The sequence below is a fragment of the Mycolicibacterium sarraceniae genome, from assembly GCF_010731875.1.
Taxonomy (GTDB): Bacteria; Actinomycetota; Actinomycetes; order Mycobacteriales; family Mycobacteriaceae; genus Mycobacterium; species Mycobacterium sarraceniae.
Genome location: NZ_AP022595.1, coordinates 393,323 through 449,452, shown reverse-complemented (window position 1 = coordinate 449,452; position 56,130 = coordinate 393,323). Strand labels below are relative to the sequence as shown.

At 66.5% G+C, this 56,130-nt stretch carries 54 protein-coding genes and 1 pseudogene (2 of these 55 only partly in view); 22 read left to right on the top strand and 33 right to left on the bottom strand.

Annotated elements, in window-relative coordinates:
- The 3 genes in view from sdhA to sdhC are tightly spaced (at most 22 nt apart) and all read right to left on the bottom strand, a layout consistent with a single transcriptional unit that may run on beyond the window.
- On the bottom strand, positions 1-1,728 hold the 5' portion of the coding sequence (gene sdhA / locus G6N13_RS02405; RefSeq protein ID WP_163694660.1) for a succinate dehydrogenase flavoprotein subunit. It extends 27 nt beyond the left edge of the window; only the first 1,728 of its 1,755 coding nucleotides appear in the window; the start codon lies at positions 1,726-1,728; the stop codon falls past the left edge of the window.
- A 22-nt stretch (positions 1,729-1,750) separates the two neighbouring features.
- On the bottom strand, positions 1,751-2,212 hold the full coding sequence (locus G6N13_RS02400) for a succinate dehydrogenase hydrophobic membrane anchor subunit (protein ID WP_163694659.1): 462 nt from the start codon (positions 2,210-2,212) through the stop codon (positions 1,751-1,753).
- Positions 2,209-2,631 carry a succinate dehydrogenase, cytochrome b556 subunit gene (gene sdhC, locus G6N13_RS02395; RefSeq protein WP_163694658.1) on the bottom strand — a complete coding sequence of 141 codons (423 nt, stop codon included), beginning with the start codon at positions 2,629-2,631 and terminating at the stop codon, positions 2,209-2,211. The genes G6N13_RS02400 and sdhC overlap by 4 nt, the downstream gene beginning before the upstream one ends.
- A 179-nt stretch (positions 2,632-2,810) precedes the next feature.
- On the opposite strand from sdhC, the gene G6N13_RS02390 reads away from it, so the two are divergent.
- The 4 genes from G6N13_RS02390 to G6N13_RS02375 all read left to right on the top strand — a co-directional run bounded on the left by G6N13_RS02390 (position 2,811) and on the right by G6N13_RS02375 (position 8,948).
- Positions 2,811-3,224, top strand: a complete 414-nt coding sequence (locus G6N13_RS02390; RefSeq protein ID WP_163694657.1) for a cytidine deaminase — start codon at positions 2,811-2,813, stop codon at positions 3,222-3,224.
- Positions 3,221-4,519 carry a thymidine phosphorylase gene (locus G6N13_RS02385; protein ID WP_163694656.1) on the top strand — a complete coding sequence of 433 codons (1,299 nt, stop codon included), beginning with the start codon at positions 3,221-3,223 and terminating at the stop codon, positions 4,517-4,519. The genes G6N13_RS02390 and G6N13_RS02385 overlap by 4 nt, the downstream gene beginning before the upstream one ends.
- Positions 4,519-5,607 (top strand): adenosine deaminase, encoded by a 1,089-nt coding sequence (locus G6N13_RS02380; RefSeq protein ID WP_163694655.1) that lies wholly within the window; start codon positions 4,519-4,521, stop codon positions 5,605-5,607. Before G6N13_RS02385 ends, G6N13_RS02380 begins: the two co-directional genes overlap by 1 nt.
- 266 nt (positions 5,608-5,873) lie before the next feature.
- Complete coding sequence (locus tag G6N13_RS02375) at positions 5,874-8,948, top strand: MMPL/RND family transporter (protein WP_322789294.1); 3,075 nt, start codon at positions 5,874-5,876, stop codon at positions 8,946-8,948.
- Here G6N13_RS02375 and G6N13_RS02370 read toward each other — a convergent pair.
- The 3 genes from G6N13_RS02370 to G6N13_RS02360 form a co-directional block, all read right to left on the bottom strand.
- Positions 8,920-9,942: a Gfo/Idh/MocA family oxidoreductase gene (locus tag G6N13_RS02370; RefSeq protein ID WP_163694653.1), complete on the bottom strand. Its 1,023-nt coding sequence runs from the start codon at positions 9,940-9,942 to the stop codon at positions 8,920-8,922. The two genes, G6N13_RS02375 and G6N13_RS02370, sit on opposite strands and share 29 nt — an antisense overlap.
- Positions 9,939-10,784 (bottom strand): phytanoyl-CoA dioxygenase family protein, encoded by an 846-nt coding sequence (locus G6N13_RS02365; protein WP_163694652.1) that lies wholly within the window; start codon positions 10,782-10,784, stop codon positions 9,939-9,941. The genes G6N13_RS02370 and G6N13_RS02365 overlap by 4 nt, the downstream gene beginning before the upstream one ends.
- 119 nt (positions 10,785-10,903) lie before the next feature.
- The gene (locus tag G6N13_RS02360; RefSeq protein ID WP_163694651.1) at positions 10,904-11,503 is read right to left on the bottom strand and encodes a class I SAM-dependent methyltransferase; all 600 of its coding nucleotides are present in this window, start codon (positions 11,501-11,503) and stop codon (positions 10,904-10,906) included.
- Between the two features lie 302 nt (positions 11,504-11,805).
- Between G6N13_RS02360 and G6N13_RS02355 the strand changes: the two genes are divergently transcribed.
- The gene (locus G6N13_RS02355) at positions 11,806-13,272 is read left to right on the top strand and encodes a PE-PPE domain-containing protein (RefSeq protein WP_163694650.1); all 1,467 of its coding nucleotides are present in this window, start codon (positions 11,806-11,808) and stop codon (positions 13,270-13,272) included.
- Here the strand turns inward: G6N13_RS02355 and G6N13_RS02350 are convergent, their stop codons facing one another.
- Entirely contained in the window at positions 13,273-14,550 is a 1,278-nt protein-coding gene (locus G6N13_RS02350) for a SatS C-terminal domain-containing protein (RefSeq protein ID WP_163694649.1), read from the bottom strand.
- A gap of 60 nt (positions 14,551-14,610) precedes the next feature.
- Between G6N13_RS02350 and upp the strand changes: the two genes are divergently transcribed.
- Positions 14,611-15,234 (top strand): uracil phosphoribosyltransferase, encoded by a 624-nt coding sequence (upp, locus tag G6N13_RS02345; RefSeq protein WP_163694648.1) that lies wholly within the window; start codon positions 14,611-14,613, stop codon positions 15,232-15,234.
- On the opposite strand, the gene G6N13_RS02340 is transcribed toward upp, so the two are convergent.
- Positions 15,235-16,827, bottom strand: a complete 1,593-nt coding sequence (locus G6N13_RS02340) for a phospho-sugar mutase (RefSeq protein WP_163694647.1) — start codon at positions 16,825-16,827, stop codon at positions 15,235-15,237.
- Between the two features lie 217 nt (positions 16,828-17,044).
- Positions 17,045-17,830, bottom strand: coding sequence for a purine-nucleoside phosphorylase (locus tag G6N13_RS02330; RefSeq protein ID WP_163694646.1), 786 nt, complete (start codon positions 17,828-17,830; stop codon positions 17,045-17,047).
- A 37-nt stretch (positions 17,831-17,867) separates the two neighbouring features.
- On the opposite strand from G6N13_RS02330, the gene G6N13_RS02325 reads away from it, so the two are divergent.
- Genes G6N13_RS02325 through galE form a run of 3 tightly spaced genes read left to right on the top strand, consistent with a single transcriptional unit; the run spans position 17,868 to position 21,184 of the window.
- On the top strand, positions 17,868-19,058 hold the full coding sequence (locus G6N13_RS02325; RefSeq protein ID WP_163694645.1) for a M20 family metallopeptidase: 1,191 nt from the start codon (positions 17,868-17,870) through the stop codon (positions 19,056-19,058).
- Entirely contained in the window at positions 19,055-20,224 is a 1,170-nt protein-coding gene (locus G6N13_RS02320) for an amidohydrolase (RefSeq protein WP_163694644.1), read from the top strand. The genes G6N13_RS02325 and G6N13_RS02320 overlap by 4 nt, the downstream gene beginning before the upstream one ends.
- The gene (gene galE / locus G6N13_RS02315) at positions 20,225-21,184 is read left to right on the top strand and encodes a UDP-glucose 4-epimerase GalE (protein ID WP_163694643.1); all 960 of its coding nucleotides are present in this window, start codon (positions 20,225-20,227) and stop codon (positions 21,182-21,184) included.
- Here the strand turns inward: galE and G6N13_RS02310 are convergent, their stop codons facing one another.
- The gene (locus G6N13_RS02310) at positions 21,185-21,667 is read right to left on the bottom strand and encodes a gamma-glutamylcyclotransferase family protein (protein WP_163694642.1); all 483 of its coding nucleotides are present in this window, start codon (positions 21,665-21,667) and stop codon (positions 21,185-21,187) included.
- A gap of 62 nt (positions 21,668-21,729) precedes the next feature.
- Between G6N13_RS02310 and G6N13_RS02305 the strand changes: the two genes are divergently transcribed.
- From G6N13_RS02305 to G6N13_RS02295, 3 genes are read left to right on the top strand one after another with little or no spacing between them, the layout of a single operon-like run.
- Positions 21,730-23,133, top strand: a complete 1,404-nt coding sequence (locus G6N13_RS02305; RefSeq protein WP_163694641.1) for an NAD(P)H-quinone dehydrogenase — start codon at positions 21,730-21,732, stop codon at positions 23,131-23,133.
- Positions 23,134-23,144: 11 nt separating this feature from the next.
- Positions 23,145-24,890 carry a glycerol-3-phosphate dehydrogenase/oxidase gene (locus G6N13_RS02300; protein WP_163694640.1) on the top strand — a complete coding sequence of 582 codons (1,746 nt, stop codon included), beginning with the start codon at positions 23,145-23,147 and terminating at the stop codon, positions 24,888-24,890.
- Complete coding sequence (locus G6N13_RS02295) at positions 24,887-25,762, top strand: pseudouridine synthase (protein ID WP_163694639.1); 876 nt, start codon at positions 24,887-24,889, stop codon at positions 25,760-25,762. The genes G6N13_RS02300 and G6N13_RS02295 overlap by 4 nt, the downstream gene beginning before the upstream one ends.
- On the opposite strand, the gene nei2 is transcribed toward G6N13_RS02295, so the two are convergent.
- Both nei2 and G6N13_RS02285 read right to left on the bottom strand, forming a co-directional pair.
- Positions 25,731-26,498 (bottom strand): endonuclease VIII Nei2, encoded by a 768-nt coding sequence (gene nei2 / locus G6N13_RS02290; RefSeq protein WP_163694638.1) that lies wholly within the window; start codon positions 26,496-26,498, stop codon positions 25,731-25,733. The genes G6N13_RS02295 and nei2 overlap by 32 nt on opposite strands.
- 9 nt (positions 26,499-26,507) lie before the next feature.
- Positions 26,508-27,914, bottom strand: coding sequence for an HNH endonuclease signature motif containing protein (locus G6N13_RS02285; RefSeq protein ID WP_163694637.1), 1,407 nt, complete (start codon positions 27,912-27,914; stop codon positions 26,508-26,510).
- 460 nt (positions 27,915-28,374) lie between these two features.
- Here G6N13_RS02285 and G6N13_RS02280 point away from each other — a divergent pair, with 460 nt between their 5' ends.
- Positions 28,375-28,599, top strand: a complete 225-nt coding sequence (locus G6N13_RS02280; protein WP_163694270.1) for a hypothetical protein — start codon at positions 28,375-28,377, stop codon at positions 28,597-28,599.
- Positions 28,600-28,694: 95 nt separating this feature from the next.
- Here G6N13_RS02280 and G6N13_RS02275 read toward each other — a convergent pair whose 3' ends face one another.
- The 6 genes from G6N13_RS02275 to G6N13_RS02250 all read right to left on the bottom strand — a co-directional run bounded on the left by G6N13_RS02275 (position 28,695) and on the right by G6N13_RS02250 (position 37,579).
- A complete protein-coding gene (locus G6N13_RS02275) occupies positions 28,695-33,218 on the bottom strand; it encodes an ATP-dependent helicase (protein ID WP_163694636.1) in 4,524 nt (1,507 codons plus the stop codon).
- Positions 33,219-33,406: 188 nt separating this feature from the next.
- Positions 33,407-34,258 carry an ATP-binding protein gene (locus G6N13_RS02270; protein WP_179965062.1) on the bottom strand — a complete coding sequence of 284 codons (852 nt, stop codon included), beginning with the start codon at positions 34,256-34,258 and terminating at the stop codon, positions 33,407-33,409.
- A gap of 21 nt (positions 34,259-34,279) precedes the next feature.
- Complete coding sequence (locus tag G6N13_RS02265) at positions 34,280-35,554, bottom strand: cytochrome P450 (protein WP_179965061.1); 1,275 nt, start codon at positions 35,552-35,554, stop codon at positions 34,280-34,282.
- 9 nt (positions 35,555-35,563) lie between these two features.
- Positions 35,564-36,976, bottom strand: a complete 1,413-nt coding sequence (locus G6N13_RS02260) for an NAD(P)/FAD-dependent oxidoreductase (RefSeq protein WP_163694634.1) — start codon at positions 36,974-36,976, stop codon at positions 35,564-35,566.
- Positions 36,973-37,188 (bottom strand): ferredoxin, encoded by a 216-nt coding sequence (locus tag G6N13_RS02255; RefSeq protein WP_163694633.1) that lies wholly within the window; start codon positions 37,186-37,188, stop codon positions 36,973-36,975. Before G6N13_RS02255 ends, G6N13_RS02260 begins: the two co-directional genes overlap by 4 nt.
- Positions 37,189-37,210: 22 nt before the next feature.
- On the bottom strand, positions 37,211-37,579 hold the full coding sequence (locus G6N13_RS02250) for a heme-binding protein (protein WP_163694632.1): 369 nt from the start codon (positions 37,577-37,579) through the stop codon (positions 37,211-37,213).
- A 51-nt stretch (positions 37,580-37,630) separates the two neighbouring features.
- On the opposite strand from G6N13_RS02250, the gene G6N13_RS02245 reads away from it, so the two are divergent.
- Both G6N13_RS02245 and G6N13_RS02240 read left to right on the top strand, forming a co-directional pair.
- Entirely contained in the window at positions 37,631-37,894 is a 264-nt protein-coding gene (locus G6N13_RS02245; protein ID WP_163694631.1) for a hypothetical protein, read from the top strand.
- Entirely contained in the window at positions 37,891-38,991 is a 1,101-nt protein-coding gene (locus G6N13_RS02240) for an epoxide hydrolase family protein (RefSeq protein ID WP_163694630.1), read from the top strand. The genes G6N13_RS02245 and G6N13_RS02240 overlap by 4 nt, the downstream gene beginning before the upstream one ends.
- Position 38,992: 1 nt before the next feature.
- On the opposite strand, the gene G6N13_RS02235 is transcribed toward G6N13_RS02240, so the two are convergent.
- Genes G6N13_RS02235 through hglS form a run of 4 tightly spaced genes read right to left on the bottom strand, consistent with a single transcriptional unit; the run spans position 38,993 to position 42,708 of the window.
- Complete coding sequence (locus tag G6N13_RS02235) at positions 38,993-39,235, bottom strand: hypothetical protein (RefSeq protein WP_163694629.1); 243 nt, start codon at positions 39,233-39,235, stop codon at positions 38,993-38,995.
- Complete coding sequence (locus tag G6N13_RS02230) at positions 39,232-39,879, bottom strand: TetR/AcrR family transcriptional regulator (protein WP_163694628.1); 648 nt, start codon at positions 39,877-39,879, stop codon at positions 39,232-39,234. The genes G6N13_RS02235 and G6N13_RS02230 overlap by 4 nt, the downstream gene beginning before the upstream one ends.
- A 40-nt stretch (positions 39,880-39,919) precedes the next feature.
- Positions 39,920-41,467 (bottom strand): L-piperidine-6-carboxylate dehydrogenase, encoded by a 1,548-nt coding sequence (amaB, locus tag G6N13_RS02225; RefSeq protein ID WP_163694627.1) that lies wholly within the window; start codon positions 41,465-41,467, stop codon positions 39,920-39,922.
- Positions 41,464-42,708, bottom strand: a complete 1,245-nt coding sequence (gene hglS / locus G6N13_RS02220) for a 2-oxoadipate dioxygenase/decarboxylase (RefSeq protein ID WP_163694626.1) — start codon at positions 42,706-42,708, stop codon at positions 41,464-41,466. The genes amaB and hglS overlap by 4 nt, the downstream gene beginning before the upstream one ends.
- Before the next feature lie 26 nt (positions 42,709-42,734).
- On the opposite strand from hglS, the gene G6N13_RS02215 reads away from it, so the two are divergent.
- Genes G6N13_RS02215 through G6N13_RS02205 form a run of 3 tightly spaced genes read left to right on the top strand, consistent with a single transcriptional unit; the run spans position 42,735 to position 45,285 of the window.
- Positions 42,735-43,208, top strand: a complete 474-nt coding sequence (locus G6N13_RS02215; RefSeq protein ID WP_163694625.1) for an Lrp/AsnC family transcriptional regulator — start codon at positions 42,735-42,737, stop codon at positions 43,206-43,208.
- Between the two features lie 48 nt (positions 43,209-43,256).
- The gene (gene lat, locus G6N13_RS02210) at positions 43,257-44,591 is read left to right on the top strand and encodes an L-lysine 6-transaminase (RefSeq protein WP_163694624.1); all 1,335 of its coding nucleotides are present in this window, start codon (positions 43,257-43,259) and stop codon (positions 44,589-44,591) included.
- A gap of 10 nt (positions 44,592-44,601) precedes the next feature.
- A complete protein-coding gene (locus tag G6N13_RS02205; protein ID WP_163694623.1) occupies positions 44,602-45,285 on the top strand; it encodes a sensor domain-containing protein in 684 nt (227 codons plus the stop codon).
- 125 nt (positions 45,286-45,410) lie between these two features.
- On the opposite strand, the gene G6N13_RS26040 is transcribed toward G6N13_RS02205, so the two are convergent.
- The gene (locus tag G6N13_RS26040) at positions 45,411-45,593 is read right to left on the bottom strand and encodes a Rho termination factor N-terminal domain-containing protein (RefSeq protein WP_163694622.1); all 183 of its coding nucleotides are present in this window, start codon (positions 45,591-45,593) and stop codon (positions 45,411-45,413) included.
- Positions 45,594-46,295: 702 nt separating this feature from the next.
- On the opposite strand from G6N13_RS26040, the gene G6N13_RS02195 reads away from it, so the two are divergent.
- Both G6N13_RS02195 and G6N13_RS02190 read left to right on the top strand, forming a co-directional pair.
- A complete protein-coding gene (locus G6N13_RS02195; RefSeq protein ID WP_163694621.1) occupies positions 46,296-46,733 on the top strand; it encodes an ATP-binding protein in 438 nt (145 codons plus the stop codon).
- A pseudogene (locus tag G6N13_RS02190) lies at positions 46,730-47,518 on the top strand (RNA polymerase sigma factor SigF); the annotation flags it as partial. The gene G6N13_RS02195 and the pseudogene G6N13_RS02190, both read left to right, overlap by 4 nt.
- On the opposite strand, the gene G6N13_RS02185 reads toward G6N13_RS02190, so the two are convergent.
- Positions 47,513-47,887: an STAS domain-containing protein gene (locus G6N13_RS02185; protein WP_163694620.1), complete on the bottom strand. Its 375-nt coding sequence runs from the start codon at positions 47,885-47,887 to the stop codon at positions 47,513-47,515. The pseudogene G6N13_RS02190 and the gene G6N13_RS02185 sit on opposite strands and share 6 nt — an antisense overlap.
- Positions 47,888-48,094: 207 nt before the next feature.
- Here G6N13_RS02185 and G6N13_RS02180 point away from each other — a divergent pair, with 207 nt between their 5' ends.
- A complete protein-coding gene (locus tag G6N13_RS02180) occupies positions 48,095-48,274 on the top strand; it encodes a glycosyltransferase family protein (protein WP_322789293.1) in 180 nt (59 codons plus the stop codon).
- Here the strand turns inward: G6N13_RS02180 and G6N13_RS02175 are convergent.
- The 8 genes from G6N13_RS02175 to G6N13_RS02140 form a co-directional block, all read right to left on the bottom strand.
- Positions 48,258-48,584 (bottom strand): hypothetical protein, encoded by a 327-nt coding sequence (locus tag G6N13_RS02175; protein ID WP_163694619.1) that lies wholly within the window; start codon positions 48,582-48,584, stop codon positions 48,258-48,260. The two genes, G6N13_RS02180 and G6N13_RS02175, sit on opposite strands and share 17 nt — an antisense overlap.
- A gap of 1 nt (position 48,585) precedes the next feature.
- On the bottom strand, positions 48,586-48,855 hold the full coding sequence (locus G6N13_RS02170; protein ID WP_235677903.1) for a DUF1707 SHOCT-like domain-containing protein: 270 nt from the start codon (positions 48,853-48,855) through the stop codon (positions 48,586-48,588).
- A gap of 165 nt (positions 48,856-49,020) precedes the next feature.
- The gene (locus tag G6N13_RS02165) at positions 49,021-50,820 is read right to left on the bottom strand and encodes an acetyl/propionyl/methylcrotonyl-CoA carboxylase subunit alpha (protein WP_163694618.1); all 1,800 of its coding nucleotides are present in this window, start codon (positions 50,818-50,820) and stop codon (positions 49,021-49,023) included.
- A 246-nt stretch (positions 50,821-51,066) separates the two neighbouring features.
- Positions 51,067-51,486: a SufE family protein gene (locus G6N13_RS02160; protein ID WP_163694617.1), complete on the bottom strand. Its 420-nt coding sequence runs from the start codon at positions 51,484-51,486 to the stop codon at positions 51,067-51,069.
- Entirely contained in the window at positions 51,483-52,379 is an 897-nt protein-coding gene (locus tag G6N13_RS02155) for a sulfurtransferase (protein WP_163694616.1), read from the bottom strand. The genes G6N13_RS02160 and G6N13_RS02155 overlap by 4 nt, the downstream gene beginning before the upstream one ends.
- A gap of 20 nt (positions 52,380-52,399) precedes the next feature.
- Complete coding sequence (locus G6N13_RS02150) at positions 52,400-53,041, bottom strand: Maf family protein (RefSeq protein WP_163694615.1); 642 nt, start codon at positions 53,039-53,041, stop codon at positions 52,400-52,402.
- Entirely contained in the window at positions 53,038-53,316 is a 279-nt protein-coding gene (locus G6N13_RS02145) for an acyl-CoA carboxylase epsilon subunit (RefSeq protein WP_163694614.1), read from the bottom strand. The genes G6N13_RS02150 and G6N13_RS02145 overlap by 4 nt, the downstream gene beginning before the upstream one ends.
- Before the next feature lie 16 nt (positions 53,317-53,332).
- Positions 53,333-54,961, bottom strand: coding sequence for an acyl-CoA carboxylase subunit beta (locus G6N13_RS02140; RefSeq protein ID WP_163694613.1), 1,629 nt, complete (start codon positions 54,959-54,961; stop codon positions 53,333-53,335).
- An 88-nt stretch (positions 54,962-55,049) separates the two neighbouring features.
- Here G6N13_RS02140 and G6N13_RS02135 point away from each other — a divergent pair, with 88 nt between their 5' ends.
- Positions 55,050-55,568, top strand: coding sequence for a PH domain-containing protein (locus tag G6N13_RS02135; protein WP_163694612.1), 519 nt, complete (start codon positions 55,050-55,052; stop codon positions 55,566-55,568).
- On the opposite strand, the gene G6N13_RS02130 is transcribed toward G6N13_RS02135, so the two are convergent.
- Positions 55,523-56,130 carry the 3' portion of a GtrA family protein gene (locus G6N13_RS02130; protein WP_163694611.1) on the bottom strand. 43 nt of this gene lie beyond the right edge of the window, so 608 of the gene's 651 nt are visible here — the last part of the coding sequence; the start codon falls outside the window, past its right edge; its stop codon occupies positions 55,523-55,525. The genes G6N13_RS02135 and G6N13_RS02130 overlap by 46 nt on opposite strands.

Here is a 56,130-nt window from a genome sequence, read left to right as displayed (position 1 = left end):
GCGGGTCTGCACGACGGGCTTGTAATCCAGCCGGATGTCGCTGAGCAGCTCGGCACCTTCCTTGTACGCCATGGTGTGGCGCATGTAGTTGGTGTCATCCCGGTTCGGGTAGTCCTCGCGGGCATGCCCGCCGCGGGATTCCTTGCGGTTCAACGCACCGGCGACGGTGACCTCGGCCAGCTCCAGCAGGAAGCCCAGCTCGATCGCCTCGAGCAGATCGCTGTTGTAGCGCTTGCCCTTGTCGTGCACTGAGATTCGGGCATACCGTTCCTTCAGTGAGTGAATATCGGTCAATGCCTGCTTGAGTGTCTCCTCGGTGCGGAACACCGCGGCGTTGTTATCCATCGACTGCTGCAGCGCGCCACGGATATCGGCGACCCGTTCGTTGCCGTGCTCGGAGAGGATGTCGGAGACCCAGTTCACCACCATGCCGGCCGGCGCATCGGGCAGGTCGACGAAGTCGTGGCCCAGCGCGTAATTGGCGGCGGAGATGCCGGCGCGACGGCCGAACACGTTGATGTCCAACAGCGAGTTGGTGCCCAGCCGGTTGGCGCCGTGCACCGACACGCACGCGCATTCGCCGGCGGCGTACAGGCCTGGCACCGTTGTGGTGTTGTTGCGCAACACCTGTCCGGTGATCGTGGTCGGGATGCCGCCCATGACGTAGTGGCAGGTGGGGTAGACCGGCACCAGTTCCTTGACCGGGTCTACGCCGAGGTAGGTGCGGGCGAACTCGGTGATATCGGGCAGCTTGGCCTCAAGGACGTCGGCGCCGAGGTGGCGCACGTCGATGTAGACGTAGTCCTTGTGTGGGCCGGCACCACGGCCTTCCAGCACTTCCAGCACCATCGAGCGCGCGACGATATCGCGCGGGGCCAGGTCGACGATCGTGGGCGCGTAACGCTCCATGAACCGCTCGCCCTCACCGTTGAGCAGCCGGCCGCCCTCGCCGCGCACGGCCTCGGAGATGAGGATTCCCAGGCCGGCCAGGCCGGTCGGGTGGAACTGGTGAAACTCCATGTCCTCCAGGGGAAGTCCCTTGCGGAAGATGATGCCCAGCCCGTCACCGGTCAGGGTGTGGGCATTGGAGGTGGTCTTGTACATCCGCCCCGAGCCGCCGGTGGCGAACACCACGGCCTTGGCATGGAAGATGTGGATGTCTCCGGTGGCCAGCTCGTAGGCGATGACGCCGGTGGCCACCGAGCCGCTCGGGGTCTCGGTCAACGCCAGGTCCAGGACGTAGAACTCGTTGAAGAACTGCACATCGTGCTTGACGCAGTTTTGGTAGAGCGTCTGCAGGATCATGTGGCCGGTGCGGTCGGCGGCGTAGCAGGCCCGGCGCACCGGCGCCTTGCCGTGGTCGCGGGTGTGGCCGCCGAAGCGGCGCTGGTCGATGCGGCCCTCGGGGGTGCGGTTGAACGGCATCCCCATCTTCTCGAGGTCGAGCACCGCGTCGATGGCTTCCTTGCACATGATCTCGACGGCGTCCTGGTCGGCGAGATAGTCGCCGCCCTTGACGGTGTCGAAGGTGTGCCACTCCCAGTTGTCCTCTTCGACATTGGCCAGTGCGGCGCACATGCCGCCCTGGGCGGCGCCGGTGTGCGACCGCGTCGGGTACAGCTTGGTAAGCACTGCGGTGCGTGCCCGCGGGCCTGCCTCGACGGCGGCGCGCATGCCGGCTCCGCCTGCGCCGACGATGACCACGTCGTAGCGGTGTTCGGTGATCATTTTTCGCCTCTGAAAACGTCGTCTAGGAGATGTTCGGATTGAAGGTCAGCAGTGCGTAGGTGCCGACCACCAGCACGATGAGCAGGGACACCGCCAGCAGTGAGTTGAGCCAGAACTTGGTGGAGTCCTTGCGTGCGTAATCGCCGATGATCGTGCGGATCCCGTTGCCGCCGTGCAGTTGAGCCAGCCACAGCAGCAGCAGATCCCAGGTCTGCCAGAACGGCGAGGCCCAGCGCTGGGCTACGTAGTTGAAGTCGATGCGGTAGACGCCGCCGTCCCACATCAGTCCGATGAACAGGTGGCCCAGCGCCAGGAAGATCAGGACGACGCCGGAGAACCGCATGAACAGCCAGGCGTACTTCTCGAAGTTGGGCATGCCGCCGCGTCGGCGCGGGGTGCGCGGATTGTCCAACCCGGCGGGGCGGTCGTGGCTGCGTTCCAGGATGGGCGCGGGCGGGCCGAGGCGGTTTTCGGGCGCGCTCACAGGAATCGCTCCGCCATGTGCATGCCGATGATCACCAGCGAGGGAACCATGACCAGCAGCCAGACGCCGGCTACCGCCCACAGCATTTGGCGTTGATAGCGGGGGCCCTTCCACCAGAAGTCGATGAGGATGATCCGCACCCCGTTGAGTGCGTGATAGAGCAGGGCCGCCACCAGGCCGATCTCCATCAGCCCGATGATCGGCGTCTTGTAGGTGTTGACGACCTCGTTGTAGGCCTGCGGGCTCACCCGGACCAGGGCGGTGTCGAGGACGTGGACGAAGAGGAAGAAGAAGATCGTCGCGCCGGTGATGCGGTGCAATACCCATGACCACATACCGGGATCGCCACGGTAGAGAGTGCGCCGTCGGCGGGTCGACTTCTCGCACGGTCCCGGCACGACCGGTGTCGCTGTACTCATCAGCGCCTCCAACACCATCGTTGCTTTTGGGTGGACTCTAACTCCGTTTGTGCGGTCGAAAGAACTACCGTGCAGAGATAACAGGTGGCTGTGCGGCTGATGTGGCCGTCCAACCGCAGCGGGACAACGGCGGCGAGGCGGTTAGTGAATGCATTCAGTATGGGTGTTGCGAGTGACACATGACGACTGAGAATCGATGGAAATCATTGCGCGCCAAGGCTATTGAGGCTTCTAGTCACGCCTACGCGCCGTACTCGGAGTTCCCGGTCGGGGCGGCCGCCCTGGTGGACGACGGCCGGGTTGTCGTCGGATGCAATGTGGAAAATGTCTCATATGGCCTAAGTCTCTGTGCCGAATGCGCGGTGGTCTGCGCCCTGACTTCCGGTGGTGGTGGCCGGCTGCTCGCGGTGGCGGTGGTGGACGCCACCGGGGCGGCATTGATGCCCTGCGGGCGCTGCCGGCAGCTGCTGCTCGAGCATGGCGGACCGACGCTGCTGGTCGATCACCCACGCGGCCCGCGCCGGCTGGCCGAGCTGTTGCCCGACGCCTTCGGTCCCGATGATCTGGCCCGGGTGGAGCGGGAAAAGCCGTGACGTACTTCACATTCGACGCTCCGACGATCATTCGGACCAAGCGCGACGGCTTCCGGTTGACCGACGAGGCAATCGACTGGGTGATCGACGGCCACACCCATGGCCGGGTCGCCGACGAGCAGATGTCGGCGCTGCTGATGGCGATCTTCCTGCGCGGGATGGACCGGGGTGAGATTTCCCGGTGGACGTCGGCGATGATCGCCTCCGGCGAGAAGCTGGAGTTCAGCGATCTGCGCCGCGACGGGCGCCGGTTGCCGACGGTGGACAAGCACTCCACCGGCGGGGTGGGCGACAAGATCACCATTCCCTTAGTCGCCGTCATTGCGGCCTGCGGTGCGGCGGTGCCGCAGGCCGCCGGCCGGGGTCTCGGGCATACCGGCGGTACCCTGGACAAGCTGGAGTCGATTCCCGGATTCACCGCTGAGATCACCAAAGCCCAAGTGCGTCAGCAGTTGTCGGAAATCGGGGCGGCCATCTTCGCCGCCGGCGAGCTGGCGCCGGCCGACCGCAAGATCTACGCGCTGCGCGATGTGACGGGCTCCGTGGAGTCCCTGCCGTTGATTGCCAGTTCGGTGATGAGCAAAAAGCTGGCCGAGGGCGCCGATTCCCTGGTGCTTGATGTGAAGGTGGGCCGAGGCGCGTTCCTGAAGACCGAGGCCGAGTCCCGCGAACTGGCTGCGACGATGGTGGAGCTGGGGCTGGCCCACGGTATCCCGACGCGGGCGTTGCTGACCGATATGGATATCCCGCTGGGCCGGACTGCCGGCAATGCCGTCGAGGTCGCCGAATCCCTCGAGGTGCTCGCCGGTGGCGGGCCCGAGGACGTGGTGGAGCTGACGGTCCGGTTGGCGGTCGAGATGCTGGATCTGGCCGGAGTCGACGGGTGCGACCCGGCGCAGACGCTGCGCGACGGCACCGCGATGGACCGCTTCCGGGCACTGGTTGTCGCCCAGGGCGGTGATGTTCACGCGCAGCTTCCGATCGGTGCCCATTCCGAGACCGTGACGGCACCGCGAGGCGGCACAATGGGGGATATCGACGCTATGGCGATGGGGCTGACGGTGTGGCGGCTCGGCGCTGGCCGGGCCCATCCGGGTGAGCGCGTGCAATCCGGCGCGGGGGTGCGTATCCACCGCCGCCCCGGCGAACCGGTTTCCGCAGGGGAGCCGCTCTTCACGCTGTATACCGACAACCCGCATCGGATCCCCGCTGCCCTGCGTGAGCTCGACGGTTCCTGGACCGTGGTGGATGTGGCGGCCGAGCGTCGACCACTGATCATCGATCGGATCGCCTGATGCCCACACCGCTGAGTCTCGCAACGATCGGGCAGGCGCCCAAGGCTCTGCTGCACGACCACCTCGACGGCGGGCTGCGCCCTGCCACCGTCCTGGAGATCGCCGAACAGATCGGCTACGACGGGCTGCCCGCGACCGATGAGGCATCGCTGGCCACGTGGTTTCGCACGGCGGCGCATAGCGGGTCCCTGGTGCGCTACCTCGAACCGTTCGCGCACACCGTGGCGGTCATGCAGACCGCCGAGTCGCTACACCGGGTCGCCTTCGAATGCGTCGAGGATCTGGCCGCCGACAACGTGGTGTATGCCGAGGTGCGGTTTGCCCCCGAACTGCATATTGACGCCGGGCTGTCCCTGGACGCGGTCGTGGACGCCGTGCTGGCCGGTTTCGCCGACGGGGAGAAGGCCGCGGCCGCGGTCGGCCGTCCCATCGTGGTGCGCTGCCTGGTCACCGCCATGCGCCATGCCGCTCGATCCCGCGGGATAGCTGAATTGGCCATCCGGTTCCGCGACAAGGGCGTCGTCGGATTCGATATCGCCGGCGCCGAGGCCGGCTATCCGCCGACCCGGCATCTCGACGCCTTCGAGTACATGCGAACCAACAACGCGCGCTTCACCATTCACGCCGGTGAGGCGTTCGGCCTGCCGTCCATTCACGAGGCGTTGGCCTACTGCGGAGCGGATCGGCTCGGTCACGGTGTGCGCATCGTCGACGATATCGAGGTGGCGGACGATGGCACGGCCCGGCTGGGCACGCTGGCCGCCATCCTGCGCGATAAACGGATTCCGCTGGAGATGTGCCCGAGCTCGAATGTTCAGACCGGCGCCGTGAACAGCATCGCCAGCCACCCCTTCGACCTGCTGGCCCGGCTGAGGTTTCGGGTCACCGTCAATACTGACAACCGCCTGATGAGTGACACCACGATGAGCCAGGAGATGGCGCGCCTGGTCGAGGCGTTCGGCTACGGGTGGAGTGATCTCGAGCGGTTCACCATCAACGCGATGAAGTCCGCGTTCATCCACTTCGATGAGCGGCTGGCCATCATCGACGAGGTGATCAAGCCGCGCTACGCCGTGCTGATCGGCTAGCCGGCCACCGATCGGCCACGGCGCCGTTGTTGTTTGCTCGATGGTCGCTATCACGCCCGCGTAGCGCGCGCAGTCGCCGCCGCGGGCGTACGATCCGATGTGCGGATGTCGGCCCGCCACGAATTGCCCCGCCACCTCGTGATACATGTCCGGGTGCTCGCGCGATGTAACTTGGTGTGATGTCCAAGCGCGCCGTTTTCAGGGGCGTGTCACCACATAAGCTCCTCACGGGCTTGGGTCGGGTGATCGTTCGCCACCCCCTGCTCGTGATCGCTGCTTGGCTAGTTCTGGCGGGGGCCATGATGGCCTTCATCGCCCCGCTTGGGGTCGTCGCGGCCCGCAACCCCCCGGGTTTCCTGCCCCAAGACGCTCCGGTGTTGGTGTCGGTGCGCGAGATGCAGGACGCGTTCCATGAGGCCAACGCGGGCAATTTCGCCGCGATCATCCTCAGCAACGAGAACGGACTGACGCCGGCCGACGAGGAGACCTATCGCCGGCTCGTCGACAAGCTCAAAGACGACACCAAGCACGTCACGTCGCTCCAGGATTTCGTCCACATCCCGGAACTCAAAGGGGTGATGACCAGTAAGGACCAGAAAGCCTGGAACCTGCCGGTCAGTATGGCCGGCACGATGGGCGCCCCTGACGGCCAGGACTCCTATCGCGCCGTCATGAAGATCGTCGGCGAGGAGACCACGAACTCGACGCTGAAGGTCAACGTAGTGGGCGGCGCCTCGACCATCGAGGACATGAACGTCATCGGCGCGCGCGACCAGCACATGATCGAGATCGCCACCGTCGGGCTGGTGTTCGTGATCCTGATCCTCGTGTATCGCAGCCTGATCGCCATGCTGATGCCGCTGATCACCATCGGCATTTCGCTGGTGGTCGCACAGCAGGCCGTAGCCGGTCTCGGTGAACTCGGGTTGGCGCTGGGCCCGCAGACGATCATGTTGATGACCGGCATGATCATGGGCGCTGGTGTGGACTACGGCGTCTTTTTGTATAGCCGATATCAGGAGCTCACCAAGACCGGGATGGGGTCCGACGACGCCCTGGTCGAAGCGCTGGTCTCGATCGGGGAGGTGATCGCCGGCTCGGCGGGCACCGTCGCCATCACTTTCCTGGGGATGTCCTTCACCAAACTGGCCATCTTCTCCACCGTCGGGCCGGCCTTGGCGGTGACGATCTTCGTCGGCTTCCTGGCGTCGATCACCCTGCTCCCATCATTCATCGTGCTGGCCGGCCGGCGGGGATGGATCAAACAGCGACGCGATATCACCGGCCGTCTGTGGCGGCGATCCGGCGTCCTGATCGTCCGCCGGCCCGTCGCGTTGCTGGTGACCAGCGTCGTGATCCTGGGTGCTTTGGCCGCCACCACGTCGGTGATGAAGTTCAACTACGACGATCGTAAGAACCTGCCCCAGGACTCCGCGAGCAACCGCTCCTACCAGGTGATGGACAAGCACTTCCCGATTAGCAGCACGTTGCAACAGTTCCTTTTCATCCAATCCCCGAACGACCTGCGCACCCCCAAGGCGCTGGCCGACATGGAACAGATGGCCGAACGCGTGGCGCAGCTGCCCAATATCGACATGGTCCGCGGTATCACCAGGCCCACCGGCCAGGTGCTCGAGCAGGCAAAGACCACTTATCAGGCAGGTGAGGTAGGCGCCAAGCTCGGCGATGCGTCCACCCTCATCCACTCCAACGACGACAACTTGTCCTTGCTCTCGGGTGGCGCCGGCAAAATGGCCGACGTGCTGGGTCAGATCCGCACCCAGGTCGTGGGATCGATCGCCAGTGTCCGCGGGCTGACCAGTGCGCTGGACGCCATGTCGCAGAAATACGGTGGATCCAAGACCCTGGACCAGATCGACAAGACCGCCTCCTTGGTGACCAATATGCGGACGCTGGGCGATTCGCTGGGCGTCAGCATTCTGCGGGTGACGAGCATCAGCGACTGGGCCACCCCGATGGTCCTCGCGCTCAATGTCAGTCCGCAGTGCGATGCGGACCCGGCCTGCGTCAACTCACGGTCGGACCTGCAGAAGATCGTCGACGTCAGTAACACCCCGGCTGTCCATGCCATCGAGGCATTCGCCCGCGAACTGTCCGCCACAGATGGGGCGCAGAAACTTGACGAGTCAGTGCGCCAGCTCAGCGCTGATGTGCAGAAGGCGACGTCGGCCGCCCGTGCGCTCGGGGTCGGCCAACCGGGCGGCGTCGAGAAAAAACTCAACGACGCGGTCACGGGCGCCAACCAGCTCGCCGACGCGAGTCGCCAACTCGCGCTGGGTGTACAAACCCTTGTCGACCAGACTCGCAACATCGGAGCGGGCCTTGATCAGGCTTCGTCATTCCTGTTGGCGATGAAGCGAGAGGCCACCGACCCGCCGATGTCGGGCTTCTACATCCCGCCGCAAGTGTTGACGATGGACGAGTTCAAGAAGGCCGCTAATCTGTTTGTCTCCGCGGACGGGCATTCGGCGCGGTATCTGATTCAGACGGCACTCAATCCGTTCGGCATCGAGGCGATGGATCAGGTCAAAGACATCGTCGACACCGCGAACGAGGCACGGCCCAATACCCAGCTGGCCGGTGCGCAGATTTCGATGGTCGGGTTCTCTTCGATTAACGCCAACGTCCGGGATTACTACGACTCCGACTTCATCTACATCTTGTTCATGACGCTGGCCGTCGTCTTCCTGATTCTGTTCGTGCTGCTGCGTTCACTCGTCGCACCGCTGTATCTGGTGCTCTCCGTAATTCTTTCGTATGGCGCTGCGTTGGGCATCGGCGTCGTGCTGTTCCAATTCATCCTCGGTGAGGAATTGGCCTGGGGTGTGCCGGGAATGGCATTCATGGTGCTCGTCGCTGTCGGCGCCGATTACAACCTGCTGTTGATCTCACGCATTCGCGATGAGGCGAAATACGGTGTGCGCTCGGCAGTTATCCGCACCGTGGGCGCGACCGGCGGGGTGATCACCTCGGCGGGTCTCATCTTTGCGGCGTCGATGATGGCGCTGACCGTCAGCAGCATTCTCACGGCAGCTCAGATCGGTTTCGTGATCGGCGTCGGTCTGCTGCTGGACACGTTCCTGGTGCGCACCCTCACGGTGCCGGCGGCGTGCGTGCTTGTCGGCGACGCCAACTGGTGGCCCTCCAAGCCGCCACGCGTCAAGATCGCGGCCGCGAAGGCGGCTGCCGCTGCCGCCGCTGCGACGGCGGTCGCGGTGCTCGACGACGAACCGGTGGAAGAGATGACCGAAGAGTTCGACGAGTTCGACGAGTTCGACGAGGATGAGCCTCCTACCGACCTGCACCCCGAAGTCGAATAGCCGCTGCCGGCAGCCAGGGGATGCCGCGTGCGGCGAAGCTGACCAGGTTGTCGGCGACGGCATCCTCAAGGTGGTAGCGGCTGTTGACCGGGTCGGCGTTCCACAGCGACGAGATCACCTGGCTCAGACCGTCGATGCGGAGCAGGTTGAACTCGGAGTCGTCCTCTAGTCCCATGGCGGCCAGCGTTGCGTGATGCGAAAGATCGATCGTCATCGGTGTCTCGAGTCCGTCGATCGCAAACCCGGTCAGGCCAGCGTCGCCTTCGAGGCGAACAAGCCTGGCGCCCGGCGCGTCTCGGATCTCATTGCCCATGGGATGTCCGGTCAGCACGGCCCGGCTACCGGTCACGGCGAAGGATCCCACGCCCTGCCGGTAGGGTTCGCTGACCTCGCCGACCTTGCCGCCCTTGAAGCGGTAGGAGATGTTGACGCCGCCCGGAATGCGTTGACTGCGAGCCGAACTCGGCGGCAGGAGGCCCAGCCAGGACCTCAGCAGTGCCAATGCGTGGTAGCGATATCCCATCTCGGACATCGAGATTCGGGAGACATCGCCGAGTGCACCGGCTCGGATGGCATCGCCGACCAAGCGGTACTGCGGCATATTCATGAAGTCTTCGCCGACCCGGATCTGGGCCCATTTCCGGAATTGGGTCAGCCTCGCGAGATCGTCGAGACGTCCCATGCCGGGGGTATCGATCACCAGCGCCGCGCCGGGGGCAAGGTGAGCAATCGATTTCAACACGGCGACGTTGTTGGTCACCGTCACTGACACCAGCGCCACGTCGATGTCTCCCGGGCGTAAGACGCGCGGGTCTTCGATCGCCTCGACACCCCAACGCTCGCCCGCGCGGCGTGCGTTCTCGTATGTGCGGGAGTGAATCCCGACGACCTCGACGTGGGAATCCAGCAGATTCAACGCAGGCAAGAATGCGTTGCGAACTCGGTGTCCGGAGCCGACGACGAGCGCCCGCAGCCGGCTACTGGGCTGCGTCACACAACGCCCGCGGCGGCCAGCACCCGAAACCCGACGGTCTGGGCGCGGATGTAGGTAGCCTGCGCCCGCGACAGCTGGTTCTTCGTGGTCGGCGGCAGCGGGGTGCCAGCCGGGATCTCACCGCGGTCCTGCAACGGGCTGGTGGTTCCCACCCGACTCTCGTCGATCAGGGCGAGCAGGGCCGGATCGGTCAGGTGGGCGCGGGCATCGGAAAACTCGGGCAGTCCGATCCGGTCGTTGGGCAGGCCGGCGGGCTGGAACGAGACCTTCAGCACGCGCCGACGCAGCGCGCCCCGGTTCGGAGACGCGCGGTGGAAGTAGGAGCGGTTCCACATCGCGGCCGTGCCGACCGGGCCGACCAATTCGACCGCGTCGCCGCCCGGGCGCATCCCGTTGTTGGGTCGGTGCGGGTAGAACTCGAACGCGCCGTCCCCGCTGCCGACCGGTGACAGCAGGATGAAGATGCTGATGAACGACGGGAAGTCGACGGTGTAAGCGCCGATCGTCTCGGTGTCGCGGTGCCAGCCCAGCGGTTTGTCGCGGTGAATGTGCGGTCTGCCCTGATTGGCGGCGATCTCGTAGCTGTGGCAGTGGTACAGCAGGGCGGTCGGGTGAATGCCGGCGATGACCTGACGAACGGGCTCGCTGAACAACTCGGCGAAGATCCCGGTCTCGGCCAGTGAGTCCGCACTCGCGTAGGACCGTCGTTCACCATCGGTTCCAGCGAAGATCGGATCGAGGCGGCGATTCCAGTCTTCGACCATCTCGACCGGCCAAAGTCCGGTCAAATCGGCGATGCCCTGGTTTGCCAGCAGGTCGGTCAAAGCCAGTGTCGACGTCACCAGTGATACCTCCCTCTGAAATCCGAAATCTCACGCTACAGGCTATCGGTGCTGGCTGCGAGGTCCGGAGGCCACCTGAAACCGGAAAGTGACGAGGTGGCGGGGGCCGATTACCTGGCTTACTTGGCGAAGACGAACAGCCGGTGCTGATAGCCATCGACGTTTGCCCAGTTCTCTTCGTGCACGCTGGTGTAGCCACGGTCCCGGAAGAGCGTCCGGATGTCTTCTTCGAGGTAGCTGTTCAGCCAGCCTCGGCTGATCCGGTCGACTGCCCCGAGCTTGGTGCGCCGGAACTGGTCATTGCTGTCCGGGCAGCCGTAGGAGATCACCGCGCGCGGGACGAACGCCGACAGCCAGTCGAGCACCGAGGGCACGTCGCGCAGGTACTCGAGAACACCCATGATGACGGCGACGTCGTAAGTGTCCTTGCCCAGATTGGGCAGGGGGCGCTCGTTGAGATCGCAGACGATGGTTCCCGGGCCCCGGTCGACGAGATCGGATGGTGTGTAGGTGCACGACGGGGCGAGGTGCTTTTCGATGGCCCGGGTGCCCGCGCCGAACTCGATCACCCGGCTGCCTTCTGGGATCAGCTCAGCGGCCCGTTGGGTCCGCGGTTCCCATTCCGAATAGAGGTTCCGGGTGTCGGCCCAGCGCTTGACGTCAGTCTTTTGGCGCAGTGCGGCGATAATCCCCAACTTCGGGATGTGCACTCGGCTCACTGAATTGTCACCCCACGGTTGTCGTTTTCAGAAGGTTAGCATTCCGCCGGGGTTGGTTTGCGGGGAAACGACGTCGATGTCAATGTGGGCCGGCCGCTTCGTGTCGACGTAGCGCGGGTTTACCCCGGTTTTCCTCACTGGTTGCTTCCTGGCTGGACGCGCCAACGCCAAATCTGCTGCCGATGGGCTAGGGGCCAGGTGTCTAGAATTGCGTTTGCTGATAGAGTCCTCCAAGCCTAGTCGGGGGCGGGTGCGCCGGTTCGTCGTGCTCGGTGTTGGTGGGAAGAGGGAAGTAGCCCGATATGCGCCTAGCGGCTCGTAGCACCGCAGCGGCGGTCGCCGCACTCGCAGTGTTCCTGTCCGTCGTCCTGGCCACGACCCCGACCGCTGCCCTCAAGCTTGTGCTCACAGGCACCACGGTTCTCGTGCTGGGCGGCACGGGGCATTCGCTGTCGCCGACCGAAGATACGAACGAGTTCGTCCAGAACTACACCAGTGCGGTCGGCAACTACGTCGACCCCGCGTCGGCGCTGGGCACCGGTATCCCGTCGGGTCCCTACAACTCGGTCGGCGTCATCACCCCCGAACAATTCGCCCCGAACACGGGCACGTTGACCTTTGATCAGTCGGTCGCCCTGGGGCGCCAGAACTTGGACAACTGCATCAAGGCCACGTCGTGCGATTACAACGACCAGGTGGGCTCGGTGGCGCCGGCCGTCGGCGACACGTTCGTGGTGTACGGCTTCTCGCAGAGCTCCACGGTCGCGACGCTCGAAAAGCGGGCCCTGGCAGCCGAATACGATCCCGGTCAAGGCCCTGACGTCAGCTTCGTGCTGATCACCAACGGCAACCGCCCGAACGGCGGATTCCTCGCGCGCGGGCCCGAAGGCGTCACGATCCCGTCGTTCCTGCCCTTCGGCGGTGCCACCTTCAACGGATCGACCCCGACAGACACCCAGTACGACACGGTCGACGTCGCCGCCGAGTACGACGGTTGGTCGGACTTCCCGGTCAACCCGCTCAACCTGTTGGCGGTCGCGAACGCGATGGCGGGCATCGATTACCTGCACCTCGGCGGCACCTACGACGACAGCACGTTGACCCAGCCGGGCGTCATCGACCAAGGGCAGTACGGCGATACGCACTACTACATGATCTCCACGCCGGTGCTTCCGCTGCTGATGCCGCTGAACAACTTCGGAACCCTGGGTCATGCGTTGGCCGACACCCTGGACGCTCCGCTGCGCGTGATGGTCGAATCGGCCTACGACCGCACCACCAGCCCGGGCGTACCGACGTCGTGGAACATCTTCTACCTGCCGAACCCGATCAAATTCGTCCAGAACCTGGCCATCTCGATCCCGACCGGCTTGGACAACGGCATCCAGGATCTGTTCGGTGTGCGGCCGTTCCGGACGACGCGGCCCGGGCCCTACGGCGTGGGCGGTGTGGGCGTCACCTACACCACCCCTGAGACCACCGAGCCGACGACCACTGCGGCAGCCAAGCAAACGGCCACTGACACGGCTGACGCGACCGCTACCGATGCGGCGGCCAAGAAGTCGAGTCCGGCCACGAAATCGGCCACGGCCACGAAGGCAGCGGTGCCGAAGACTGCAGCCAAGACCTCAGCGGCAGCCAGCGAGTCCAAGGACAGCGCGGCAGCCAGCGAGTCCAAGGACAGCGACACGAAGAGCGACGCCAAGTCGTCACAGCGCGGCGGCGCCAGCGCCGCCAAGCGCGCGAAGGCCGGCGCCGGCGCGAGCTAGTTACTCGCGGCGCAGCCGCGACTCGACGAACCGCTCGATCTCTTCCCACTCCTTCACCGCGGCCGCGTAGGGCCCGGCCGGGCGGGAGTTGCCGTCAGGATCGAGCACGTAATCGACCAACGTGCCGAGCGGGTGGTCCTCGCCCAGCAGCCGGTCGACGAGGTCCTCCTCGGAGTACTCGCCGACATCGCGGACGAATTCGATGGCCAGCTCGAGCTGATCGCGGTCGATCGTGTCGGGCCCGTCGGAGATATCGTCCGACAGCCCCGTCAGCATGTAGATGTTTTCCTCGGTGACATCAACCCGCAGTGAGCCGTCGGTGGCGGCGGTGTGGATGTCGTCGTAGGTGCTCAGGTCGGCCAGATCGTGGTCGCGCTGGTCGGCCAGTGATCGGGCCAGCGTGCGCTCCGAGCCAAACACGCTGATCCTGCCGTTACGGCCCAGGAAGATCGGTCGATCATCGAAGTAGCAGCGCAGCGTGTACACGGTTCCTGAGCCGATCGTGATGCGGATCGGATCGATACCGACCTCGGCCCAGAAGTCCGCGTTGCCGCCGAGCACCACGGCATCCTGCGGCGCCCGCTCGACCGCGGTCTCCTCGTCGTCCGAGTCCTCGTCGGCGTCACCGGTGGCGTCCTGGTCGATCTCGAGGTCGGCCGGCTCGTCGATCTCTTCCTCGTACGGCTCCTCGAGCTCGGCGGCGGCCAGCGTGGCGGCCCGCTCGTTGACCTCGGGGCTGGTGATCACCTCGTCGACGGCGGCCAGCACGCTGTCCCACCCGCGGCCGACGATCTCGCCGACCACGCTCCAGCGCTTCAGTCCGGCCTTGCCATTGAACTGCTCGAACCCGCCGGAGAGCAGCCCCAGGTTGGGGTTGCCGTTGAAGAACCGCGTCACGGGGGGCAGCTCGCATACCGAACCGATCGAGGAGACGACGGCCATGGTGTTGGCCAGCGCGGTCACCGACTCTTCGGTGGGCTTCTCCGACAGCAGCTCTTCGACGGACGCGAGGTCGACCTTGTGATTGTCCTTCGGCGTCAGCTTGTGGGCGTTAGCCGCGGTCAGGTCCTCCCACGCCGGGTGATCGGCCAGGTCGTTATCGGTGTTGGTCCGCACGAATGCGACCAGGTCGGCCACCGACTCGAAGGCGAAGAGGTCCTCGTCCTTGCCGAGGAACGCCTCCCATTCGTCGCCGCCGTCGCGCCACCGGGGCGCCCACAACGTGTACAGGTCACCAGCGGTCACGCCAATGCGAACCGGAACGAGCTCAGCAGCCATGCCGCACAGCCTAACGACGCTTGCTGGCGGGTAACCTGCCCCCCGCTACAGTCTCTGCGCATGGATGTGCGCGTGATCGACCACCCACTGGCTAAGGCACGGCTGACCACCCTGCGCGACGAGCGCACCGAAAACGCCGCCTTCCGTTCCGCACTTGCGGAGCTGACTCACATGCTGGTCTACGAAGCCCTGCGCGACGCGGCGTGCGAGGATGTCGCGATCCACACCCCGATGGCGCACACCACCGGCTCACGTCTGGCCGCCCCACCGCTGCTGGTACCGGTGCTGCGGGCGGGGCTCGGGATGGTCGACCAGGCGAGCAGGCTGATCCCCGAGGCGCAGGTCGGTTTCGTTGGCGTGGCCCGTGACGAGACCACCCATCTGCCGACGCCCTACCTGGAGTCACTGCCCGACGATTTGAGCGCCCAGCCCGTCATGGTGCTTGACCCGATGCTGGCCACCGGCGGCTCGATGGCCTACACGATCGGACTGCTGCACGAGCGTGGCGCCCGTGACATCACCGTGGTGTGTGTGGTGTGCGCACCGGAAGGGATTGCCGCGTTGCAGCAAGTCGCCCCGAACGCTCGGCTGTTCACCGCCACCATCGACGACGGACTCAATGAGATCGCCTACATCGTGCCCGGACTGGGCGACGCCGGGGACCGCCAGTTCGGGCCGCGCTGACTACCAGGTCCGGATGGATTCCAGCAGCCTGTCCTGTACGGCGGCCGCACCCCGGCGCGCATCGGCCAGATCCGCGCCGACTTTCTGGCGAACCTCGGTGTAGCACTTGACTTTCGGCTCGGTGCCTGACGGTCGCACCACCACCCGCACCCAGCTCTGCTGATCACCTCCGGTGAGGAACACCGCGTCGCCCTGCTGGGTGGCGTGTACCGCAAAACCCGCCAGCTCGGTCGGTGGCGTTGTGTGCAGGCGGGCCATCATCGCTGCGGCCTCGGCGGGATCCGCCACCCGCCGCGACACCGCGGCGGTGGTGTACACGCCGTGCCGCAGGGCCAGTCTGTCTAGTGCGGCTGGTATCGAATCACCCTGTGCAATAAAGCTAGTCACCAGATCACAGATGAGCACGGCCGCGCCGATACCGTCCTTGTCGCGGACTGCCGCTGGGTCGACGCAGTGTCCGATGGCTTCCTCGTAGGCATAGACCAGGCTCTGGGCGCCCAGTCCGGCATCGGCTCTGGCGAGCCATTTGAACCCGGTGAGGGTCTCGACGTGCCGCGCGCCGTGGTCGGCGGCGATCTTCGCCAGCAGCTGCGACGACACCACACTGCTGGCCACCACGCTTGTCGCGGCCCGCCCCGGCGGCAGCGTGGATAGGATGTAATCGCCAAGCAGCCAACCGGTTTCGTCGCCGGAGAGCATCCGCCACCGGTCGCCGACCGGAATGCCGACGGCGCAGCGGTCGGCGTCGGGGTCCAGCGCGACGGCGATATCGGCGCCGACCTGCTTGGCGAGTTCGAGCAGTGCGTCGGCCGCGCCCGGTTCTTCCGGATTGGGGAAGGGCACCGTCGGGAAGTCCGGGTCGGGAGCGAATTGGCTTGTGACGGTGTGCACATCGTCGAATCCCGCCGCGCCCAGCACACGCACCGCAAGCTCGCCGCCGACCCCGTGCATCGCCGTCAGTGCCACCCGCAGCCTTCCCTGCGCGGTCCGCCGCAGCGTCGCCACGCGGGCCAGGTAGGCCTCCACCAACGCGTCGTCAGCGGGTTGCACGGCTAGGCGGGGGATCTGGTCAGCCGGCGGCGCCAGCGCGATCGCGGCTTCGATCTCGCGATCGACGGGTGAGACGATCTGCAGGCCGCCGTCGAGGTACACCTTGTATCCGTTATCGACCGGCGGGTTGTGTGAGGCGGTGATCTGCACGCCGGCCGCGGCACCGGACTGCCGGACCGCGAACGCGACAACAGGGGTCGGCACCGGGTGCTCCCAGGTTATCACCGAAAACCCTTGGGCGGCAAACACTTCAGCTGTCGCTTCGCCGAATTGCGCCGAGCCGTGTCGGGCGTCGCGACCGACCACCACGGGTGAGCCGCCCAGACCCCGGTCGGTCAGCACCTGGGCCAGCGCCCATGTCACCCGCCGCGCTACCGCGAGGTTCATCGCGTCCGGCCCGCCGCGCACAGGCCCGCGCAGGCCGGCGGTGCCGAAGGTCAGCGGCCGGGAGAAGCGGGCGGCGAGCTCGACGGCGTCCAATGCGGCGAGCTCGGCAGCGGTGACCGGATCGGGGTCGTGGGCGATCCAGTCCTCGGGGGTCACGGGACCGATTGTGCCCCGTGGTCGGCCTCGTCGGGCCGGCGGGACAGCAGCCCGCGGGACTCGAGCTCGTTGATGCTGTCGGTCAGCGACTGGACCCGGACCTGCAACCGGACCTCGCACGCAGCCGCCGTATCGGCCCAATCTCCTGTGCCCCTTGGTATCTGAGCCTGATGCTGTTTACCGCGCCGCTTCTGGCCCGTGGACTGGTGCGCCTGACCTATAAGCGTGCGAGCACCGAGGCCAGTAGTGCGCCCATCGCGGTGGCCGATGCCCGACCCGCGGCGAGAACTTCGTCGTGACTGAGCGGCTGGCCGGTCATCCCGGCGGCCAGGTTCGTCACCAGCGAGACCCCGAGGACCTGCGCCCCCGCTGCCCGCGCCGCGATCGTTTCGTGCACGGTCGACATCCCGACCAGGTCGGCGCCCAGCGTGCGGAGCATCCGGATCTCGGCAGGAGTCTCGTAATGCGGGCCCGGCATGGCCGCGTAGACGCCTTCGGTCAGGCTCGGGTCGACAGAGCGCGCCAGGTCCCGCAGCCGTGGCGAATACGCGTCCACCAGGTCGACGAACTGTGCCCCGACGAGCGGAGAACGGGCCGTCAGGTTGAGGTGGTCGCTGATCAGTACCGGCTGCCCGACCCGGTACTCGGGTCGCAGGCCGCCGGCGGCGTTGGTCAGCACCACGATGTTCGCGCCGGCGGCGCGCGCGGTTCGCACCGGATGGACGACGGCACGCAGGTCGTGGCCTTCGTAGGCGTGGATGCGACCGAGCAGGACCAGCACATTGCGTGACCCGAGCGGCACCGAGAGCACCCGACCACGATGGCCGAGTGCCGACGGGGGAGTGAAGCCGGGGATCACCGACATCGGGATCTCGGCCACGGGGGTTCCCAGTGCGGCGGCCGCCGGTGTCCATCCCGACCCGAGGACCACGGCGACATCGTGTCGCTGCACGCCGGTGCGCTCGGCGATCACCGCTGCAGCGTGCTCGGCGTCTGGACTCACAGCCTGCGAGCCTAGCTCCGAATGCCATACTTCGTTGATGCCCGCCGCCACCGCGTCCACCCGCGTCGAGGACGTCGTTGCGGCTCGCGGTGGCGATTTGATCGAACTCTCGCACGCCATTCACGCTGAGCCCGAGCTTGCGTTCGACGAGCACCGCAGCTGTGCCAAGGCGCAGGCGCTGGTGGCGGAGCGCGGGTTCGAGATCACCGCGGCGCCGGGTGGTTTGGACACCGCATTCCGGGCCGACTTCGGGTCGGGCCCGCTGGTGATCGGCATCTGCGCGGAGTACGACGCGCTGCCCGGGATCGGTCATGCGTGCGGGCACAACATCATCGCGGCGTCGGCGGTGGGGACCGCGCTGGCACTGGCTGAGGTGGCTGACGCGCTTGGACTCACGGTCGCCCTGATCGGCACACCTGCCGAGGAGTCCGGCGGCGGCAAGGCATTGCTGATCGAGGCCGGAGTGTTCGACGATGTCGCGGCCGCGGTGATGCTGCACCCCGGGCCGATCGATATCGCCGCCGCGCGGTCGCTGGCATTGTCCGAGGTGATCGTCACCTATGCCGGCCGCGAATCGCATGCCGCCGTCGCACCGTATCTAGGGATCAACGCCGCCGACGCGGTGACCGTCGCGCAGGTGGCGATCGGGTTGCTGCGACAACAGATGGCACCCGGCCAACTGGCGCACGGCATCGTCACCGAGGGCGGGTCGGCGACCAACATCATTCCGGGCCGGGCTCGGCTGCAGTACACGATGCGGGCGGTCAACACCGATTCGTTGCGGGGTCTGGAAGCCAAGATGCGCGGCTGCTTCGCTGCCGGGGCGGTCGCGACCGGCTGCGAGCACGAGATCGCCGAAGCCGCACCGCCTTACGCGGAACTGACGCCCGACTCGTGGCTTGCCGAGGTGTTCCGCGACGAGATGACCAAGATGGGCCGCACCCCGGTGCCGGCCGAGGTGGAAGCCGCAATGCCGTTGGGGAGTACGGATATGGGCAATGTCACACAGTTACTTCCGGGCATTCACCCGGTAGTCGGCGTCGAATCGAACGGTGCGGTGATCCACCAGCCCGGCTTCACTGTCGCGGCGGGGGGGCCGAGTGGGGATCGCGCGGTCACCGAAGGGGCAATCATGTTGGCGCGCACAGTCGTTCGGCTGGCTGAGGCGCCTGCGGAGCGGGATCGCGTGCTGGAGTCACAGGACCGGCGGAAGGTGGTTCGCCGATGAGCATCGCCGATATCGCCGAGTCCTGGCTGGCGGGGCACTTCGATGAGCTGGTGGGCTGGCGCCGCCACATTCACCGCTATCCGGAGCTGAGCCGCCAGGAGTTCGCCACCACTCAGTTCGTCGCCGATCGTTTGGTTGAGGTCGGCCTCAACCCGAAGGTATTGCCCGGCGGTACCGGCCTGACGTGTGATTTCGGCCCCGAGCATGCGCCGCGGATCGCGTTGCGTGCCGATATGGATGGGCTGCCGATGGCCGAGCGCACCGGCGCCCCGTACAGCTCGACCATGCCGAACGTCGCGCACGCCTGCGGCCATGACGCGCACACCGCGATGCTGATCGGCGCCGCGACGGCGCTGGCGTCGGCACCCGAACTGCCGGTCGGTGTGCGGCTGATCTTCCAGGCCGCTGAGGAACTCATGCCCGGCGGAGCGATCGACGCGATCGCCGCCGGTGCACTGGTGGGGGTGTCGCGGATCTTCGCGCTGCACTGTGATCCCCGGCTGGCGGTAGGCCGCGTCGCGATCATCCCTGGCCCGATCACATCGGCGGCGGACTCGATCGAGATCACCCTGCACTCGGCCGGCGGCCACACGTCGCGACCACACCTGACATCGGATTTGGTGTACGGGATGGGCACGCTGATCACCGGGTTGCCCGGTGTGCTGTCCCGCCGGATCGACCCACGGCACAGCACCGTGATGGTCTGGGGAGCGGCCAATGCGGGCGTCGCGGCCAATGCGATCCCGCAGACCGGGACCTTGGCCGGCACCGTGCGAACGGCCAGTCGTGATGCCTGGGTCGGTATGGAAGACCTTGTGAGGGAGACGGTTTCAGGCCTCTTGGCGCCACTGAGAATCGAGCACACCGTGCAGTACCATCGTGGCGTGCCGCCGGTGGTCAACGAGGAGCGCTCGACGCAGATCATGACGCACGCCATCGAAGCCGTGGCGCCCGATGCGTTGGCCGACACCCGTCAGTCCGGCGGCGGTGAGGATTTCTCCTGGTATCTGGAGGAAGTGCCCGGCGCAATGGGGCGGCTCGGGGTGTGGAGCGGTCGCGGCGAACAGCTCGATCTGCATCAACCGACATTCGATCTCGACGAGCGGGCGCTCGCGGTCGGGGTCCGGGTTCTGGTCAATATCGTCGAACAGTCGGCAGGGTACTGAATGAAGCTTCTGGTGACCGGCGGTGCCGGCTACGTCGGCAGTGTGTGTGCCGCAGTGCTGGTGGAAGAGGGGCATGAGGTCGTCGTCGTCGACGATCTGTCGACAGGTAACGGTGACGCCGTTCCGGCCGGGGCGCAGTTCATCGAGGCCGACATGGTCGAGGTCGCGCCGACGCTGCTCGGCGACGGATCCTTCGGCGGAGTGCTGCACTTCGCCGCCAAAATAATGGTGGGTGAGTCGGTTGAGGCGCCGGAGCGTTACTGGGACGGCAACGTCATCAAGACGCTGCAACTACTGGAGGCGATCCGCGCCGCTGGCGTGCCACGGTTGGTGTTCTCCTCGACAGCGGCCACCTACGGTGAGCCGGAGTCGGTGCCGATCACCGAGGACGCGCCGACCAGGCCGACCAGTGCCTACGGTGCCACGAAACTTGCGATCGACCACGCAATCACGTCGTATGCCATCGCGCACGGACTGGCCGCGACCAGCCTGCGTTACTTCAACATCGCCGGGGCGTATGCCGGATTAGGTGAGCGCCACCCCACCGAGACGCACTTGATTCCACTGGTGCTGCAGGTTGCCACTGGGCAGCGCCGGGAGATCCTGGTGTACGGAAACGACTGGCCCACCCCGGATGGCACCTGTATTCGCGACTACATCCACGTGCGCGATCTTGCCGATGCGCACCTGCTGGCGCTGCAGAACTCCAAGCCCGGCGAACATCAGATCTACAACCTGGGCAACGGCACCGGGTTTTCGGTGCGTGAGGTGATCGCGAGTTGTGAGCGGGTGACCGGCGGGCCGATCGCTGCGCGCGATGTCGAGCGCCGGGCCGGCGATCCGGCGGTGCTGATCGCCTCCAGTGAGAAGGCAATCACCGAACTCGGCTGGAAGCCACAGCACACCAATATCGACGAGATCGTCTCCGACGCTTGGGAATTCACCCGCTCGCGGATTTGACTAGCTGCTGCCGGTCCCGGGGCCGATGTTGCTTGCCGGACGGGTGCGCAGATCGTGCACGTACTCAGCTGGGGCACCGGCGATCTCGGCAGCATCAGCTATCACGCCGATGTAGCGCGCCGAGGGCAGTCCGCCCTCCCATGCGTCCAGCACATAGAGCCAGGCGAGCACGGGATCGGTTGTGGTGTCGGTGGATTCGCACTCGATGCGGCATCTGATCTTCTTGTGGAAGCCCAGCTCTGAGCCCTCCCAGCGATCCAGGTTCTGTTCGTCGGCGGGCGTCATGTCGTAGAGCACTACGAACACCTTGGAATCGGGGTCCTCGACCAGAGTGGCAAGCGCGCCTTCCCAGCCGATGTCCTCACCGGCGAACGTCAGCCGCCAGCCGTGCAGCCAGCCGGTGCCGGCCATCGGGGAATGCGGCGCGCGTTCCAGCATCTGCTCGGGATGCATGTTGGACCCATAGGCGGCATAGAGCGGCACGGGGAAAGCCTAGAGCGTCCGCTCGGCGGGAGCGCACCGACTGGGGTGATTAGGCTGACCCCGTGACGACGCGGATCGTGATCATCGGTGGGGGGCCGGCCGGTTACGAGGCCGCACTGGTCGCGGCGGGACGGGCCGAGGTCACCGTGGTGGACTCCGACGGCATTGGCGGGGCGTGCGTTCTCTTCGACTGCGTGCCGTCCAAGACCTTCATCGCCTCGACAGGTGTGCGCACCGAACTGCGCCGCGCCTCGGGGCTGGGGTTCGACATCGGCATCGACGACGCCAAGATCTCCTTGCCCCAGATCAACAACCGGGTGAAGACGCTGGCCCGCTCCCAATCCGCCGATATCGGCAACCACCTGCTGCGCGAGAAGGTCCACGTTGTCGCGGGTCGCGGTGAGCTGATCGACTCCGTGCCGGGCATGGCCCACCACCGCGTCAAAGTCACCACACCGAACGGCCAGGTCGGCACCCTCAAGGCCGACGTCGTACTGATCGCCACCGGCGCGAGCCCCCGCGTCCTGCCCAACGCCGAGCCCGACGGCGAGCGCATCCTCACCTGGCGGCAGCTCTACGACCTGCCTGAGCTGCCCGAACACCTGGTGATCGTCGGATCCGGTGTCACCGGCGCCGAGTTCTGCAACGCCTACACCGAGCTCGGTGTCACCGTCACCGTGGTGGCCAGCCGCGACCAGATCCTCCCGCACGAGGACAGCGACGCCGCTGCCGTGCTGGAAGAGGTCTTCGCCGAGCGCGGGGTGACGCTGGTCAAGAACGCCAGGGCGTCCTCGGTGCTCCGCACCGAGGGCGGGGTCAAGGTCACGATGGCCGACGGCCGCGTCGTCGAGGGCAGCCACGCGCTGATGACGGTCGGATCGGTGCCCAACACCGCTGGTCTGGGGCTGGAACGGGTCGGCGTCGAACTCGGGGGAGGCAACTACATCCCGGTCGACCGGGTGTCCCGCACCAAGGCCTCGGGCGTCTATGCCGCCGGCGACTGCACGGGGCTGCTGCCGCTGGCCTCGGTCGCGGCAATGCAGGGCCGTATCGCGATGTATCACGCGCTGGGCGAGGGGGTGGCCCCGATCCGGCTGCGCACGGTCGCCTCAGCCACCTTCACCAGGCCCGAGATCGCCGCCGTCGGGGTACCGCAAACCGCCATCGATGATGGGTCGGTGCCCGCCCGCACGATCATGCTGCCGCTGAACACCAACGCTCGAGCCAAGATGTCGCTGCTCACCCGTGGTTTCGTGAAGATCTTCTGCCGGCCCGCCACCGGCGTCGTCATCGGCGGTGTGGTGGTGGCCCCGATCGCCTCCGAGTTGATCCTCCCGATCGCTCTGGCGGTGCAAAACCGCATCTCGGTGACCGATCTGGCCCAGACGCTGTCGGTCTACCCGTCGCTGTCCGGGTCGATCGTCGAGGCTGCGCGCCGCCTGATGGCCCACGACGATCTCGGCTAGCCTGGGGCCTTATGAGCGACCCGATCCTGAGACCGGGCACCGGTCAGACCTTTCTCGGCCCTTCCGAACGTGCGCGCGCCTGGGAGCGATTGGGCAGCGAACAGTTCGACGCCGTCGTTGTCGGCGGTGGCGTGGTCGGTGCGGGCTGCGCACTGGATGCCGCGACCCGCGGGCTCAAGGTGGCCCTTGTCGAGGCGCGCGACTTCGCGTCGGGAACGTCGAGCCGCAGTTCGAAGATGTTCCACGGGGGGCTGCGCTACCTCGAACAGCTCGAGTTCGGCCTGGTGCGCGAGGCGCTGCACGAGCGTGAGCTCTCCCTGACCACGCTCGCGCCGCATCTGGTCAAGCCGCTGCCGTTTCTGTTCCCGCTGACCAATCGGGTGTGGGAGCGGCCGTACATCGCGGCGGGCATCTTCCTCTACGACCAGCTGGGTGGCGCGAAATCTGTTCCACCGCAAAAGCATTTGACGAAATCCGGGGCGCTCCGGCTGGCTCCTGGGCTCAAGCGCAGCTCGTTGATCGGTGGCATCCGCTATTACGACACCGTCGTCGACGACGCCAGGCACACCATGACCGTCGCCCGGACCGCCGCCCACTATGGCGCGGTGGTGCGCACGTCGACCCAGGTGGTGAAGCTGCTCCGCGAGGGTGACCGGGTGATCGGCGTGACGATCCGGGACTCCGAGGACGGTTCGGTCGAGGATGTCCGCGGGCACGTGGTGATCAACGCCACCGGGGTGTGGACCGACGAGATCCAGGCGCTGTCCAAGGAACGCGGCCGCTTCCGGGTGCGCGCGTCCAAGGGTGTGCACGTGGTGGTGCCGCGGGATCGGATCGTGTCCGAGGTGGCGATCATCCTGCGCACCGAGAAGTCGGTGCTGTTCGTGATTCCGTGGGGCACGCACTGGATCATCGGGACCACCGACACCGACTGGAACTTGGATCTGGCGCACCCGGCCGCGACGAAGGCCGATATCGACTACCTCCTCGCCACTGTGAACACGGTGCTGGCGACGCCACTGACCCACGACGATATCGACGGGGTGTACGCCGGACTGCGGCCGTTGTTGGCGGGGGAGAGCGAGGAGACCTCCAAGCTCTCGCGCGAGCACGCGGTGGCGGTGCCGTCGCCGGGCCTGGTGGCGATCGCGGGCGGCAAGTACACGACGTACCGGGTGATGGCCGAGGACGCGGTCGACGCGGCGGCGGAGTACGTCCCGGCCCGGGTGGCGACATCGATCACCGAGAAGGTGCCGCTGATGGGTGCCGACGGCTATTTCGCGCTGATCAACCAGACCCAGAGTGTCGGGGGGCGCTACGGGCTGCATCCCTACCGAGTACGCCACCTGCTGGACCGGTACGGCTCGCTGATCGGTGAGGTGCTGGCGCTGGCCGCCGACAAGCCCGAGCTGCTGGAGCCGATCACCGACGCGCCGGTGTACCTCAGGGTGGAGGCCGCCTATGCGGCGGCCGCCGAAGGGGCGCTGCATCTGGAGGACATCCTGGCGCGCCGGATGCGGATCTCGATCGAATATCCGCACCGCGGGGTGGATTGTGCCGCCGAGGTCGCCGATATCGTCGCGCCGATCCTGGGCTGGAGCGAGGCCGACTGTGCCCGCGAGGTCGCGACGTACATCGCGCGGGTGGAGGCCGAGGTGCTCTCGCAGGCCCAGCCCGACGACGAGTCGGCCGATGCGCTGCGGGCCGCGGCGCCGGAGGCGCGCGCCGAGATTCTTGAGCCGGTGCCACTTAATTGAGACGTGGGCGCCCGGCACCCCTCCCCGATCGCGACGGTGTGGGCCCGGCGCGGGTGCGGCTGCGGGGCGGCGCGGTGCTCGTCGAACTGGCTGACCGGTTCGGTGAGGATGCCGCCGAAAAGGTGCTCAGCGGTGAGGTGGTCGATGCAGACGGGGCGGTGATCACCCCGTCCACCGTGTTGCCGCCCGGTGCCCAGGTGTACCTGTACCGCGAGCTGCCCGACGAGGTGGTGGTGCCGTTCGATATCCCGGTGCTCTACCGCGACGACGACATTGTGGTGGTCGACAAGCCGCACTTTCTGGCCACCATGCCGCGCGGTGGGCATGTGGCGCAGACCGCGCTGGTCCGGTTGCGTCGCTCGCTCGAACTGCCGGAGCTCAGCCCGGCGCACCGGCTGGATCGGCTGACCGCGGGGGTGCTGCTGTTCACGGTCCGGCGTGAGGTTCGGGGCGCTTATCAGACGCTGTTCGCGCGCGGGCTGGTGCGCAAAACCTACCTGGCGCGTTCGTCGGCTGTCTCTTCGGTGTCGCTGCCGACCGTCATGCGCAGCCGAATCATCAAGCGGCGCGGTCAGTTACAGGCTTGTGAAGAACCGGGTGAGCCGAATGCCGAGACGTTGGTGGAGTCTTTGGGCGAGGGGTGCTATCGGCTGACTCCGCAGACTGGACGCACGCATCAGCTACGGGTCCATATGGCATCGCTGGGCTTGGCGATCGATAACGACCCGTTGTACCCGCGTGTGGTCGAGGTGGCCGACGATGATTTCTCCGCGCCGCTGCGGCTGGTGGCCAAGCGGCTGGAGTTCGACGACCCGTTCACGGGGGAGGTGCGGTCGTTCGTCAGCGCTGGCACGACGGACACCAGTACGTGACGCGGTCCTCTTCGGAGGACTCCGCGCAACGGATCGGGGTTCCACAACGGCGGCAGGGCTCGCCGGCGCGGCCGTAGACCCAGAGCTCCTGCCCGCGCCGGTTGTTGCCGGTGGTGGTGCGGTTCACGCGGGTGCGGTTGGCCCACAACATCTTCTGTGCCTGGTTCACTGTGCGTAGCGGATCGGTGAGGCTGCTGACCGGGGTGGTCGGCAGGCGCCCGAAGATGAAACACAGTTCGTTGGCGTAGACATTGCCGACGCCGGCGAGGTTGCGCTGGTCGAGCAGTGCTTGGGCAAGGGGCCGGTCGGGGTCCGCGGTCAGATTGGCTGCGGCCCGTTCGTGATCCCAGTCATCGCCGAGGAGATCGGGTCCCAGGTGGGCGACGGCATCCATATCGTTGTCGCGGTCGAGTATTTCCAGCACACCCAGGTCGATGCCGAGCGCCTGAATGTCTGCGGCTTCCAGGAAGATTCGGATTTTGTAGGCTTGACGTTGTGGCCGGCCCTTGGGGCCCACGCGCCAAGCGCCGTCCATCTTCAGGTGCGAGTGGATGCTGGCCGAGCCGACGCGGACGAACAGGTGCTTGCCGCGGCTGATCACCTCGTCCACGGTGCTGCCGGTGAGATCCACGGTGGCGTAACGAGGCACGCGAACATCGCACCGCGTCAGCGTCTTACCCACCAGCGCGTCGCGCAGGTTGGCCGCGGTGCGGAACACGGTGTCGCCCTCAGGCATGGCTCCACCCTAGAAGGGTGGCGGATGGGCCGTGGCCCTGGCTTCGTTGCGCCCGCGTTCCCAGCGGATCCGATACTCCCGCTCTTGGGATCGAGTTCGGCGGCGGGCCGGCATCATCAACCCGCGCCCAGGCTCGTGTTCCTGGACCGGTGGGTCTGGCAGGTTCAGCTCCCCGGTGGGGTCGAAGAGTTGCGGAAAGAACAGTGAGCCGCCGGGTTTGGTGGTGTAAATCCGCCCCGACGGGGAGGTCCAGATCACCGTGCCGTCGGGTAATTGACGGTCGGCCCAGCCGCCGGGGCCAGAGTAGAAGGTCTTTAACAAATGATGCGCTCGGCATAGCAGTTTCAGGTTCGACGGATGCGTAGGCCCAAACGGGTAGGGCACTGTGTGGTCGATATCGGCGACCTCGGCCGGGCGATCGCACCCGGGGAACCGGCACGTCAGGTCGCGGCAGCGGATGAACTCCGCCAAGGCGGGCGACGGGCGGTAGTGCGGTTCGGCGCTCAGCTCCTTGCCGCCGATCACCGGTCGCAGCGTGGCTCGTGCCGCCAAGACCCGCACCGTGTCGGCGGGAACTGCACCGTAGCCAGGCAATAGCGCCGGAGCGGTTCCCTCGCCGGACACAGTCTTGGCTTCGGCCAGCAGATGGATAACTATCTGCCCGGGCTCGCTGCCTGCCTCCGATCGAGAGGGGCACTCGTCGGAACCGCAATCGCAATTCATCGTCGAAGTGCCGGCGGCCACCGCGCCCACGGCGTCAGCTCGGCGCTGACGGGCAGTTCGGGAGTCGTCACGGCACACCGTCGCGGCGAGTTGATCCAGCCGCCGGTCGAATGCTGCCCCGTCCGTCGCTCGAACACGGGCCCAAATCTCGGCCATCCCGTCCTGGCCGGGCACGACCTCGACGTGACGGTCGTCGTCGGCGTCGCGGGTGGTGCGCACGGCATGGGGATCCAGTTCTTGAATGAACCAGTCGATGATCTCGGTGATTCTTTTCCGCGAGAATGCATTCCACCGGTCTGCAGCATCCGCGAGCTGCTCATCGACGGCGGCGAGCGTGTCGGAGTCGCGGATCAGCCCGGTGCGGAACACCGCGGCGATCACGATGCGAAAGTCGATCGCGCCGGAGGCGAACAGCGTGCCCAGTTTGGGTAGCCGCTCGATGAGCTGTAGGCCGTAGTCCATCTGAGAGGACGCGCGGCCGCGGCTGATCCCGAGCTCCGCAGCCACTTCAGCGGCGACCGCCTCCCAGTTGTCGATACACCACTGGGAACGTTCGGCCGCATCGACCCCACTCATCCGGCGCTGACACAGCCGGCCTGCTGCCAGCACGCGACGGGCGATCCCCGCCCGTTCACTGCGCTGCCCCCGGCGCATCTCGTCCAGTAGGCCGAGGTCGTTCAATTCCTCGAACATGTGTGCGATGCTACTCCTGCCCAACGACAATTTTCGGCAGAGCCGCCGTCGACTTGAGCTCTTTTCGTCGACATGATCCTTACCGTTGCGCGGTCTATCCGATCCGCATGACTCCGCATGACGATGTCGGGGCCCACGTCGGCAGCACTGCGCCCAACAGGGTCGATGCTCGCGATCATCCGACGTCAGGGGAGGACTCTCGTGAGTATCCTTTCCGCGGCGAGAGTTTCGGTGGCAGGGCGAAGCCCGGTACCTGGGCGACCGAGCAGGCGCAGACGCCGGCCTTCCGTCGGTGGCCTTGCGCTCGGGGTACTGGGTTTCGCGCCGTCCATCTGGACCGCCCTCGGGACCGCTCGATCGTCACCGCCCCCGAATTCCGAGAGCTGGTCGGGCGGGCATCCGAGGCCGTGCGGGACGAGGCGAGCAGCATGTTCGAAGCGGAGGAACGGGAGATGGCCCGATGACCGTCCACGCGGTCAAGCGCGGTGCCCTTCGCCGGAACGCTCCCGTCGCCATCCTGTTCTGGCCCACCCAGGAGCTGTCGATCACCTTCGTGACCTTCCTGGGCGCCAACGGCGGCCTCGGTGGCAGCGAGTCGCCGCATGACGGCCGGTCCGGGGTTGTCGAGAGCGGCGGCGTCCCGGCTTGCATTCGAATTCGATGTCGGCATGCGCAGCAGGCGTGAACCATCCGGCTGTGGCGAGAAGCAGGCCCGCCATGATGCACGCGATCTTCATGCCCCCAGTAGTCGCACTGCGTCCGGCCGGCCGCCGATCCCAACTAGCGCAGCCGCAGTCCCCGCGGAGTGCGGGAGAAGCCGGCGTCGACCAACGCCTCGGCCGTCGCCTTCCGGTCCGGATGCCCGCCCACCTCCAACACCGATACCCCATCGAGCCTTTCGACCAGTACGCCGCCGATGCGGCCACTGCCCACCAGCTCGGCCAGTGTGCCCGCCGCGGCCCGTTGCGCTTCCGCGTCAGAGCTGAAGTTCACCAGCGAACGGCCACCGCGCTCCAGGAACCACACCAGCTCGCCGTCCACCAGCACCACCAGCGCGCCCGCCTTCCGCCCAGGCCGATGGCCGGCATCGGCATCCGCGCGAGAAGGCCATGGCAGCGCCGCGCCGTACGGATTGGCGGGATCGGCTGCGGCCAGCACGACCGTCCGATAGTCCGGGCGTTCCGGATCCACCCCGTCCAGATACGTCCGCAACCGGTCGACCGTCGAGGCCACCGCGAACTGCGCCCCGCCCAGCGACTCGACGAAATAGCCCCGCTGACAGCGCCCGGCCTCTTCGAACCCGGTCAGGACCTTGTACAACATCGCGAACCCACCCGGCACGCCCTCGGCAGCCGCCGCACCCTTGGTTAACACGCCATGCCGATTCAGCAGCATTTCGGCTGAGAAGTGCGCCCGCACAGTCGAATCGGGCTCACAAACCGGTAGCGCCGACCACCGCCCGGCAACCGTCGAATCCATCGCTCGGCTTTGCGGGTGTGTCACCGAGTACCGGCTCAGCCGTGGTGCGCGCCGCTGCCGATGTGCGGGCGCGGCCGGCCGGCGGGTGCCGGGCTTGCGGCCACCGGCCAGCATCGCTCGCACCGGGGCGAACGTATCGCCGGTGACCCAGCCCGCCCAGATCAGTTCCCACAGAGCGGCTTTGACGGTCTCCTCGGCCCCCGCCAGTTGCCGGAAGAAGAACGCGCCACGCGCCTCGCCCGGCTCGCCCAGGACTTCGAGGATGGCCCGGTGGGCGTCGGTGAAGTCGATCTCGGAAGGGGTTGTCAGTGTCAGCGGTGCGGTGTCAGCGTGGTGGAACGCGATCCAGCCGTCGCTGCCCGAGATCGAGCCGGCCCCCGACCAGATGACATCACCGGAGGCCAGCAGCTCGTCGAGCATCGCCGGCTGGTAGTCGCGCACTCGCGGCCCGAACACCAACGGTTCGACCGCCGAGGCCGGCAACGGTACGCCGGCCAGCTGGTCGATCACCGTGGCCAAGCCGTCGAGGCCGGACGCGGCGGAGCTGCCGACCTGCTGCCAGGCCGGCAGGAAGCGGGCGTAGGCGGCCGGACTGACCGGCTCGACCTGGGCGCGCAGCGCGGCCAGCGAGCGGCGACGCAGAATGCGCAGCACCTCGGCGTCACACCACTGGTCTGCATCAGTGGCGGCGACGAACTCACCGCGAATCAGCTTGCCGTCCACAGCCATTCGGCCGAGTACGTCGGCGGCGACCCGCAGGCCCAGCCCGAACCGGGCGGCAGCCTCGGCGGTGGTGAACGGTCCGCGCGTGCGGGCGAACCGGCCCATCAGCTCGCCGAGGGGATCGGCCACCGATTCGGTGAAACTCGTCGGCACCCCCACCGGTACCGCGACACCGACCGCATCCCGTAGCCTGCCGATGTCCTCGATACCGGCCCACCACGACTGGCTGGCATACGTCAATGGCAGCGCGCGTTTGGCGGCATGTAGACCGGCAAGCCACCCGCCAACATCGCTGGCGGTGCAACGCTGCGCGATCTCGGCCTCGGTCAGCGGACCCAGTAGCCGCAACAGGTCGGCGACTCCTTCCGAGTCGCGGGCCTTGCGATCCTCGGAAAGATGTTGCAGCTGGCGCGATGTGGCCGCAATGACGTCCGGGTCGAGCAGTTCGCGGAGCTCGACGCGGCCCAACAGCTCAGCCAGCAGGGTGCTGTCCAAGGACAGCGCAGCCGCGCGGCGCTCGGCCAGCGGGCTGTCGCCCTCGTACATGAACGCCCCGACGTAGCCGAACATCAGTGACGCCGCGAATGGCGACGGCATCGGCGTCTCGACCTCCACCAACCGCACCCGGCGCTGGGCGATTCGGCCCATCAGCTCGATCAGCGTCGGAACGTCATAGACGTCCTGCAGGCATTCCCGCACCGCTTCCAGCACGATCGGGAAATCGGGGTATTTGCGTGCCACATCGAGCAATTGGGCCGCGCGCTGACGCTGATGCCACAGCGGTGAGCGCTTACCGGGATTGCGCTTGGGCAGCAGCAGCGCCCGGGCCGCGCACTCGCGAAACCGCGACGCGAACAGCGCTGACCCGCCGACCTCGGTGGTGACCAACGGCTCGATTTCCTCGGGGGAGAACACGAACAGGTCCGCCCCGGGCGGGGCATCCTCGGTATCGGGCAAGCGCACCACGATTCCGTCGTCGGACGCCGTGGGTTTCTCGTCGATACCGTAACGCTCCAACAGCCGCCGGCTGACCGCCAGCGCCAGCGGCCCATGCACTTTCAAACCGTACGGTGAGTGCAGCACCACCCGCCAATCGCCCAGTTCGTCGCGGAACCGCTCCACCATCAGGGTGGTGTCGCTGGGCACCGTCGCGGTTGCGGAGCGCTGGTCGTCGAGCAGTTGCCACAGGTTATCGGTGGCGTAGTCGGCGAAACCCAAATCGTTGCAGCGCTTATCGAAATCCTCGCGCCCCAGGCTGGCCAGCTCACCGGTGAACTTGCCGATCGCCTGGCCCAACTCGGCAGGGCGGCCGGTGTCATCGCCACGCCAGAACGGCAGTCGGGCCGGCTGCCCCGGTGCCGGGATGACCAGCACCCGGTCATGGGTGATCTCGGTGATTCGCCAACTGGTCGCACCCAGCGAGATCACATCGCCGGGCCGTGACTCGTACACCATCTCTTCGTCGAGTTCACCTACCCGGGAGGGCTTTTCGGAGTCAGTGGCCAGGTATACGGTAAACGCACCGCGGTCCGGGATGGCCCCGCCGGATGTCACCGCCAGCCGTTGCGCACCCGGCCGCGCCGTGAGCGCGCCGGTGTCCCGGTCATAGATCAGCCGCGGGCGCAGTTCGGCGAAATCGGTGGACGGATACTTGCCCGACAACAAATCGAGCGTGGCCTCGAAGGCGCTGCGCGGTAACGTCGCAAACGGCGCACTGCCGCGAACGACGTCGAACCACGTGTCGGCACTGATCGGCTCCAGGGCGCAGGCGGCGACGGTGTGCTGGGCCAGAATGTCGAGCGGATTGGTGGGCACCCGCATGGTTTCGATCTGTCCGGCCAGCATGCGCTGCACGCTGACCGCGCATCCGATGAGATCGGTGCGATGTTTCGGGAACAGCACGCCACGCGATATTTCACCGACCTGGTGCCCGGCCCGGCCGATACGCTGCAGCCCACTGGCCACTGACGGTGGGGCCTCGACCTGGATCACCAGATCAACCGCGCCCATGTCGATCCCGAGTTCCAGGCTCGAGGTCGCCACCACCGATTTGAGCCGCCCGCTCTTGAGGTCGTCCTCGACGATGGCGCGCTGCTCCTTGGACACCGAGCCGTGGTGCGCGCGGGCCAGTAGCGGCTCAGCGCCGTAGGTTTGGCCGCTGCCCATGATGTGGGCGGGCGGCCCGCCTGGCACCTGCCGGTTGGGTGGCGCCGCCAGTTCGATACCGGAGCGCTCCGCGTGAATCTCGTTGATACGGGAGGTGAGTCGTTCGGCGAGGCGCCGGGAATTGGCGAACACGATCGTCGAGTTGTGTGCCTCGATGAGGTCGACGATGCGAGCCTCGACATCGGGCCAGATCGTGTTGTTCTCCAGGTTGGCCATATCGGGTACTGGTACCTGCACGGTCAGCTCGAAGGTCTTGGTCGCCGGCGGGGCGACGATGGTGGTCGGCCTGGTCCCCGACAAGAACCGGGCCACCTCCTCGGGCGGGCGGACCGTCGCCGATAACCCGATGCGCTGCGCGGGGGTCTCCAGTAGCGCGTCGAGCCGCTCCAGCGACACCGCCAGATGCGCGCCGCGTTTGGTACCTGCGACGGCGTGGACCTCGTCGACGATCACGGTCTGCACGTCGGTCAACGTTTCGCGGGCCGCCGAGGTCAGCATCAAGAACAGCGACTCCGGTGTGGTGATCAGGATGTCGGGTGGCTTGGTGATCAGCTCGCGGCGCCGGGCCGGCGGGGTATCGCCGGAGCGGACCCCGACGCTGATCTGCGGTGCCGGGTCGCCGTCGCGCTCGGCGATGCGGGTGATACCGGTCAACGGGGTACGGAGGTTGCGTTCGACGTCGACGGCCAGCGCCTTGAGCGGGGAGATGTACAGGACGCGGGTGCCGGTGCCCTCTTCATGGGCCAGCCGGTCTAGTGCCCACAGAAACGCGGCCAGTGTCTTGCCCGACCCGGTAGGCGCGATGACCAGCGTGTTATCGCCGTCAGCAATGGCTGACCACGCGCATTTCTGGGCAGGGGTCGCCTCGGCGAACGTGCCCGTGAACCAGCGCCGGGTCAGCGGACTGAACCGGGCAAGAGGATCTGCGGGACTCACGACTCCAGGGTGCCAGGGGGTACCGACACGGCCGGTATAGACCGGATGTATTGACGGATCACTGGATCAGTGTTGCGGCTGCGCGCGTTGCTGGCACGGGCTCGCGCCGGCCCTGAATTCCGTGACCTGGTCTGTCGCCACCGCGCCATGGCCGAAGCGCATGGCTATGACGGCCATATCGCCTGGGCTCAGGCTGCCGCCGACAGCCCGGATGTGGCGTGTTTCAACAGCCCGCACCCGGTAGCGAGTTGTCCGGCGCCCACAGCGGCCCGGCCGGCCACCGCGGCTCCGAGTAACTGAGCGTCGCCGGGAAGGTCGTCCCCACGCTGGCCCGCATCCTGAGCCACCGCGACAGCCTCGCGCACCCGACCGGACAACAACAGCACCGTGAGATGGGCGTCGGCGATGTTGAGCCGCATCTGCGGTGCATCGAAGCGACGTGTGGCGGCGAGGTATCCGGCCTGTGCGTACGCTTCCGCGTCAGCTGTCCGGCCTGCCTCACCCGATATGACGGTCAGCGCCCACCCGATCTCGGCGCCCACGACGGGAGGCAGGTCGGCGAGAACAAGCTCATCGGCGGCCCGAACAGCGGCTTGTGGATCTCCCAGTGCCCAGAGCATATTGCTGGCCCGCAGGAACGCCAGTCGTGCCCGCTCGACGTCGGTGAGCTGGTCGGAGTCGACCGCGCCGAGCACCGCGTCGGCCTCCTCGCCGCGGGCCAGTACCACTCGAGCACCGGCGCCCGGCACCACCAAGGAGTCGATGACGCCGCGCACCAGCTGGACGGTTTCGGTGGCTCCCGGCCGGGTCCAGGCGGCGAATGCGCCCAACGGAATGCAACGGGCTGAGGACGAACCGACGATCCACCTGACCTCGAAACCCCGCGATTTTGCGAAGCTCAACGCCTCCCGCGCGATGCGGGTCTTGCCGACGCCGGCCACTCCCGACACAACGGCACCAGCAACGTTGGGGGCCGCGATCGCAGACTCGATGGTTCTCATCTGCTCGGTGCGGCCGATCAGTGGCCACGACAGGCGCATTCGGCAAGCGTAACGCTTCTGCTAGGGGGCGATCGAGGCGAAATCCACCCACAAATGCTGGGGTCCCCGGAACACCTGATTGTGCCGATACGGCGGCGGGTCGACCACCAGCCGTGGGGAACGTACCCGCTGCAGGAAGATCTCGAGGGCGACGTTGATCTCCAACCTGGCCAGCGGTCCGCCGAAGCAGGTGTGGATTCCGCTGCCGAAGCCGAGGTGCTCGTTGTCCTTCCTGGTCAGGTCGAAACGGTCCGGGTTGTCGAACCGGCGCGGGTCGCGGTTGGCAGCCGCCCAGACCAGGAACACCGCGGACCCGGCCGGGATCCGGGTTCCGCCGATCTCGATATCCGCGGTTGCCCACCGGCTCGGGAAGAACTGCACCGCCCCCTGGAGACGCTGCACCTCCTCGATGGTGCGCGGGATCAGTTCGGGGTTGTCTCGCACCAGGTCCCACGAACCTTGATTGCGCAGCAGCGTCATCACGCAATTGCTGATGGTATTGACCGTCGAGTCGTGGCCGGCGACCAGGAGCAGCGAGGCGTTGGACTCTGCCACCGCTTTCGACACCGGTCCGTCGGGACCGTCGTCATGCAGCGCGGCCGACAGCAGGCCCGGTGCCGGCTCACGGCTCACACGCTCGACGAGATCATGGAGGTAGGAACCTAATTCGGCCATGCTCGCTGCGGCCTTTGCCGCGGCGGCCCGGCCGTCTTCGGTTTCGCGCTCGGGTCCCACGTCCGCGCCTTGCATGAAATCCGTCACCCAGCCGTGGAACATCGCTTCGTCTGCCATCGGTGCCCCCAGAACGCGGAAGATCACCGACACCGGGATTGGGTAGGAAAAATCTTCGACGACATCCATCCGATGGGAGCCGCTGACTTTGGCCCTTTCACCGACCTTGTCGAGCAGCCCGTTTGCCAGGTCGGCGACCATGCCTTCCATGCTCGGGATCAGGTCTGGGGAGTGCGGCGGACCGAAGTGACGCATGAACTGACGGCGCATGCGGTCGTGGTCGGGCGGGTCGGACACCAGCATGCTCAGGTCCCGGGCCTGGGCGGCTTCCTCGGGCTCGAGTTGGGCCGGTTTCTCGCCGAACAGTCCCGACGGACTGCGGCTGATGTCGGCGCTGATCCGCGGATCATGTGACAGCGCAACCGCTTCCGGATAGCCGGTCACGACGTAGGTCTTGTCCGAGACCTTGGCCACCGGTGTCTTGCGCAACTCCTCGAAGTACGGGTAGGGATTCGGCCGGTTCTCGAACTTCATCGCCTCGGCCCAGGCGGTTGCGGCGTCCATGCTCACTCCTTAAGCGCGGGGCCGGAATTCGGCACCACGCGAAGTCGGGTCGTGACCGGTCAGCACGACATCGGGATTACCCGCGGGCTCGCGCGGATCGGGGAAACGCGCCGGCATCACCTCGGCGTTCGCCGGCCGGTCGTAGCCGGGGGGAGGGGGAGGGAACGGTGCGGACTTCTCGATCAGCGATGCGTAGTAGGGCAACCACTTACCGTGATTGAAGGTCACCGCGCCGACGATGCGGCCGCGCCTGCCGTAGGCAGCCGCAAAACGACGCTGCGATGGCGAACCCTGGGTGAAGACGATCTGGTCACCGTAGGAGCACACCCCGACACTCTTGATGTTGACGCCGAACTGGCCCGACCAGAATGACGGCAGCGGCAGGTGTGGCACCCGCCCGACTTCGAGGTTGATCATATTGTTGGCGGCCACTTGGGCGCCGAAAACGGCATTGTCCCAATGCTCTTGGCACATGAATTCGTAGTCGTAGAGCACATGCGGGGCGCGGGCGACATCGCCGGCGACGAAGATGTGATCGGTGACGACGCCGTTGATGTCGAACGCCCGGCAGCCGGCGTCGCAGCCGACACCCCACTGGCCCGCGGCCAGCCCGGCACCCTCGAGCCACTCGACGTTGCGGATGGAGCCGAGCGAGGCCACCACGACGTCGACGTCGATGACGGTGCCATCAGACAAATGTGCCTGGCGTACGTGTCCTGTGTCGTCGCCCGAGAGGTTCTGCACCGCCACGCCGGTGCGTAGGTCCACCCCGGCATCGCGCATCATGCCCGCGGCGATCTCGCTGATCACCCCGCCCAGCGCCCCCATCAGCGGGCCTCTGCCACGTTCGGCCACTGTCACAGGCAGGTCGAGATCCCGGCACACCGAGGCGATCTCCGAGCCGACGAACCCGGAACCCACGATCAGCACACGCTTGGGGCGGGCCTTGAGTGCGGCGGCCAGACCTGCGGCGTCCTCCACGGTGCGCACGGTGAAGACACCTTCCAAGCTACCCTCCGCCGGGTTGGGCCAGGGCCGCGCTCGGGTTCCGGTGGCGATCAACAACCGGTCGTATTCGACGTTCTCACCGTTGGCCAGCCTGACGATGTGGTTGATCCGGTCCAGGCCGACCGCGGCCACCCCCAGTTTCCAGTCGGCGTTCACCGGCCGCAGCCGCGGCAGCTTGGTGTGGTCGGCGCGAACCCAGCCCTTGAGTACCTGTTTGGATAGCGGCGGGCGATCGTAGGGTTCGTGCGGTTCGTCGCCGACGATGGTCAGTGAGCCGTTGAACCCCTTCTCCCGCAAGGCTTCCGCCGCACGCAGCCCGGCCACAGAAGCGCCTACGATAGCGATCCGGCCTTCGGCCCGGAACTTCGTGAGGATCTCATCGAAGGAATAGGCGCCCCGCGCCCCCGGATTCATTTGGTGTCCCGATCCGCGGGCGGATCGACCTCCAGGATGATCGCCTGCACCGGGCAGGACGCCGCCGCGCGCAGCACTCGCTGGCGTTGGGAATCGTCCGGGTTGGGGTCATAAGCCAGGGCTTCTTCACCCAGGAGCTGGAAAACCTTCGGGGCCAGTGGCACGCACTGGGCATACCCCTGGCACTTGTTGAGATCGACAACCAGCCGCATGAGCGGACACTAGACGGGTCCGTCAAATGACGCTGGCTATTTCAGCCTTCAACGGGATGTTGCAGCGGTTACGCAGGTCGACACCGGGCTGGCGGATGGCGTTGAGCTCGTCGCGCACCTGCGGGTTGGCAGCCAGGTAGTCCTTCGTCTTCTGCTTGGCGTCGGACTTCGACAGCCCCTGCAGGCTGGTCAGGAAGTCGTTGACGTCGGGGTGGGTGAACAGATAGGTCGTCATCCCCGCTGACACGCCCGTTGCCACCGCGGTGACGTCACCGGCCGTGCAGCCCGGAATCGGTTCGGCGCTTGCGGTTCCCGTCGCGCCGAGAAGGACGCCACCGGTCACCAGCATGATCGAGGCGGCGCGGCCAAGAGAACGAGTTGCAGACGTCATGCGGCGCAGTCTAATGGGTACGATTGCGCTACCCGACCCAAAGGACAGTTCATGTCGCCGATTCGCCAGTTGTTGCTTCTGCCCGTCGCCGGGATCGGCGTTGCGGCCGCGGTCCTGTCCGCACCGATCGCGGGTGCCGACACCACGATCAACACCGCACCGTTGCCCAATTGCGAAACCTTCGATGGCAGCTCGATTTCCGGTGGACAGACCACCCAGTGCGAGACGCCGGGAAACGTCGAACTGGACTCGACGCCGCAGCAGTTCGCCGGTGAGGAGCCGTTCTACGGATTCCCGGCCTTCGGCTTCTGGTGACAGAAGTCCGTCCCTTTCGGATCGACGTACCCGATGAGGTGCTCGCCGATCTGCGGGACCGGCTCGCCCGCACCCGGTGGCCCGAACGCGAGTGTGTGGACGACTGGTCCCAGGGCATCCCGCTGGACTACACCCGTCAACTGGCCGCCTACTGGGCCGACGAATACGACTGGCGCCAGCGCGAGGCCGCGCTCAACCGGTTCGACCAGTTCGTCACCGAAATCGACGGCCTGGATATCCATTTCATTCATCAGCGCTCGTCGAATCCCGATGCGCTACCGCTGATCATCACCCACGGCTGGCCCGGCTCGGTGGTCGAGTTCACCAAGGTGATCGAACCGCTGACCGCGGATTTCCACGTGGTGTGCCCATCGCTTCCGGGCTACGGCTTCTCCGGGAAACCGAGCTCGACGGGTTGGGGCATCGAGAAGATCGCCCAAGCGTGGGACACCCTGATGGGCCGGTTGGGTTATCAGCGCTACGGCGCCCAGGGCGGCGACTGGGGTGCGGCGGTCACCACGCAGATCGGCCGCAACGGCGGCGGATGCATCGGTGTCCACACCAATATGCCGGTGGCTTTTCCCAGCGGCGGTCTGGATAACCCCACCGACGAAGAGAAGGACGCGCTGGTCGCGGGGGAGTACTACGCGAAGTGGGATGCCGGCTATTCCAAGCAGCAGTCCACCCGCCCACAGACACTCGGTTACGGACTGGCCGACTCCCCGGTGGGTCAGCTGGCCTGGATCGTGGAGAAGTTCTGGGGGTGGACCGATTGCGACGGGCATCCCGAGAACGTGCTCACCCGTGACGAACTGCTCGACAACGTGATGATCTATTGGGTCACCAATGCCGCGACCTCCTCGGCCCGGCTGTACTGGGAGAGCTTCCGACGCTTCGGTACCCGGGGCAAGGTCGAGGTGCCGACCGGGATTGCGCGGTTCCCGAAGGAGATCATGCGTCCACCGCGCAGTTGGTGCGAGAACAGCTACAACGTCACACGCTGGACCGATATGCCGCGCGGCGGGCACTTCGGCGCGTTCGAGCAGCCCGAGTTGTACGTCGAGGATGTGCGCGCGTTCTTCGCGACGCTGCGCTGAATCAGGTCGTGTCGACCAGTTCGAATTCCTGGTCGAAGCGGACGTGGGCCAGTCCGCCGCGGGCGCGGCGGCCCGAGGGCAGCGACGGGTGTTCCAGCCAGATGGAGACGCCCGGCGACTTCCCGTCTTCGCGGCGCTCAATGCGGATCATCTTGGCCGCGTAGACGTAACCGGATTCCGGGTCGTGGATGCTCACGAATTTCCCGACGTGTTCCTGGGTCAGGTCGCCGGCTTTGATCCTCATGCGTCGACGGCTTCGATCAGTGCGGCCGGGATGTTCGGCACTCGCTTGATGGCGTCGAGCAGCGCGTGGGCACCCTGCTCGGCCAGATGATCGGCGTCGACGGACGGGTCGAGGACCCGCTGGCGGCACAGTTCGAAGGTGAACGCCAGCCAGGAGTAGACGATCACCCTCAGGTCGCGCTCGACCTTGGAGTCCAGATCTCCGCGCACCACGTCGGTGATCGCGGCCATGATCCGCTGCATCTGGCGTTCGTTGTCGACGTCGTCGATACCGCGCAGCACCGGGTCGGTGCGCCCCATCCCGATATAGGCCGCCCACGCGCCGTGCGGATGCTCCTCGTCGTAGCGGATATAGGCCAGCACGCCGGTGCGCAGTCGGTCGAACAGGGTTTGATCGTCGGTTGGTCCAGTGTTGGTGGCCTCGAACAGGCGCTCGCTCTCGGCCCGGACGACGGCGGCGAAGAACGCCCGTTTATCGGGGAAGTAGTGGTACATCAGCGCCCGCGACACCCCGGCACGCTCGGCGATCTCGTCGATGCGGACCTCGTCGTACGGGCGCTGGCCGAACACCTCAGCGCCCAGCGCGAGCAGCTCGCTGCGCCGGTCATCAGGCGAGAGGCGGCGACGTGCGGGTGAATCCGGCATGTGGACCATGTTGACACACGTTCAACAGCGGTTTTCCCGCCTAGCCGAAGTGCACACCCTGGGCCAGCGGCAGCTCCGACGAGTAGTTGACGGTGTTGGTGGCTCGGCGCATGTAGGCCTTCCACGAATCCGAGCCGGATTCGCGGCCCCCGCCGGTCTGCTTCTCGCCGCCGAACGCCCCGCCGATCTCCGCGCCCGAGGTGCCGATGTTGACGTTGGCGATCCCGCAGTCCGAGCCGTCGGCGGCCAGGAACCGTTCGGCCTCCCGAACGTCGGTGGTGAAGATCGCCGACGAGAGGCCCTGCGGCACCGCATTGTTCAATGCGATGGCCTCGTCGAGTGTGTCGTAGGTCAGGACGTAGAGGATCGGCGCGAACGTCTCGTGATGCACGACGCCGGTCTGAGCCGGCATCCGCACGATGGCCGGCTCGACGTAGAAGGCCTCGCTGGCCCCGTCGACGTGGTGGCGTTGGCCGCCGATGACGTCGCCGCCGTCGGCGCGGGCCTGCTCCAGCGCACCGACCATGTCCCGGTAGGCGGTTTCGTGAATCAGCGGCCCGACGAGCGTCCCGTCGGCGGCCGGGTTGCCGATCGGCAGCGTGCGGTACGCGGCAGCGATCCGCTCGACGAGGGTATCGGCCACCGAGGTGTGCGCGATCAGGCGCCGCAGCGTGGTGCAGCGTTGGCCCGCGGTGCCTGCTGCCGAGAAGACGATGGCGCGCACGGCCAAATCCAGATCAGCAGAAGGCGTTACGACGGCAGCGTTGTTGCCGCCGAGTTCCAGCAGCACCCGGCCGAACCGCTCGGCGACGCGGGGGCCGACCTGCCGGCCCATTCGCACCGAACCGGTGGCCGACACCAATGCCACCCGCGGATCGTCGACCAAGGCCTCGCCCACCTCGCGGGCCCCGAGTACCAGCCGGCTGAGATGACCCGGCACACCTGTGTCGGCGGCGGCCCGCTCGATCAGCGCCTGACAGGCGATCGCAGTCAACGGGGTGAGCTCGGAGGGCTTCCACACCACCGTGTCCCCGCACACCAGCGCGATCGCGGTGTTCCACGCCCACACCGCCACCGGGAAGTTGAAGGCGGTCACCACCCCGACCACCCCGATCGGATGCCAGGTTTCCATCAGCCGGTGCCCCGGTCGTTCCGACGCGATGGTGCGCCCGTACAGCTGACGCGACAACCCAACCGCGAAGTCGCAGATGTCGATCATCTCCTGGACCTCGCCGAGGGCCTCGGAGGTGATCTTGCCCGCCTCGATGGTCACCAGGGCGGCCAGGTCTGCTTTGTGCTCCCGCAACAATTCGCCCAGCCGCGCGACCAGCTGACCGCGTACCGGTGCGGGTGTGGTGCGCCAGTTCGAAAATGCCTGTGCGGCTTCGGTAATCGCGAGATGCGTCTGTTCGGGGGTGGTCTCGGTGACGGTGAACAGGATGTCACCGGTCACCGGTGTGCTCGCAGGCAGGCCGTGCCCGCCCGGCTCGGCGAGGTCGGCGTGGGCGCCGATCGCATCGAATGCGGCGCGCACGGCGGCGCGCAGGTCCGCGGCGGTGGGCAGCGAGGTGACGGTGGTGGTGCTCATGCGGGGGCCTCCTGGGCGGTCGCGTCGTAGAGGTCGTACGGGTCGTGAATTCGGCGGCCGATCGTGCCGGCCATCCAGTCGATGTCGTAGCCGGATTCGTCTGCCACGGCGGCGGCTTCGGTGTCGGCGTCGAGATTGGATCGGAAGATCCCAGCCGCCGATGCGGGCAGGAAATCCTCGTACACCACCGGCGCTGACGGGTCGCCGCGATGGTAGTAGGCCAGCCCTTGCGAGGCCATCTCGTCATCGGAGGTGGGGAAGTAGTCGTCCCACACCGCGGCCGGATCGGTGCACGCCATCGCGGCGTCGTAGCGTTCACGGCCTTTGCGGGTCAGGGCCACCCCCCGCGCCTCCACCTCACCGAACCGCACTCGCAATGTGCCGTCGGTCACGGCGCCGTCGGGCTCACGGAAGCGTCGCGGCTCGGCGAGCGCACGAAACGAGGTCTGGCGCAGCAGAACATTGGGCCTGCCACTGTGTGGTGGGCCCTGGATCGCGTCGATCATCGTGATCCCGCGTTCGGTCATCCGCCGGTACAGGTCGTCGATATCGAGCACCCGAGGGGTCAGGTGGTTGATATGGGTGGTGGGCACCCCGGCGATATCGGCCGCGATGGCCGAAACGGCGGTCAGCTCGGAATACCAGGCCCGGTCGACTGGCTCGGACGACAGCGCGAACGCCGCCACCGCCCGGGTGATGAAGTCCGCCGCGGTGTCGGCAGCACAGCCGCCGCCGGCCGCGATCCGGCGGGCGGCGGCGATCAGATCGGGATCGAACAGGGTTCGGGTGCGCAAGCATTCGTCGACCCGCCGGCGCAGGTCGGCGTCGAAGAACCGGCCGTCGCGAGTGGCCAGCATCGAAGTGAAGACCCGGAACGGGTTACGCGCCAACTCGGTGGCATCCACCGGCCGGAACGCGGTGGATACCACCGGCACGGGTGAGGCGGCCTCGCGCAAATCGTAATAGCCCACCGGGTACATCCCGAACGCGGCGAAAAGATCTGCGACATCGGTCAATTCGCCCGGCGTGCCGACCCGGATCGCACCGTGACGTTCGGCGGTGACCCGCTCGATCGAGCCGAGCCGCTGGGCCTGTGGATGGGTGGCCACATAGTCGCGGTTGACGGCCTCGCTGACCTCGACGAGCGTGGTGTAGGCCGGAACCTCGTTGCCGTACATCGCCGATAGCGCCGCGGCGAAGCGGGCCCGCAGCTGCCAGGTCGCGACATCAGGTGCGGTCATCAAACACGCTCCGATAGTCTGCGGCGATGGCGGACAGCGCGGAGGCCACCCACGGCCTCGACGAGATCGATCGCACGCTGGTGCGTGAGCTCGTCGTGGACGGAAGGGCGACGCTGGCCGAGCTGGCGGCGGCCACCGGGCTGTCGGTCTCGGCGGTGCAATCGAGGGTGCGACGGCTGGAATCCCGCGGCGTGGTGACCGGATACAGCGCCCGGGTGGATCCCGAGGCGTTCGGGCACCTGCTGTCGGCGTTCGTGGCCATCACCCCTCTCGATCCTTCCCAACCCGATGATGCCCCCGCCCGGCTGGAACACATCGCCGAGATCGAGGCGTGTTATTCGGTGGCCGGGGAGGAGAGCTACGTCCTATTCGTCCGCGTGGAGTCGCCGCGGGCGCTCGAGGGCCTGCTGCAACAGATCCGGACCGCCGCCAACGTACGCACTCGCAGCACCATCATCCTCAATACATTTTACAGTGAACGGGTCTTGCTACCGGAATAATTCAATCACAGCGTGAAGAAATCGTAAAAATTACGATAGACTCCGGCTATGACGGAACTCTTGTCGCGAGACGACGTATCCAGCGCTGTCGAACCCGTGGATGTCCGTAAGGTCCTGGCCCGCAGCATTCTGGCCGACGGACTTGACCTGGTCCTCGACCTGGACCGATCGTCGGGCTCGTATCTGGTCGACGCCCGCGACGGCGCGCGGTACCTCGATATGTTCACGTTCTTTGCCTCCTCGGCGCTAGGTATGAACCATCCCGCACTGGCCGATGACATCGCGTTCCGCGCCGAGCTGGCCGGGGCCGCGATCAACAAGCCGTCCAACTCCGACGTCTACACCGTGCCGATGGCACGCTTCGTCGACACGTTCGCCCGGGTGCTCGGCGATCCCGACCTGCCGCACCTGTTCTTCGTCGACGGCGGCGCCCTGGCCGTGGAGAACGCCCTGAAAGTGGCATTCGACTGGAAGAGCCGACACAATGAGGCCCGCGGGATCGACCCCGCGCTCGGCGCCCGGGTCCTGCACCTGCGGGGCGCTTTCCACGGGCGCAGCGGCTACACGCTGTCGCTAACCAACACCGACCCCCTCAAGGTGGCGCGTTTCCCCCAGTTCGATTGGCCACGCATCGACGCCCCCTACCTTCGCCCCGATGCGGATATGGCGGTGCTGGAAGGTGAATCGCTGCGGCAGGCCCGCGCGGCGTTCGAAGCCCACCCCCATGACATCGCCTGCTTCATCGCCGAACCCATCCAGGGTGAGGGCGGCGACCGGCACTTCCGCCCGCAGTTCTTCGCCGCAATGCGCGCGCTGTGCGACGAGTACGACGCACTGATGATCGCCGACGAGGTGCAGACCGGCTGTGGTATCACCGGCACCGCGTGGGCCTACCAGCAGCTCGGCTTCACCCCAGACGTTGTCGCATTCGGGAAGAAGACACAGGTGTGCGGCGTCATGGCCGGCCGGCGGGTCGACGAGATCGCCGACAACGTCTTCACCGTCAGCTCCCGGATCAACTCGACCTGGGGCGGCAATCTCGTGGACATGGTGCGCTCGCGGCGGATCCTCGAAGTCATCGAGGCCGACGGCCTGTTCGCCAATGCCGACGAGATGGGTGCCTACCTGCGTGCCGGGCTGGGTGACCTGGCGTCGGTGTTCCCCGAGGTCGCAGATGTGCGGGGGCGGGGATTGATGTGCGCCTTCAGCCTGCCCAGTGCCGAACGCCGCGATGCAGCGCTCAACGCGCTGTGGGCGGGTGGCGTGATCATGCTCGGCAGCGGCCCGGACAGTGTGCGGTTTCGCCCGGCCCTCACCGTGACACGCTCGGAGATCGACCGCGCGCTGGCCATCCTGAGAGAGGTATTGCTCGCGGCGGTCTAGCATTCGGGGCATGCGGCTGCCCCCGGTGCTCGGCGTCCTCGGTGCGGCGGCGGTGATGCTCGCCGGGTGCGCGCAGACGGTCGGCGGCACCGCGGTGTCCAATCCGGCGCAGGGCATCAAACCGCTGCGCGCCGACGACACCGAGCAGGTGCTGATCGGCCCGGCTGCGCTGCACGACATCGTCGGGGTGAAACTCCAGGTCGACGCCGACCAGACCCGGCCCATTCCTGGATCCTCTGCGGTGCCCGCCTGTTCGGCGCTCGACGCCGCCGGCATGGCAGCGTTTCTCGGCGACGAATGGCTGGGACTGCACGTCATGCTGTTCACCGATGGCGACCGGCATGACCACGTCGTTGCCGAGGCCGTCGCGATTTACCCCGAGGCGGCGTCGGCGGCCAGCCAGTTCATGACCGGCACCAAGAACGCCAAGGCGTGTGACGGCCAACGTGCCTTGAGCACCGGCGGAGACGCCGCGTGGAAGTTCACCGTCCCCGACATCACCGCCGACACCGTGCGCTGGAACAAGCAGCAAATCGGTATTCCGTTCAACTGGACCTGCCACGCGGAGGCCAGGCTGCGCAACAACGCCATCGTGCAAGCGATGGCGTGCCAGGGCGACGACGGCGGTCAGGTCACCGTGACGCGGATGACCGACCAGATGTCGGCGAGCATCTGGGAACTCTCCGGTCGCTGACCTTTACGACCGCCCTGAGCGGGCAAATAGCAAACATGCAGCGAGCGTGACCCCGCTCATCTCGAGCGGGATGACGCTGATCCCGATGAATTGAGAATCGCACGGCCAATGAAACATCGGCTCCGTCAATAACTTCGGATGAGTGAGATCAAATTTTCCTTGCTCAACCCGGAATACCCGGAAATTCCAAGCTGCTTCGCCCGCTTCTTGAGCTCAGGGAGGGTCCAGCCCTCGTAGGCGCAGGACCGACTGGGCCGAAAGAACCGAATGTCGTCGACATCGGATCTCGCCGCAGCTGCACTCGACATCTCCTACCCCCTTTGCTGAGGTTGCTGTTACTCGGTGGGACTTGTACCCCGGGGGGCATCGGATCACACACTGGCTAACTATTGAGACTAGTCCAGATCTGATCCCTCGATGACCTGGCGTTGTCCCTGTGAGTCTGGATTGTCGGCCGCCGAAGGTACGCGCGTCGTCAATCGGAGCCGGCACGCGAGGGATCGTTGGTCGTCGGTCATGATCGTCAAATTCATCGGATAGGAACCTGATTGTTCGATCAGTGAGCCGCGCCGAGGCCCAAATTTACGGTAGCGCAAGCAAAAACGCTTGTCTGGACACCGCCCCGATCGCGATAATCGCTGTGCTGGAACGGAAGTGGTGATCGTCATACCGGCGCGATCGAGTTGTTCGTCGGCGACCGGCCGGAGACCGTGACGGCGGTCTGGCTGCCGGCGTCAGTCCGCAATTCCATGCGGGCGCTCTGACCATGACGGCGATGGCCGTGGCGTCCAGCTACGTGATGCACCGAGCGAGGTGCCCAAGCAGTGAGCACCCGCACTGTCGGGCGAACGAGAATGTGCGATCGCGAGGTTTGGTCGTTGGCGGTCGGTGGTACGCACACGCCACCATGGCGACGATTTCCTGGGCATTGCTGTGCACGCCGACCCGGTCACTACACGATCGCGGATAGCACCTGGAGTAATGTCGGCTCGACATTGCCAGGAGGCCACATGAACGATGCCGAAAGTCGAGGTAGCGTGACGCAACGTGGTGTCAGCGCTGTCGAGTTGAAGGTTGCTGCCAGGTTGGAGAACCTTGCTGTGCTGCGCACCGTGGTCGGCGCAGTCGGCACGTTCGAAGACCTGGATTTCGATGCCGTCGCCGATTTGCGGCTGGCGGTAGACGAGGCCTGCACCAGACTCATCCGCTCAGCGTCGCCAGGGGCGACATTGGTGGTTGTGGTCGACGCGCAGGACGACGTGGTCGTCGTCGAGGCCTCGACGACGTGCGACACCTCCGACGTGGTGTCCCCCGGCAGCTTCAGCTGGCACGTGCTGAGCTCGTTGACCGACGATGTGCAGACTTTCCACAATGGTCATGAACCCGGTAGCGACGGGCAGGTTTTCGGCATCACTTTGACCACGAGGCGGGCGGGCTCCGGGCGGTGACTTCCCGAGCCTCGGATAGTCCGTCGCGACGGACGGACTCGGAGTACGCCGACGTCCCGGACATGTTCCGCGACCTGGCGAAACTCGACCCTGACTCACCAGAACACCAGCGCCACCGAGACAGCATCGTGGAGCGGTGCCTTCCACTGGCCGACCACATCGCCCGGCGATTCGACGGCCGCGGGGAACCCCGCGATGATCTGGTGCAGGTGGCCCGCGTGGGCTTGGTCAATGCCGTCATTCGCTACGACGTCGAGACCGGTTCGAACTTCGTGTCTTTCGCAGTGCCCACGATCATGGGTGAAGTGCGCAGGCACTTCCGCGACAACAGCTGGTCGGTCAAAGTGCCGCGCCGGCTGAAAGAACTCCACCTGCAGCTGGGTGCGGCGACATCGGAGCTGTCCCAGCGGCTTGGCCGCGCACCGACCGCCTCGGAGCTGGCCGAGGAACTGGAGATGGAGCGCGAAGAGGTCATCGAGGGCCTGGTCGCCGGCAGTTCGTACAACACGCTGTCGATCGACAGCGGTGGCGGCGGCGGCGACGAGGATGCCCCTGCGATCCTGGACACCCTGGGCGATGTCGACCTGAGCCTGGATCAGATCGAGAACCGGGAAGCGCTGCGTCCGCTGCTCGAACAATTGCCAGAGCGGGAACGGACCGTGCTTCTGCTGAGGTTCTTCGAGTCGCTCACCCAGACTCAGATCGCCGAGCGCGTCGGCATCTCACAGATGCACGTCTCGCGCCTGCTCGCCAAATCGCTAGCGCGGCTCCGCGACCAGCTAGAGCAGCCGGCGGGGTTCGCCGTCGAGCAGCTCGATGGCCGCGGGGACGGATTCGACCACCGGCAGCGTGTGGTCGGGATCGCAAACCCGCAGCAGTCGGGATACCGCAGCACCAGTGACCATCGCCCAGCCCGCTGAGGCATTGGCGCATCGGACGTTGATGGTGTGCAGGGCCGAGAAACCGGCTGTCCCGAAGAACTTCAGCGGGCTCAGATCGAGGACGAGGTGTGAGCCCGCGGCGGCGCACTCGTCGACAAGGTCGGCGAAGGCCGCAGAGTTGGAGGCATCAAGTTCGCCCTCCACAATGAGGATCCCGACGGTGTCGTCGCGCCAATGGGTGGTGAAGCGTGCGGTGGTGTGGGTGACAGACATGGTGACTCCATCAGTGAACGAGTATTCGTACTGTGGATCACGCCAGAGGGGCAAGTGGGTAGGCCCGTAGTCTTTGACGTAGTTCCGGGCGGCTGTTAGCTCAACCTGCTTGCAAACACTACGCCCAGCTGCGGTGCGTGGTGCACCTCAAGCGGCCGGTTCTAATAATCCTCAGAGACTTGCTGGCGCGCCCGTCACGCTGGATACATGACGACGCGCCTGCAGATAGCCGGCGTACTGCTTGCCGCGGGCGCAGGTGTCCGGTACGGAATGCCTAAAGTCACTGCCGCTCAAGGTAAATGGCTGAATGTGGCGGTGGCCGCTTTTGACGAGGGGGCGTGCGACGACGTGGTGGTCGACATCGATACGCCTACACCGTCAGATTGAGAGCCGCGGCGGCGAACCGGCGCACCGCGGTCGCGGCGACCGCAGCGGCCTCGTCGTGGCCCGGCCTGGCGCGTGTCGACAGGGTAGCGCTGAGCGGATCGATCGTGACCTCGGCCAGCAGTTCGCCGGTCGTCGGTTCACACACCGCCCACGAATAGCCGGTTTCGGCGGCCCAGTTCGCCGCGCACGTGCTCACGTAATCCGGATCTGTCTCGCCGAGATCGGCAAGCGAGGGTGTGTCATCGATGCGTTCGTCGGCGCGCAGTGCGCGCAAATACCAAGTGCCAGCGTTGATTTCGATGGGATCCATATCAGCGGTAGAGCAGGATGCCGAGGATCGGAAGGGTCAGCCAGGCCCTGGCGCGTTCGATGCCCGAGGCCGTGGCCGCACCGGGTCTGGCCGGCAGGTCGGCCAAGACCGGCTCGAGATCGGCGCCGGTCGTTGCGGCGGCGTTCGCCGCGCTGCGTTCGGAGAATTCGTCGGGGTTGAGCCGGCCCTCGGAGAACTGCCGGCTGAGCAACCCCATGGCTTCTTCGCGTTCGGCAGTGCCGATCCGCACCCGGTCTGGATCCTCGGTCACCAGAACATCATGCTGGATGCATGAAAGTCAGGGTTGCCGGGGAAGGCGTCGTCGTCTCCCTGGGCACCGCCGTGCTCAGCAGCGCCTCACGACCTCGAGCTCAGCGCGGGCGTCAGCCCCAACGACAGATTCTGGATCAGAACCGACGCCTCGCGCGTAGACCTCTTACTTGATCTCGGCCAGGACGGTGCCCTGCGTGATCGCGGCACCGGCCTCGACGGCCAGCCCGGTGATGACACCGTCCTTATGCGCAGTCACCGGGTTCTCCATCTTCATGGCCTCGAGCACCACGACGAGATCGCCGGTGGCCACGGTCTGACCTTCTTCGACCGCCACCTTCACCACGGTGCCCTGCATGGGCGCGGTCACCGCGTCGCCCGAGGCGGCAGCGCCGCCGTGCGCGCCACGCTTGCGGGCCTTCGGCTTCTTGCGGATGGCGCTGGATTCGGCCGGACCGGAGCCGTTGCCGAGAGCCAGGTCACCGGGCAGCGACACCTCGACGCGGCGGCCGCCAACCTCGACGACGACCTTCTGTCGCGGCTGGGCTTCTTCTTCGTCGACCGGGCCACCGCCGGTGAACGGCTCGATGGTGTTGTTCCACTCGGTCTCGATCCAACGGGTATGGACCGTGAAACCGTTGTCGTCACCGATGAAGGCCGGGTCGCTGACCACCGCGCGGTGGAACGGGATGACGGTGGCCAGGCCCTCGACGGTGAACTCGTCCAGAGCGCGGGCGGCCCGCTGCAGCGCCTCGTTGCGGGTGGCGCCGGTGACGATCAGCTTGGCCAGCATCGAATCGAACTGTCCGCCGATCACCGAACCGCTCTCCACACCGGAGTCCAGGCGCACGCCTGGGCCGGTCGGCGGCTCGAACTTGTTGACCGGGCCGGGTGCCGGGAGGAAGCCGCGGCCGGCGTCCTCGCCGTTGATCCGGAATTCGATGGAGTGACCACGCGGGGTGGGATCCTCGGTGATGTCCAGCTTTTCGCCGTTGGCGATGCGGAACTGCTCGCGGACCAGGTCGATACCCGAGGTCTCCTCGGTCACCGGGTGTTCCACCTGAAGGCGCGTGTTCACCTCGAGGAACGAGATCAGGCCGTCCTGACCGACCAGGTACTCGACGGTGCCGGCGCCGTAGTAGCCGGCCTCCTTGCAGATGCGCTTGGCCGACTCGTGGATCTCCTTGCGCTGTGCGTCGGTCAGGAACGGCGCCGGGGCCTCCTCGACCAGCTTCTGGAAGCGGCGCTGCAGCGAGCAGTCGCGGGTGCCGGCGACCACCACGTTGCCGTGCTGATCGGCGATCACCTGCGCCTCCACGTGGCGCGGCTTGTCCAAGTAGCGCTCGACGAAGCACTCGCCGCGGCCGAAGGCGGAGACCGCTTCGCGGGTCGCCGAGTCGAACAGCTCGGGGATCTCTTCGATGGTGCGGGCGACCTTCATACCGCGACCGCCGCCACCGAACGCCGCCTTGATCGCGATCGGCAGGCCGTGTTCCTTGGCGAAGGCCAGGATCTCGTCGGCGTCCTTCACCGGGTCAGGGGTGCCTGGCACCAGCGGCGCCTGGGCGCGGGCGGCGATATGGCGGGCGGTGACCTTGTCACCCAGGTCGCGAATGGACTGCGGACTCGGCCCGATCCAGATCAGCCCGGCGTCGAGGACGGCCTGGGCGAAGTCACCGTTCTCGCTCAAGAATCCGTAGCCGGGGTGGATCGCGTTGGCACCGGACTTGGCTGCGGCGTCGAGGATCTTGCCGAAGTCCAGGTAGGACTCCGCGGAGGTCTGACCGCCCAGCGCGAACGCCTCGTCGGCGAGCCGCACGTGTGGTGCGTCGGCGTCGGGTTCGGCGTAAACCGCCACGCTGGCCAATCCCGCGTCCCGGGCCGCCCGGATCACCCGGACCGCGATTTCACCGCGGTTGGCAACGAGGACCTTGGAGATGGTCTGACTTGGCGTCTGAGTGGGCACCGCGCCTCCTGCTTCACGTGATCTTAAGAACGTTCTTTAAAAATAGGTTCGCACGGCAGTGTAGGCGGCGCCGCTTAGACACGAATCAGCTGGTACCCCTACTAATGAGTAAGTTGCGCCGATGGGTGCCCCCAGCGCGGCCCGCCGGCGGAACGATGGCATTCTCCAGACAGCCCACGTACCGCGTCCCTGCCACCAGTCGATCGAGGCCACTGGCGTCACTCCGGCGAAGCACGGAGACCTCCGCTACGTCGTGGCCCGCAGACGGCGCTTGATCCGCGCCAGCATCGCCGACATGCCACGCAGCCGCAGTGGACTAATCAAGGCCGCCAGGCCCAGCTCGGAGTAGAAGTCGTCGGGTACCGCCAAGATATCGGCGGCCGACTGGCCGTCCAGCCCGGCCGCCAGAATCGAGGCGAAGCCACGCGTGGTCGGCGCCTCGGCCGGTGCGCTGAAGAACAGCCGCACATGCTCGGTATCGGAGGCGTCGACGTGCAGGAAGAGCGGTGACTGGCATTCCGGTACCGGCTCCATGGCCGCCTCTTCGAGGTCGGAGGGCAACGCCGGTAGCTCGTCGGCGAACTCCAGCAGCAGCTTGAGCTTGTCCTGACCTTGCACCGCACCGAAGTCGGACACGACCTCAGCCAGCGGCGCGGGCACCGTCATGAGGCTCCGGGCACGGATCCCGGTTCAGCGCCTGCGACGACCGGCACCCGTACCGTGTTGCCCCATTCCGTCCAGGAGCCGTCGTAGTTGCGCACACCGGGGATGCCGAGCAGGTAGGTCAGCACGAACCAGGTGTGGCTGGACCGTTCACCGATACGGCAGTAGGCGATGATGTCGTCGCCGGGCTCGACGAAGGAGTAGACCTCCTCCAGCTCGGCGCGGTTGCGGAACCGGCCGCTGTCCTCGGCGGCCTTGGCCCACGGCACCGACACCGCGGTGGGGATGTGGCCGCCGCGCAGCGCACCTTCTTCGGGGTAGTCCGGCATGTGGGTGCGCTCGCCGGTGTACTCCTGCGGCGACCGCACATCGATCAGCGTCGAATGGCCAAGGCAGCCAAGCACATCGTCCTTGTAAGCCCGGATGGCAGCGTCATTGCGCTCGACGACCGGATAGCCGGTGCCGGTCTTGTTCGGCACGTCGAGGGTGGTGTCGCGGCCGTCGGAGATCCACAGATCCCGTCCGCCGTTGAGCAGCCGGACATCCTGGTGACCGAACAGCGTGAACACCCAGAGGGCGTAGGCCGCCCACCAGTTGCTTTTGTCGCCGTAGATCACGACGGTGTCGTCGCGGGAGATGCCCTTGCGGTTCATCAGCTCGGCGAACTGTGCGCCGTTGATGTAGTCCCGCACGTGGGGGTCGTTGAGGTCGGTGTGCCAGTCGACCTTGACCGCGCCGGGGATGTGGCCGATATCGTAGAGCAACACGTCTTCGTCGGACTCCACGATGGCCAGTCCGGGCGTACCCAGATGCGCCGACAGCCAGTCGGCGGTGACGAGGCGTTCGGGGTGGGCGTAGTCCTTCAGGACGGGGCTGGGATCTGCAGCAAGCGGCACGACGACGAGCCTACCGCTGATCAGCGGACCGGATTGGCCGCCCACAGATCGCCGATCGCCAGCCCGACGTCGGTGAACAAGCGATGCGTCAACGGCAGGCTCAGGCCGATCACATTGGACGGGTCGCCGTCGATGCCCTCGACGAACCAGCCGCCGAACCCGTCGAGGGTGAAGGCACCGGCGACCTGCAGTGGCTCACCGGTGGCGAGGTAGGCCGCGAGGTCGGCTGGGGTGGGGGCGGCGAACCGGACCCTGGTGACCCCCGCGTGGGTTGCGGTGTGAACGGCGGCGCCGTGCAGAACCCGGATGACGCAATGTCCGGTGTAGAGCAATCCCTCCCGACCGGCCATCGAATCCCATTGCCGCACAGCCTGTTCCGGGGTTCCCGGTTTACCGGAGAGTTGACCGTCGACGTTGAGCATCGAATCGCAGCCGATCACAACGCAATCCGCAGCGACATCGTGGTCCAGAACCCCGCGCACGGCGTCGGCCTTGGCCTGTGCCAGCGCGGTGACGACGTCACCGGGTTCGGCGTCGGTTCCCAGACGCTCGACAATGCCGTCCTCGTCCACGCCGGAGACCACGACCAGGGGGGCGATACCGGCGCTGCGCAGTACGCCCAGCCGGCCAGTTGACGCCGAGCCCAAGATGACTCGCGTCATCTGCGCAAGTGCATCCGCTCCAGCAGCGTGACCCGCTGCCAGCTGGCGATTCCATAGCGCAGTTTGTCGACCGGGTGGCCCCACAGGTTGAGCTCCTGCGGCCCCGGTGCGGCGGTGCCGCCACTGGCAGCGGCCAGCACGGTCACCAGAGCGGCGATATCCTCGTCGCTCGGATTGCCCTTCTCGATCCGAATCTCCGGTGCCGGTGGCTCCGGATTGTCCAGCGTGATGTCCCGCGGGTCGCTGAGTTCGGTGATGTCCTCGTGCTTGCTCATCGGCTGCAGCCCCTTGTCACAGTGGAATGTTCCCGTGCTTCTTCGGCGGAACCTGGGCGATCTTGCGCTCCAGCAGCCGCAGCGCGGTGGAGATGTAGCCGCGGGTGTGCGACGGGGGGATCACCGCGTCGACATAACCGCGTTCGGCGGCGATGTACGGGTTCACCAGCGTGTCCTCGTAGGTCTGCTGCAATTCGAGGCGCAGGGCGTCAACGTCCTTACCCTCAGCGGCCGCGTCCTTGAGTTCCTTGCGGTAGACGAAGCCGACCGCACCCGAGGCACCCATGACGGCGATCTGGGCCGTCGGCCACGCGATGTTGACATCGCAACCCATGTCCTTGGAACCCATGACGCAATAGGCGCCGCCATAGGCCTTGCGGGTGATGACGGTGACCTTGGCGACGGTGGCCTCGCCGTAGGCGTAGAGCAGCTTGGCACCGCGGCGGATGATGCCGTTGTACTCCTGCTCGGTGCCCGGCAGGAAGCCCGGAACGTCGACCAGCATCACGATCGGGATGTTGAAGCAGTCGCAGGTCCGCACGAACCGGGCGGCCTTCTCGGAGGCGTTGATATCCAGGCAGCCGGCGAACTGGGTGGGCTGATTGGCGACGATGCCGACCGGGCGGCCGTCGATGCGTCCGAAGCCGACGATGATGTTCTGCGCGTAACCGGCCTGCACCTCGAGGAACTCGTCATCGTCGAGGATGCGGGTGATGACCTCGTGCATGTCATAGGGCTGGTTGGGCGAATCCGGGATCAGCGTGTCCAACTCGAGGTCCTCGTCGGTGAGGTTGTCCTCGATGGCGCCCGGGTGCGGTGGTGCCGGGTAGCGCGGCGGCTCGGCGTAGTTGTTGGGCGGCAGGTAGCTCAGCAGATCGCGGACGTAGTCCAGCGCGTCCTGTTCGCCGGAGGCGACATAGTGCACGGTGCCCGACTTGGCCATGTGGGTGTGGGCGCCGCCCAGATCCTCCATGGTGACGTCCTCACCGGTGACGGTCTTGATGACGTCGGGACCGGTGATGAACATCTGGCTGGTCTGATCGACCATGATCACGAAGTCGGTCAGTGCGGGGGAGTAGACATGCCCGCCCGCGGCGGCACCCATGATCAGTGAGATCTGCGGGATCACGCCCGAAGCCAAGATGTTGTTGCGGAAGATCCGGCTGTAGAGGCCGAGGGAGACGACACCCTCTTGGATGCGGGCACCGGCGCCGTCGTTGATGCCGATCAGCGGGCGGCCGGTCTTGATCGCCAATTCCTGGACCTTGACGATCTTTTCGCCGTAGACCTCGCCGAGGCTGCCGCCGAACACGGTGGCGTCCTGGCTGAAGAGGCAAACCTCGCGGCCGTCGATGGTGCCGTAGCCGGTCACCACACCGTCGCCGACGGGCCGGTTCTCGGCCAGGCCGAAGTTGGTGCTGCGATGCCGGGCCAGCGCGTCGAGCTCGACGAAGGAGCCCTCGTCAAGCAGCGCCAGGATGCGTTCGCGCGCCGTCAGCTTGCCCTTGGCGTGGACCTTCTCCACGGCGGTCTCACCGACCGGATGCTGCGCCTCTTCGGCACGCTGGCGCAGGTCGGCCAGCTTGCCTGCAGTGGTGTGGATGTCGATCGAGTGGCCGGCCGCCGGTTCCTTAACGCTCGTCATGGGTGACGATGTTATCGGCAACCTTAAGGAGGCGCTAAGGGGCACCACATCTCTTGCCTTCGCGCGTCCGGTGCCGTAGGAGATGACCATGGGATATCCCGAAAACGTGCTGGCCGCCAATGAGCAGGTCGTGCTGCACCGTCACCCGCATTGGAAGCGTCTGGTCGGCCCGGTCCTCGTGTTGCTCGTCGCCACGATCGCCGCGGCGTTCGTGGCCGCGCTCGTCAACAACACCAACTGGGATGCCACCGCCAAAAAGGTCCTCTTCGGCGTCATCGCGGCGATCTGGCTGATCCTGGTCGGCTGGCTGACGTTGTGGAAGTTTTTGAATTGGCTCACAACGCATTTCGTGATCACCGACCGAAGGGTGATGTTCCGCCATGGACTGCTGACCCGCTCGGGCATCGATATCCCGTTGGCGCGCATCAACAGTGTGGAGTTCCGGCACGGCTTACTCGACCGCATGTTACGCACCGGCACCCTGATCATCGAGTCGGCGAGCCAGGATCCCCTTGAATTCCACGACATTCCCCGCGTGGAGCGGGTGCATTCACTGCTGTATCACGAAGTTTTCGACACTCTGGGTTCTGAAGAGTTGCCCAGCTGACGCGGCGGCCGACGGCGCCGCAGTGGTGTGACGGTGCCCCCGGACTCGTACTCGTCCTCGAGCGCCTCGGCCAAACCGCCACCGGTAAGGGCGGATTCCAGCCCCTTGTCGTGGCTCGGCCCGAACTCGTCGGGGAATACCCAGCGACGGAACGCCCAGAACCGGAACGCCATCTGCAGCAGGTTGCCCACGAGGTAGGCCGACAAGAAGTCGGCGATGTTCTCGACGGTCAGTGAGACGTGCGGCACGCGCAGATCCAGCACGTAGCTGGAGAACCACAGCGGGGCCATGCTCAACAGCACGCCGACGCCGCTGACGCCGAAGAACAGCAGTGCTTCGTGGTGCCGCTCGCGTCCGCCGCGGTTGCGGAAGCTCCATTCCCTGTTCAGCACGTAGGAGGCGATCACCGCGACGATGCCCGCGATCACCTTGGCGGTGACCGGCTTGGGCTCGAGAATCGTCAGCTTGAGTGTGTAGAAGATCGCAGAGTCGATGATGAACGTCGTCGCACCGACGATCGCGAACTTGATGAGCTCGTGATGCCGCTCGGCGAAGGGCCGGA

What these genes read in the sequence shown, in the direction of transcription:
- G6N13_RS02255 (WP_163694633.1), bottom strand. Translation starts at nt 37,188, where the DNA reads ATGCGGCTGGTTGTCGATCTCAACAAGTGCCAGGGGTATGCCCAGTGC.
- amaB (WP_163694627.1), bottom strand. Translation starts at nt 41,467, where the DNA reads ATGAGCACCACCACCGTCACCTCGCTGCCCACCGCCGCGGACCTGCGC.
- sdhC (WP_163694658.1), bottom strand. Translation starts at nt 2,631, where the DNA reads ATGAGTACAGCGACACCGGTCGTGCCGGGACCGTGCGAGAAGTCGACC.
- lat (WP_163694624.1), top strand. Translation starts at nt 43,257, where the DNA reads ATGACGGAACTCTTGTCGCGAGACGACGTATCCAGCGCTGTCGAACCC.
- G6N13_RS02380 (WP_163694655.1), top strand. Translation starts at nt 4,519, where the DNA reads ATGCCCACACCGCTGAGTCTCGCAACGATCGGGCAGGCGCCCAAGGCT.
- G6N13_RS02160 (WP_163694617.1), bottom strand. Translation starts at nt 51,486, where the DNA reads ATGACGGTGCCCGCGCCGCTGGCTGAGGTCGTGTCCGACTTCGGTGCG.
- G6N13_RS02320 (WP_163694644.1), top strand. Translation starts at nt 19,055, where the DNA reads ATGAGCATCGCCGATATCGCCGAGTCCTGGCTGGCGGGGCACTTCGAT.
- G6N13_RS02195 (WP_163694621.1), top strand. Translation starts at nt 46,296, where the DNA reads ATGAACGATGCCGAAAGTCGAGGTAGCGTGACGCAACGTGGTGTCAGC.
- G6N13_RS02300 (WP_163694640.1), top strand. Translation starts at nt 23,145, where the DNA reads ATGAGCGACCCGATCCTGAGACCGGGCACCGGTCAGACCTTTCTCGGC.
- G6N13_RS02390 (WP_163694657.1), top strand. Translation starts at nt 2,811, where the DNA reads ATGACGACTGAGAATCGATGGAAATCATTGCGCGCCAAGGCTATTGAG.
- G6N13_RS02285 (WP_163694637.1), bottom strand. Translation starts at nt 27,914, where the DNA reads ATGTTCGAGGAATTGAACGACCTCGGCCTACTGGACGAGATGCGCCGG.
- upp (WP_163694648.1), top strand. Translation starts at nt 14,611, where the DNA reads ATGGATGTGCGCGTGATCGACCACCCACTGGCTAAGGCACGGCTGACC.
- G6N13_RS02355 (WP_163694650.1), top strand. Translation starts at nt 11,806, where the DNA reads ATGCGCCTAGCGGCTCGTAGCACCGCAGCGGCGGTCGCCGCACTCGCA.
- G6N13_RS02145 (WP_163694614.1), bottom strand. Translation starts at nt 53,316, where the DNA reads ATGAGCAAGCACGAGGACATCACCGAACTCAGCGACCCGCGGGACATC.
- G6N13_RS02265 (WP_179965061.1), bottom strand. Translation starts at nt 35,554, where the DNA reads ATGGACGCCGCAACCGCCTGGGCCGAGGCGATGAAGTTCGAGAACCGG.
- G6N13_RS02350 (WP_163694649.1), bottom strand. Translation starts at nt 14,550, where the DNA reads ATGGCTGCTGAGCTCGTTCCGGTTCGCATTGGCGTGACCGCTGGTGAC.
- G6N13_RS02185 (WP_163694620.1), bottom strand. Translation starts at nt 47,887, where the DNA reads ATGTCTGTCACCCACACCACCGCACGCTTCACCACCCATTGGCGCGAC.
- hglS (WP_163694626.1), bottom strand. Translation starts at nt 42,708, where the DNA reads ATGACCGCACCTGATGTCGCGACCTGGCAGCTGCGGGCCCGCTTCGCC.
- galE (WP_163694643.1), top strand. Translation starts at nt 20,225, where the DNA reads ATGAAGCTTCTGGTGACCGGCGGTGCCGGCTACGTCGGCAGTGTGTGT.
- G6N13_RS02245 (WP_163694631.1), top strand. Translation starts at nt 37,631, where the DNA reads ATGTCGCCGATTCGCCAGTTGTTGCTTCTGCCCGTCGCCGGGATCGGC.
- G6N13_RS02230 (WP_163694628.1), bottom strand. Translation starts at nt 39,879, where the DNA reads ATGCCGGATTCACCCGCACGTCGCCGCCTCTCGCCTGATGACCGGCGC.
- G6N13_RS02175 (WP_163694619.1), bottom strand. Translation starts at nt 48,584, where the DNA reads ATGGATCCCATCGAAATCAACGCTGGCACTTGGTATTTGCGCGCACTG.
- nei2 (WP_163694638.1), bottom strand. Translation starts at nt 26,498, where the DNA reads ATGCCTGAGGGCGACACCGTGTTCCGCACCGCGGCCAACCTGCGCGAC.
- G6N13_RS02280 (WP_163694270.1), top strand. Translation starts at nt 28,375, where the DNA reads ATGACCGTCCACGCGGTCAAGCGCGGTGCCCTTCGCCGGAACGCTCCC.
- G6N13_RS02250 (WP_163694632.1), bottom strand. Translation starts at nt 37,579, where the DNA reads ATGACGTCTGCAACTCGTTCTCTTGGCCGCGCCGCCTCGATCATGCTG.
- G6N13_RS02140 (WP_163694613.1), bottom strand. Translation starts at nt 54,961, where the DNA reads ATGACGAGCGTTAAGGAACCGGCGGCCGGCCACTCGATCGACATCCAC.
- G6N13_RS02215 (WP_163694625.1), top strand. Translation starts at nt 42,735, where the DNA reads ATGGCGGACAGCGCGGAGGCCACCCACGGCCTCGACGAGATCGATCGC.
- G6N13_RS02150 (WP_163694615.1), bottom strand. Translation starts at nt 53,041, where the DNA reads ATGACGCGAGTCATCTTGGGCTCGGCGTCAACTGGCCGGCTGGGCGTA.
- G6N13_RS02135 (WP_163694612.1), top strand. Translation starts at nt 55,050, where the DNA reads ATGGGATATCCCGAAAACGTGCTGGCCGCCAATGAGCAGGTCGTGCTG.
- G6N13_RS02260 (WP_163694634.1), bottom strand. Translation starts at nt 36,976, where the DNA reads ATGAATCCGGGGGCGCGGGGCGCCTATTCCTTCGATGAGATCCTCACG.
- G6N13_RS26040 (WP_163694622.1), bottom strand. Translation starts at nt 45,593, where the DNA reads ATGTCGAGTGCAGCTGCGGCGAGATCCGATGTCGACGACATTCGGTTC.
- G6N13_RS02205 (WP_163694623.1), top strand. Translation starts at nt 44,602, where the DNA reads ATGCGGCTGCCCCCGGTGCTCGGCGTCCTCGGTGCGGCGGCGGTGATG.
- G6N13_RS02270 (WP_179965062.1), bottom strand. Translation starts at nt 34,258, where the DNA reads ATGCGCCTGTCGTGGCCACTGATCGGCCGCACCGAGCAGATGAGAACC.
- G6N13_RS02325 (WP_163694645.1), top strand. Translation starts at nt 17,868, where the DNA reads ATGCCCGCCGCCACCGCGTCCACCCGCGTCGAGGACGTCGTTGCGGCT.
- G6N13_RS02235 (WP_163694629.1), bottom strand. Translation starts at nt 39,235, where the DNA reads ATGAGGATCAAAGCCGGCGACCTGACCCAGGAACACGTCGGGAAATTC.
- G6N13_RS02180 (WP_322789293.1), top strand. Translation starts at nt 48,095, where the DNA reads ATGACGACGCGCCTGCAGATAGCCGGCGTACTGCTTGCCGCGGGCGCA.